This window comes from Acaryochloris thomasi RCC1774 (genome assembly GCF_003231495.1).
Lineage (GTDB): Bacteria > Cyanobacteriota > Cyanobacteriia > Thermosynechococcales > Thermosynechococcaceae > RCC1774.
Map to the genome: position 1 here is coordinate 115344 of NZ_PQWO01000012.1, position 57671 is coordinate 173014.

The 57671-nt window shown below is 51.4% G+C and carries 55 protein-coding genes and 1 other RNA gene (1 of these 56 only partly in view); 35 read left to right on the plus strand and 21 right to left on the minus strand.

Annotated features, from left to right (window positions below):
• The 3 genes from C1752_RS18020 to C1752_RS18030 all read right to left on the minus strand — a co-directional run.
• On the minus strand, positions 1 to 1592 hold the 5' portion of the coding sequence (locus C1752_RS18020) for a hypothetical protein (RefSeq protein WP_146242373.1). The gene continues 49 nt to the left of window position 1, outside the view; 1592 of the gene's 1641 nt are visible here — the first part of the coding sequence; the start codon lies at positions 1590 to 1592; its stop codon lies beyond the left edge, outside the window.
• A gap of 161 nt (positions 1593 to 1753) precedes the next feature.
• Positions 1754 to 1948, minus strand: coding sequence for a heavy-metal-associated domain-containing protein (locus tag C1752_RS18025; RefSeq protein WP_110987448.1), 195 nt, complete (start codon positions 1946 to 1948; stop codon positions 1754 to 1756).
• A gap of 185 nt (positions 1949 to 2133) precedes the next feature.
• Entirely contained in the window at positions 2134 to 2991 is an 858-nt protein-coding gene (locus C1752_RS18030) for a DUF2267 domain-containing protein (protein WP_110987449.1), read from the minus strand.
• Positions 2992 to 3348: 357 nt separating this feature from the next.
• Here C1752_RS18030 and C1752_RS18035 point away from each other — a divergent pair, with 357 nt between their 5' ends.
• A complete protein-coding gene (locus C1752_RS18035) occupies positions 3349 to 5076 on the plus strand; it encodes an ABC transporter ATP-binding protein (protein ID WP_110987450.1) in 1728 nt (575 codons plus the stop codon).
• Between the two features lie 12 nt (positions 5077 to 5088).
• On the opposite strand, the gene C1752_RS18040 is transcribed toward C1752_RS18035, so the two are convergent.
• The gene (locus tag C1752_RS18040; protein ID WP_110987451.1) at positions 5089 to 5577 is read right to left on the minus strand and encodes a hypothetical protein; all 489 of its coding nucleotides are present in this window, start codon (positions 5575 to 5577) and stop codon (positions 5089 to 5091) included.
• A 271-nt stretch (positions 5578 to 5848) separates the two neighbouring features.
• Between C1752_RS18040 and C1752_RS18045 the strand changes: the two genes are divergently transcribed.
• Positions 5849 to 6277 carry an alr0857 family protein gene (locus C1752_RS18045; RefSeq protein ID WP_110987452.1) on the plus strand — a complete coding sequence of 143 codons (429 nt, stop codon included), beginning with the start codon at positions 5849 to 5851 and terminating at the stop codon, positions 6275 to 6277.
• A gap of 456 nt (positions 6278 to 6733) precedes the next feature.
• Here C1752_RS18045 and ssrS read toward each other — a convergent pair.
• A non-coding RNA gene (gene ssrS, locus C1752_RS18050) (6S RNA) lies at positions 6734 to 6916 on the minus strand.
• A 133-nt stretch (positions 6917 to 7049) separates the two neighbouring features.
• On the opposite strand from ssrS, the gene C1752_RS18055 reads away from it, so the two are divergent.
• The 3 genes from C1752_RS18055 to C1752_RS18065 are packed head-to-tail and all read left to right on the plus strand — an operon-like array spanning position 7050 to position 9627.
• The gene (locus C1752_RS18055) at positions 7050 to 7346 is read left to right on the plus strand and encodes a DUF6439 family protein (protein ID WP_110987453.1); all 297 of its coding nucleotides are present in this window, start codon (positions 7050 to 7052) and stop codon (positions 7344 to 7346) included.
• 47 nt (positions 7347 to 7393) lie between these two features.
• On the plus strand, positions 7394 to 8977 hold the full coding sequence (locus C1752_RS18060; RefSeq protein ID WP_110987454.1) for a trypsin-like peptidase domain-containing protein: 1584 nt from the start codon (positions 7394 to 7396) through the stop codon (positions 8975 to 8977).
• 56 nt (positions 8978 to 9033) lie between these two features.
• Positions 9034 to 9627, plus strand: coding sequence for a DUF8166 family protein (locus tag C1752_RS18065; protein ID WP_110987455.1), 594 nt, complete (start codon positions 9034 to 9036; stop codon positions 9625 to 9627).
• 63 nt (positions 9628 to 9690) lie between these two features.
• On the opposite strand, the gene C1752_RS18070 is transcribed toward C1752_RS18065, so the two are convergent.
• A complete protein-coding gene (locus C1752_RS18070) occupies positions 9691 to 10548 on the minus strand; it encodes an Rpn family recombination-promoting nuclease/putative transposase (protein ID WP_110987456.1) in 858 nt (285 codons plus the stop codon).
• A 311-nt stretch (positions 10549 to 10859) separates the two neighbouring features.
• On the opposite strand from C1752_RS18070, the gene C1752_RS18075 reads away from it, so the two are divergent.
• The gene (locus C1752_RS18075) at positions 10860 to 11918 is read left to right on the plus strand and encodes a hypothetical protein (protein ID WP_110987457.1); all 1059 of its coding nucleotides are present in this window, start codon (positions 10860 to 10862) and stop codon (positions 11916 to 11918) included.
• A 105-nt stretch (positions 11919 to 12023) separates the two neighbouring features.
• Positions 12024 to 12575 (plus strand): hypothetical protein, encoded by a 552-nt coding sequence (locus tag C1752_RS18080; protein WP_233501701.1) that lies wholly within the window; start codon positions 12024 to 12026, stop codon positions 12573 to 12575.
• An 83-nt stretch (positions 12576 to 12658) separates the two neighbouring features.
• On the opposite strand, the gene C1752_RS18085 is transcribed toward C1752_RS18080, so the two are convergent.
• Positions 12659 to 13372 (minus strand): hypothetical protein, encoded by a 714-nt coding sequence (locus C1752_RS18085; RefSeq protein ID WP_110987459.1) that lies wholly within the window; start codon positions 13370 to 13372, stop codon positions 12659 to 12661.
• 82 nt (positions 13373 to 13454) lie between these two features.
• Positions 13455 to 14663 (minus strand): glycosyltransferase family 4 protein, encoded by a 1209-nt coding sequence (locus C1752_RS18090; RefSeq protein WP_110987460.1) that lies wholly within the window; start codon positions 14661 to 14663, stop codon positions 13455 to 13457.
• 202 nt (positions 14664 to 14865) lie between these two features.
• Between C1752_RS18090 and gcvT the strand changes: the two genes are divergently transcribed.
• The 7 genes from gcvT (at position 14866) to C1752_RS18125 (ending at position 19494) form a co-directional block, all read left to right on the plus strand.
• The gene (gene gcvT, locus C1752_RS18095; protein WP_274704525.1) at positions 14866 to 15969 is read left to right on the plus strand and encodes a glycine cleavage system aminomethyltransferase GcvT; all 1104 of its coding nucleotides are present in this window, start codon (positions 14866 to 14868) and stop codon (positions 15967 to 15969) included.
• Positions 15970 to 16058: 89 nt separating this feature from the next.
• Positions 16059 to 16448, plus strand: a complete 390-nt coding sequence (gene gcvH / locus C1752_RS18100; RefSeq protein WP_110987462.1) for a glycine cleavage system protein GcvH — start codon at positions 16059 to 16061, stop codon at positions 16446 to 16448.
• A 230-nt stretch (positions 16449 to 16678) separates the two neighbouring features.
• Positions 16679 to 17005, plus strand: coding sequence for a DUF3155 domain-containing protein (locus C1752_RS18105; protein WP_110987463.1), 327 nt, complete (start codon positions 16679 to 16681; stop codon positions 17003 to 17005).
• Between the two features lie 76 nt (positions 17006 to 17081).
• Entirely contained in the window at positions 17082 to 17903 is an 822-nt protein-coding gene (gene nei / locus C1752_RS18110; RefSeq protein WP_110987464.1) for an endonuclease VIII, read from the plus strand.
• Positions 17904 to 18057: 154 nt separating this feature from the next.
• A complete protein-coding gene (gene upp, locus C1752_RS18115; RefSeq protein ID WP_110987465.1) occupies positions 18058 to 18708 on the plus strand; it encodes a uracil phosphoribosyltransferase in 651 nt (216 codons plus the stop codon).
• A gap of 83 nt (positions 18709 to 18791) precedes the next feature.
• On the plus strand, positions 18792 to 19100 hold the full coding sequence (locus C1752_RS18120) for a ssl2009 family thylakoid membrane protein (RefSeq protein ID WP_110987466.1): 309 nt from the start codon (positions 18792 to 18794) through the stop codon (positions 19098 to 19100).
• A 121-nt stretch (positions 19101 to 19221) separates the two neighbouring features.
• Positions 19222 to 19494, plus strand: coding sequence for a YggT family protein (locus C1752_RS18125; protein WP_110987467.1), 273 nt, complete (start codon positions 19222 to 19224; stop codon positions 19492 to 19494).
• Between the two features lie 61 nt (positions 19495 to 19555).
• Here C1752_RS18125 and C1752_RS18130 read toward each other — a convergent pair whose 3' ends face one another.
• Together C1752_RS18130 and C1752_RS18135 are read right to left on the minus strand one after the other, a co-directional pair.
• Positions 19556 to 20008, minus strand: a complete 453-nt coding sequence (locus C1752_RS18130) for a hypothetical protein (protein ID WP_110987468.1) — start codon at positions 20006 to 20008, stop codon at positions 19556 to 19558.
• 223 nt (positions 20009 to 20231) lie between these two features.
• Complete coding sequence (locus C1752_RS18135) at positions 20232 to 20438, minus strand: hypothetical protein (protein WP_110987469.1); 207 nt, start codon at positions 20436 to 20438, stop codon at positions 20232 to 20234.
• Positions 20439 to 20968: 530 nt separating this feature from the next.
• Between C1752_RS18135 and C1752_RS18140 the strand changes: the two genes are divergently transcribed.
• The 4 genes from C1752_RS18140 to C1752_RS18155 are packed head-to-tail and all read left to right on the plus strand — an operon-like array spanning position 20969 to position 24478.
• Positions 20969 to 21577 (plus strand): cysteine dioxygenase family protein, encoded by a 609-nt coding sequence (locus C1752_RS18140; RefSeq protein ID WP_110987470.1) that lies wholly within the window; start codon positions 20969 to 20971, stop codon positions 21575 to 21577.
• 13 nt (positions 21578 to 21590) lie between these two features.
• The gene (locus C1752_RS18145; protein ID WP_199464439.1) at positions 21591 to 23084 is read left to right on the plus strand and encodes a sensor histidine kinase; all 1494 of its coding nucleotides are present in this window, start codon (positions 21591 to 21593) and stop codon (positions 23082 to 23084) included.
• Entirely contained in the window at positions 23081 to 23755 is a 675-nt protein-coding gene (locus tag C1752_RS18150; protein WP_110987471.1) for a response regulator transcription factor, read from the plus strand. Before C1752_RS18145 ends, C1752_RS18150 begins: the two co-directional genes overlap by 4 nt.
• Positions 23756 to 23785: 30 nt before the next feature.
• Positions 23786 to 24478, plus strand: coding sequence for a polysaccharide deacetylase family protein (locus tag C1752_RS18155; RefSeq protein ID WP_110987472.1), 693 nt, complete (start codon positions 23786 to 23788; stop codon positions 24476 to 24478).
• A gap of 105 nt (positions 24479 to 24583) precedes the next feature.
• On the opposite strand, the gene C1752_RS18160 is transcribed toward C1752_RS18155, so the two are convergent.
• Positions 24584 to 25549, minus strand: coding sequence for a DnaJ C-terminal domain-containing protein (locus C1752_RS18160; RefSeq protein WP_110987473.1), 966 nt, complete (start codon positions 25547 to 25549; stop codon positions 24584 to 24586).
• 195 nt (positions 25550 to 25744) lie between these two features.
• A complete protein-coding gene (locus tag C1752_RS18165; RefSeq protein WP_339373415.1) occupies positions 25745 to 26428 on the minus strand; it encodes a glycoside hydrolase family 24 protein in 684 nt (227 codons plus the stop codon).
• 134 nt (positions 26429 to 26562) lie between these two features.
• On the opposite strand from C1752_RS18165, the gene surE reads away from it, so the two are divergent.
• From surE to C1752_RS18180, 3 genes are all read left to right on the plus strand, one after another.
• Positions 26563 to 27372 carry a 5'/3'-nucleotidase SurE gene (surE, locus tag C1752_RS18170; protein ID WP_110987474.1) on the plus strand — a complete coding sequence of 270 codons (810 nt, stop codon included), beginning with the start codon at positions 26563 to 26565 and terminating at the stop codon, positions 27370 to 27372.
• A 60-nt stretch (positions 27373 to 27432) separates the two neighbouring features.
• Complete coding sequence (locus tag C1752_RS18175; RefSeq protein WP_110987475.1) at positions 27433 to 27846, plus strand: hypothetical protein; 414 nt, start codon at positions 27433 to 27435, stop codon at positions 27844 to 27846.
• A gap of 63 nt (positions 27847 to 27909) precedes the next feature.
• Positions 27910 to 28950 carry an AI-2E family transporter gene (locus C1752_RS18180; protein ID WP_110987476.1) on the plus strand — a complete coding sequence of 347 codons (1041 nt, stop codon included), beginning with the start codon at positions 27910 to 27912 and terminating at the stop codon, positions 28948 to 28950.
• A gap of 40 nt (positions 28951 to 28990) precedes the next feature.
• Here the strand turns inward: C1752_RS18180 and ppk1 are convergent, their stop codons facing one another.
• Positions 28991 to 31363 (minus strand): polyphosphate kinase 1, encoded by a 2373-nt coding sequence (gene ppk1 / locus C1752_RS18185; protein WP_110987477.1) that lies wholly within the window; start codon positions 31361 to 31363, stop codon positions 28991 to 28993.
• A gap of 353 nt (positions 31364 to 31716) precedes the next feature.
• On the opposite strand from ppk1, the gene C1752_RS18190 reads away from it, so the two are divergent.
• On the plus strand, positions 31717 to 32373 hold the full coding sequence (locus C1752_RS18190; protein WP_233501702.1) for a hypothetical protein: 657 nt from the start codon (positions 31717 to 31719) through the stop codon (positions 32371 to 32373).
• 25 nt (positions 32374 to 32398) lie between these two features.
• Here the strand turns inward: C1752_RS18190 and C1752_RS18195 are convergent, their stop codons facing one another.
• The 5 genes from C1752_RS18195 to C1752_RS18215 all read right to left on the minus strand — a co-directional run bounded on the left by C1752_RS18195 (position 32399) and on the right by C1752_RS18215 (position 41380).
• Positions 32399 to 35200 carry a CHASE2 domain-containing protein gene (locus C1752_RS18195; RefSeq protein ID WP_110987479.1) on the minus strand — a complete coding sequence of 934 codons (2802 nt, stop codon included), beginning with the start codon at positions 35198 to 35200 and terminating at the stop codon, positions 32399 to 32401.
• 7 nt (positions 35201 to 35207) lie between these two features.
• On the minus strand, positions 35208 to 35945 hold the full coding sequence (locus C1752_RS18200) for a DUF928 domain-containing protein (RefSeq protein WP_158535132.1): 738 nt from the start codon (positions 35943 to 35945) through the stop codon (positions 35208 to 35210).
• Positions 35946 to 36188: 243 nt separating this feature from the next.
• Complete coding sequence (locus C1752_RS18205) at positions 36189 to 38795, minus strand: CHAT domain-containing protein (RefSeq protein WP_110987481.1); 2607 nt, start codon at positions 38793 to 38795, stop codon at positions 36189 to 36191.
• Positions 38789 to 40969: a two-partner secretion domain-containing protein gene (locus tag C1752_RS18210; RefSeq protein WP_158535133.1), complete on the minus strand. Its 2181-nt coding sequence runs from the start codon at positions 40967 to 40969 to the stop codon at positions 38789 to 38791. Before C1752_RS18210 ends, C1752_RS18205 begins: the two co-directional genes overlap by 7 nt.
• A gap of 201 nt (positions 40970 to 41170) precedes the next feature.
• On the minus strand, positions 41171 to 41380 hold the full coding sequence (locus tag C1752_RS18215; protein ID WP_110987483.1) for a hypothetical protein: 210 nt from the start codon (positions 41378 to 41380) through the stop codon (positions 41171 to 41173).
• 482 nt (positions 41381 to 41862) lie between these two features.
• Here C1752_RS18215 and trpB point away from each other — a divergent pair, with 482 nt between their 5' ends.
• The 9 genes from trpB (at position 41863) to C1752_RS18260 (ending at position 49720) form a co-directional block, all read left to right on the plus strand.
• Positions 41863 to 43119, plus strand: coding sequence for a tryptophan synthase subunit beta (gene trpB / locus C1752_RS18220; RefSeq protein WP_110987484.1), 1257 nt, complete (start codon positions 41863 to 41865; stop codon positions 43117 to 43119).
• 19 nt (positions 43120 to 43138) lie between these two features.
• Positions 43139 to 44875 carry a glycosyltransferase family 39 protein gene (locus C1752_RS18225; protein WP_110987485.1) on the plus strand — a complete coding sequence of 579 codons (1737 nt, stop codon included), beginning with the start codon at positions 43139 to 43141 and terminating at the stop codon, positions 44873 to 44875.
• Between the two features lie 228 nt (positions 44876 to 45103).
• A complete protein-coding gene (locus C1752_RS18230; RefSeq protein WP_110987486.1) occupies positions 45104 to 45673 on the plus strand; it encodes an SRPBCC family protein in 570 nt (189 codons plus the stop codon).
• A gap of 151 nt (positions 45674 to 45824) precedes the next feature.
• Positions 45825 to 46277, plus strand: coding sequence for a hypothetical protein (locus C1752_RS18235; RefSeq protein WP_110987487.1), 453 nt, complete (start codon positions 45825 to 45827; stop codon positions 46275 to 46277).
• 40 nt (positions 46278 to 46317) lie between these two features.
• Positions 46318 to 46614 carry a hypothetical protein gene (locus C1752_RS18240; protein WP_233501703.1) on the plus strand — a complete coding sequence of 99 codons (297 nt, stop codon included), beginning with the start codon at positions 46318 to 46320 and terminating at the stop codon, positions 46612 to 46614.
• Positions 46615 to 46698: 84 nt separating this feature from the next.
• A complete protein-coding gene (locus tag C1752_RS18245) occupies positions 46699 to 47199 on the plus strand; it encodes a hypothetical protein (RefSeq protein ID WP_110987488.1) in 501 nt (166 codons plus the stop codon).
• Between the two features lie 80 nt (positions 47200 to 47279).
• The gene (gene glyQ, locus C1752_RS18250; protein ID WP_110987489.1) at positions 47280 to 48179 is read left to right on the plus strand and encodes a glycine--tRNA ligase subunit alpha; all 900 of its coding nucleotides are present in this window, start codon (positions 47280 to 47282) and stop codon (positions 48177 to 48179) included.
• Positions 48176 to 49291, plus strand: coding sequence for an AI-2E family transporter (locus C1752_RS18255; RefSeq protein WP_110987490.1), 1116 nt, complete (start codon positions 48176 to 48178; stop codon positions 49289 to 49291). Before glyQ ends, C1752_RS18255 begins: the two co-directional genes overlap by 4 nt.
• Before the next feature lie 69 nt (positions 49292 to 49360).
• Positions 49361 to 49720: a single-stranded DNA-binding protein gene (locus tag C1752_RS18260; protein ID WP_110987491.1), complete on the plus strand. Its 360-nt coding sequence runs from the start codon at positions 49361 to 49363 to the stop codon at positions 49718 to 49720.
• Between the two features lie 5 nt (positions 49721 to 49725).
• Here C1752_RS18260 and C1752_RS18265 read toward each other — a convergent pair whose 3' ends face one another.
• Positions 49726 to 50892: a cysteine desulfurase family protein gene (locus C1752_RS18265; protein WP_110987492.1), complete on the minus strand. Its 1167-nt coding sequence runs from the start codon at positions 50890 to 50892 to the stop codon at positions 49726 to 49728.
• Positions 50893 to 51032: 140 nt separating this feature from the next.
• On the opposite strand from C1752_RS18265, the gene C1752_RS18270 reads away from it, so the two are divergent.
• The 3 genes from C1752_RS18270 to C1752_RS18280 all read left to right on the plus strand — a co-directional run bounded on the left by C1752_RS18270 (position 51033) and on the right by C1752_RS18280 (position 54350).
• Positions 51033 to 51353 (plus strand): DUF1825 family protein, encoded by a 321-nt coding sequence (locus C1752_RS18270; RefSeq protein ID WP_110987493.1) that lies wholly within the window; start codon positions 51033 to 51035, stop codon positions 51351 to 51353.
• A 90-nt stretch (positions 51354 to 51443) separates the two neighbouring features.
• Positions 51444 to 52313 carry an aminotransferase class IV gene (locus C1752_RS18275; protein WP_110987494.1) on the plus strand — a complete coding sequence of 290 codons (870 nt, stop codon included), beginning with the start codon at positions 51444 to 51446 and terminating at the stop codon, positions 52311 to 52313.
• 465 nt (positions 52314 to 52778) lie between these two features.
• Positions 52779 to 54350: a coiled-coil domain-containing protein gene (locus tag C1752_RS18280; protein WP_110987495.1), complete on the plus strand. Its 1572-nt coding sequence runs from the start codon at positions 52779 to 52781 to the stop codon at positions 54348 to 54350.
• Positions 54351 to 54449: 99 nt separating this feature from the next.
• Here the strand turns inward: C1752_RS18280 and aroA are convergent, their stop codons facing one another.
• Positions 54450 to 55805, minus strand: a complete 1356-nt coding sequence (aroA, locus tag C1752_RS18285) for a 3-phosphoshikimate 1-carboxyvinyltransferase (protein ID WP_110987496.1) — start codon at positions 55803 to 55805, stop codon at positions 54450 to 54452.
• 147 nt (positions 55806 to 55952) lie between these two features.
• Between aroA and C1752_RS18290 the strand changes: the two genes are divergently transcribed.
• Complete coding sequence (locus C1752_RS18290) at positions 55953 to 57278, plus strand: PhoH family protein (protein WP_110987497.1); 1326 nt, start codon at positions 55953 to 55955, stop codon at positions 57276 to 57278.
• 5 nt (positions 57279 to 57283) lie between these two features.
• Here C1752_RS18290 and C1752_RS18295 read toward each other — a convergent pair whose 3' ends face one another.
• The gene (locus tag C1752_RS18295; protein WP_110987498.1) at positions 57284 to 57505 is read right to left on the minus strand and encodes a hypothetical protein; all 222 of its coding nucleotides are present in this window, start codon (positions 57503 to 57505) and stop codon (positions 57284 to 57286) included.
• Positions 57506 to 57671 lie beyond the last annotated feature (166 nt).

Consider the following 57671-nt stretch of genomic DNA (forward strand, 5'->3'; position numbering starts at 1 on the left):
TCGCTCGATGATGGAGAATCCGATTCAGTTGCGCTCTCCTCTGTTTCTTCCTCTGTATTCTTTTCAGCTTCACTTTTTAAGTCAGAGGCCGATGCCGTGTCCTGCTCAGCTCCGCCGACAGCATCAGAGGTTTTGTCCGTCGCCTCCTTCGGGTCTGGTGACGGATTGGGCTGCGGAGAAGTTGCTGCGGGCGACGGTTTTGCAGCAGGCGTTTTGCTCTCTGCGGCTGCCTCAGCTTCTGTCTTTTCGACCGCTGGCTTAGCCGTTTTTTCATCTGGCTTTGAGTCTGTTTGGGCAGCAGGCTGATCGCCACCCTTCTGCTCTTTAGCCTCAGGCTTACTATCTTCTGCAGCCGTAGGTGTATCTTTCTTCTTATCTTCTACAGCCGTGGACGGATCCTCTTTGCCTGCCTCATCTTTTTTCTCAGGAGACTTAGTGGAATCTTTACTGTCCTTTTCCGCTGTTTCACTCTCAGGTTGAGCGGCATCAGACGTCTCTCCTGTTACCGCAGGAGCCGCGTCGCTAGGCTTAAAGCTATATCTAAAAATTAGCGTCTTATCGAAATCAGAAGAGTCTGGCTGATATTTCTCAACCGCCGCCAATGCAGCCTGATTCAAGACCTCTTGATCTGTTTTTTCAACCACTCGAGTCGCCGCTTTCTCGCCCTCCTTGGTAACGTAGGTGCGAACCTCAACAACGGCCTCATCAAGCTTGCTCAGATCGGCTCCAGAAGGAGAGTCAAGCGTTTCTGGCTTACTCTTGTTCGCAGGAATTCCGCCTGATAGTTTGACGACCTCACCCAAAAATGTTCTAACTTCGACTATCTTCTCATTGGTTCTACTCAGCTTCTGCGTCGCCGTCTTTGGGTCAAGCGGAGCGGAAGTCGAACCTTGGCTAGCAGCCTGCGTCTTGGAGTCTGCGGGAGGATTACCCAAGGGGAACCCGTCTCCTTTGTTTCCCTGAAAACCGAAGTTGGGATTTTGCCCCGCAGCAATAGGGGGAATCTTCACATCTCCAGAGCCAACAGTCCAACCTCCGGGCGGGTCATTTTTTAAGGGATTAGCACTGGCCTGCTGTTGGGCCTGCTGCTGCGCCGCCTGTAGAACCCTTTGCCTCCGTAGCGCTTGCTGCTGGGCTTGCTGCTGCGCCTGTTTCTGCGCCTGAATAGACCGCTGCTGCTGCTGTATTGCTTGTTGCTGCTGTCGGAGAGCCAGCTCACGGCGGAGGGCCTGCTGCTTTTGCGCCAACGCCTGTACATTAGGGTTTGCGCTTGCCGCTGGCGATTGTCGAAAAGCCTGAGGCTGCTCACCCGGTCTCAGGGTAGGCAAACCCTCAAAAGAGGCTCGCCCTTTAGGCGGCAGAGCTGGGACAGGCAGCGGTGCGTTGGGGTTCTGAGGGGGTTGCTGCACAGCACTCTGCTGACTGGGCAAAAGGCTGACAACTCGCAGCTTCTCGGGTGTTTCGCTTTCTTGAGCTGAAAGCAGGGATGAGCCAGCAAAAAAGATGATGTGAGCCCCCACAGAGGCTAGCATCGCCAAGCTACTGACGTTCTGCAGCGGCGCGGGTAGTGTTCGTAACAATGAGGAGGTCATACGCGTTATGGATGGGGGCAGGTGATCACTTAGCCGTGTGCAGATCTACCTTAGCTAGCATCCTAAGCTAAGACGAGGAATAACCCGTGAATGTTTCACTTTTAGGAACGCAGTTGCGTCTTATCTTGTGGCTATGGTAACAGCTCTAATTGGGCTAGGCGCTAGCTGACAGGGTAGCCTGCAGTTGCGATCGCATCCTTCACAACAGCCTCTGACTGCTCAGTGGTCACCTGCACAATCTTAGTTTTGGGGTCAGCTTCGACAGCGGCGGCAGCATCAATTTTGTGCACCGCTTGAGTGATGGTATCGACACAGGCAGAGCAGGCCATACTCGGCACTTGGAGTTGGTGGATCATGATAGACCTTGTGAACGGAGGACATCGAACATAACTTAACTCAGAAGCAAGCTCACGAGTCATTTGAGCCCAAAATGCATCCCGCCAGGAACTTAGACACGAAAAACAAGCGCTAGCCAAAGTCAGCGCCCGCTTCTCTTAGCAGTTACCTTCGGAGTTCAAGATCTAGGTCTTGCCCTGTGCCCCTAAGCCGCTTGCCACATTTCTTTGATCTTTCCAGGTAGGCAGTCAGCTACCTGCTTGGCCCTATCTTCCGGTAGCTCCTCCTTCGTGGCGGAGAAAATAGCGGTAATCACTCTCTCGCTGGTCGTGCCGCGCGGAATACCCCCCTCTTGCTTAATCCGGAACAGAAAGGTGTCGGCGTCAATCTTGAGCGGAGGACGAACGCTACTCAGCCACTGGACGAGCGGATTGCTGTCACGCCAAAGCTCAGCGATCTCCTGCGGTAGCCGAGCATTGCTCGACCGCGTGGCATCGTTGTGTAAATCAGCCTCCACTGCTTTAGCGGCCTCTGTTGTCATCAGGTCACGCAGGGTTCGATACACAACCGTTGTGATGTCCCTAGCTTCAAAGATATCCGGTAGCTCTCCCTTGAGGACAACCTTCTCTAGAAACGCTGTGTCTCTGTCAACAATGGGAGTAGCAGGTCCTTTCATCAGCTCCGCTGGCAGTTTCTGCTCCATGCGCTCTAGCATCTCCTTCCCCTTCTCGGTCAGTTCTGCCCGTTCGAACTTAATCAAATGTGGCAGAGGACCATCAGGTGCACCAAAGGTGTTGGCAACTCGGAAGTCTAATTTATCTGTCTCGATGTTGACCGCATTGGGAACGTCCTCTTGCGTGCCGTAGGCGTTACCCGTGAAATCAGCATCAATGTACTGCTTCTGATTGAGGTAGTCGAGATGCCCCAAAAAATCGGAAATGGTTAGGTCACGCCCTGTAAAGTCAGCCGCCTGAAAATCGACGGCCTGCTTGCCGTCACCACTTGCCTTACCGATTTTCTCAAGCAAAATGTACATTACGTCGTCTCTTAGGGCGATAGGCATACCAAAGTCCTTTACTCTTAGTTCTTGCTAAACTTGCGAACCGACAGCGTACAGGCCGTAGCGGTTTACAGCTTTTGCTGCGTTTGTTGCGAAATATTAAGCTCTACAATCTCAATGTAGAAAGAATTCGCTCGTTGCGCCATCTACTGAAGGGATCAGATCGATCTCTATCTTTGGATAGAAATTGCAGTCAAAAATACATCTTTGCTGCAGTCCCGAACGAGTGGAACCGATTGAGTCTCACTCGTTTTCACCTACAATTGCGATGGTCTTGAGTGGGCTAGCCTCCGTAAGAAAGACTTCGTCCGATCGCCTCAAGATCTGCTCTCCGTTTGCTATCCCAGTGCCGACTCTGCTGTGAATAAAGCCCACTATCGGCAGCTGCTGCCCTATCTCAGGCCTCACTGGCTCACCCTTGCGATCGCAACCAGTTGCACCCTAGGCTACGTGCTCACAATGCCCCTGATTGCCTACTTACTAGGTCAAGTCGCGGAGTACATCGGCCAAAAAGATCTGGAAGCTCTACTGCTGCTGCCGGTCTTGGCAGCACTGCTGTTTGTCATGCGCGGCATCTTTGAATATGGCCAAGATGCGCTCATGGCGGGTGTGGCCTTTCAGGTCGCCATGACGCTACGGCTGCAAACCTATGCTCACCTTCAGCGCCTCAATTTCGATTATTTTGAGCGGGCGCAAACCGGGGACTTGACCTATCGGCTCACCGAAGACGTAGACCGAATTGGCGAAGTCCTCAACAAGCTGTTCCATCAGGCGCTGCCCTGTGTGCTGCAGTTGATCGCCATTTTGGCCTATATGCTCTATCTCAACTGGCCTCTCACCCTCACCACCCTATTGTTAGCACCGGTTATGGCAGGATTAATCGGCTGGTTTGGAGAACGGTTGCTGGCCCTCTCTCGCCGCAGCCAGAATCAAGTCTCAACCTTATCGGCCTTGTTAACTGAAGTCTTTGGCGGCATTCGGCTGGTCAAAGCCTTTGCGGCAGAGGACTATGAAATTCGCCGGTTTGCGCAGGCCGCTGACCGTAATCGGCAAGCCAAGTACGCTACTGAGCGCATCAAGGCGATTCAGTACCCAGTGGTGGGCTTTTTGGAAGCAATCGCGGTGGCGCTCTTGTTCCTGCTCGGTGGCTGGCAAATCATCGATGGGAACCTCACCGGCAGCGAGTTCATTAGCTTCATTACAGCCGTGGCGCTGATCATCGACCCCATTAACCTACTCACGGCCAACTTCAACGAATACAAGCAGGGTCAAGCCTCTGTTGATCGAGTATTCGAGCTATTGGCTGTGCAGCCCAAAGTCATCGACTCGCCCGATGCCATAATTCTCTCTGCTGTCCAGGGGAAGGTTGAATACCGCGACGTCAGCTTTGCTTATCGCCCCGGTCAGCCCATTCTCAAACGATTGAACCTGATAGCCCAGCCCGGTGAAGCGATCGCTCTAGTAGGTGCTTCTGGGGCCGGGAAAACAACGTTGGTTAACCTACTGCCCCGTTTTTATAACTTCCAGGCGGGTCAAATTTTGATTGATGGCATTGATATTCAGTCCGTGACGCTCAGCAGCCTGCGACAGCAGATTGGGATTGTGCCTCAGGAAACGCTGCTGTTCTCTGGAACCATTGCCCGCAATATTGCCTTTGGACAAACGCATTTTGATTTGAAGGCGGTGAGAGATGCCGCCAAGGTTGCTAATGCCCATGAGTTTATTCTTCAGTTCCCTGAGGGCTACGAGACGCAGCTCGGCGAACGTGGGGTGACGCTTTCAGGGGGGCAGCGCCAGCGACTTGCGATCGCAAGAGCAGTCCTTCTCAACCCGCGCATTTTAATTTTGGACGAAGCCACTTCAGCTCTCGATTCAGAGTCAGAGGCCCTCGTTCAAGAAGCGCTGGAGCGTCTTATGCAGGGGCGCACCGTCTTTATCATTGCCCACCGCCTCACGACAGTACGGCGAGCCAGTCGCATTCTAGTCCTTGAGCAAGGGCAGGTGGTTGAATCCGGCACCCATACAGAACTCAGCAGCCAGCCGAACTCTCGCTACGCCAGTTTTTGCGCCCAGCAATATTTAACGTAGAGATGGACCCCACTACTCAGCAACGGAAAGGGTATAGCGATACTTCTGGCCCGGTTCACTCGTGCCAACCCACACCTGGTAAGTGCCACCCCTGAGTTTCTGGGCCGTTAAGCCAGCATCTTGTCCTCGGGCCGTGTCATCGGCACAGAAGAGCTGGTTACCCGGCCCCTTAATCAGAAGAGTGGTGTCTTTGCCGCTCTTGACCTGCAGTTTAAGACGCGCAAAGTTGCCTTTGAGGACCAAGATATGATCGGGTTCAGGAGAGCCATACCCCATGCAGCGATTATTGTTGCGATCTCGATCGCCCACAACCTTATGGAGCGCCACAGCGCCCTTGGCATAGCCAGTCAGGTTTTTCGCAGCGGGCTTGAAGCCAGGGGCAACGCTCACGCTGCCGAAATTGGACGGCTTTGCCAGTGCTGGTGCAGCCAAGAAGGTGGCGATCATCAATAATGAGGACCAGCCCCGAAGGACGGGATGCCTTGAAGAAAATATTTGCATACCCTATTACCTCAATACTAAAGTCCCTAGACTTAATTTACCCCGGAAAAGTTGCTTCAGAACATTGGCTGTACCACTTCCCCAGCCGGAGTAACGGCTTCAAAGTGCACTAATTCTCGGATTTTTATTCTTTGGCTTTAAGATTGCTATTAAGGGAGGGAATTATTGTACTATTCATGGCTCACTTCAGTGAGATAGGCTTCTTTGCCAAGCTATTTTGTGGCAAGCCTACCATAGACATGTGCCAGTGACAGAGAGAGGAAGACCCCCGTTGTTAAAGCTAGCCTACTCAGATATTGGCACCCACCTAGAATACTTGTCGGGCAGAATGGGGCCGATGATTGCTCGCCGTCGGCTTTTAGCCCGCCGCACTGGCCAAGCTATTCATCTAGAGCCAAGCTATGCCGCAGTGCTCATTCCTGACTCTGTCACCGAGATGAAGACGTTAGAAGATGCGATCGCAACCCACAACGACGACAACATCAGCCTTTGTGCATCTCTAGACGCTGGCATTGAAGTCATTCTGCAAGGGTGCTGGGTTGCCCACAACCAAAACACCACAGAAGGCCTCTTTCTCACCGTCCTACAGCCCGCCATCGAACAGCATCTTGTCAACCTGTGGCGCGTCATTGGTCCCAACGTTGTTTCTTGCACTTGGCCGACGGGACAGCCCTTATCAGAACTGGGATATGAATTCTAGCGCCCCCTGCAAATCTAGGATAGTCCCGTGATATGGTATTGAAGCAATCTTGGGGGCGTGGCGGAATGGTAGACGCTACGGACTTAGGAAACTGGGCCTTAGTCGAGTAATCGATTAAGTGAATGCTCTCAAATTCAGGGAAACCTAAACCTGTGAACGCAGGCAAGGCAATCCTGAGCCAAGCTTAGAAATAGCCTACGTGGTGAACTGCAAAGGGCTATTTTTTTGAAGGTGCAGAGACTCGACGGGAGCTACCCTCACGCTCAAAGGGCTATGCCTTGTGGGCGCGGGTAAAGGGAGAGTCCAATTCTCAAAGCCCCACAGCCAGGTTGGCAAGGGCAGTTGCGAAAGCAGCGGGAGGATGAAAATCCGTTGACCTTAAAAGTCGTGAGGGTTCAAGTCCCTCCGCCCCCATAGATGCACAAAGCGCCCTGTCAATGACAGGGCGCTTTGCTAGTTATTCCCGCAACGCCGTCTTACCTCAGTTTTTGACCTGGAAAAATCCAGGTGGGTGCTGATCGCATCGATTTAAAGTGCCCTGGCCGAAGCCTGGTCTACTGCCATCGCGCTGATTGGCTCCCGTTCGTTAAAGTTATAGATCAAAAAACATATTGGCAGTCACCAACGACGCAGAAATAGCTAGAGGCATTGTAGCAGAGGTTTTCTGATGCCGCCTCCAATCGTGACCGGAGAACCGAACCATCAGCTTTTAACTCTGACAAAGCTAGGGTACCCCCGCTACAATCGATGGCATACATTCGGGAACAGAAAAATGTCTGGCGCTCCTCTCTCTCCTCCCACGGACAAGTCACCTGTAGCCCTACCGCTGGCCCAAAAGCTATCGGAGGAGCTGACAATTTCTTCAATGGATTGGCATCGGCTGAAGGCCAACCGCAAAGCGAGGGCTTTGGAGCAGGCGGGAGTTGCGATCGTATTCTTGCTCAAGAACCAGCCCGAAGAAGCTCTGGCACGGCTCCAGCAGGCTGTCGGCTGGCTCGATCGATCCATTAGTGCTCCTCCTTGCCCAACCCATGGCGAGAGTCACAGGGCCCCTAAATCTCAGTCTTAATTTTTTAGAGGTAGAATATTGAGCCATGCCGTTCTCACCGAAGCTCTATGACTGTCCTATCTAAGTTCCCGACAGTGTTGCTGGGGGCAGCCGCTGCGGTCACGATGGTACTGCCCCCAGCAGCACAGGCTCTTAGCCCTGCTGAAGTCAGTCAGATGGCGAAAAGCTTCACGGTTCGGATCACGAGCCAAACCTCTGGTTCTGGGGTGATCCTGAAGCGTCAGGGCGATCTTTACACGGTCTTGACAGCAGCTCACGTCGTCGCCTCAGACGATGACTATCGGATGATCACGCCTGATGGTAGGGAACATACGGTCAATACAGACAGCATCAAAAAGCTGCCGGAACTAGACTTAAGCATTGTTCAGTTCACCAGCAATAAACCCTATCAAACCGCTCAAATCGGAGAATCTGATCAGGCTGTAGAGGGGACAATTAGCTACATTGCTGGATTTCCGAACCGCACCGAGGCTTTGCCTGAATCAATCTATAACTTTACCGAAGGCAAAATCACGGCCAGCGCCAGCCGTCCCCAGGCTGAGGGCTACTCATTGGTCTATTCCAACAATACGTTGCCTGGAATGAGCGGTGGGCCAGTGCTCAACGAAACTGGAAAGTTAATTGCCATTCATGGCAGAGCAGATACAACTGAACAAGCGCAAAATCCCAATATTGACCCGTCGATCTACATCAAGACAGGGTTTAATTTAGGGATTCCAATCAAGCGCTTTTTGAGCCTTGTCCCTCAGACCGGCGTAGATTTGGGTTTTGCTATCCCCACAGCACGGTCAACCGGCTCAAAGCTTTCTGCAGATGACTACTATCTGCAGGCGAGCGAGAAGATGGATGCGAAAGATTATGAGGGTGCGATCGCAAATCTAGATCAGGCTATTCGTCTCAAACCAAACTACGCTGCGGCCCACCTAAATCGTGGGTATGCCCATTTCTTTCTCAACCAGACAGAAGCGGCTTTGGCTGACAGCAACAAAGTCATCCAACTCGCGCCCAATCAAAGTACGGCCTATCTCTTAAGAGGACTGATTTACAGCCTGTCTGGAGAGAACATTAGTAAAGCCCCAGCCGACTTCAAGCGAGCACAGACCTTAGCCAAAGCTCAGGGAGACTCAAGTACGAGTCAAACCGCTCAAAAAATGATTGCCAGCTTGAAGGGATCTTCGGATAAGCCGCCAGATTCTCCAGACTTAAAGAGCAGTATGATCCGTTCCGGGCTACACATCGCCAATAAAGATACGAAGAGAGTCACCCAGGAACTGCCGACGCTGGCAAACCTCTCGTGCAAAGAGCAAAATTTGTCCGGCTACTTGATTGCCAGAATGATGTTGAGAATGTTGGCACCAGCGGATAGTCACGGTGCGATCGCCTCTCAAACATCCTGTCCTGCGTTTGTGAAAGATCAGACGAAGCTGCTAGATAAAGCAGAGCAAAAAATTAAGGCTAGCCCCAATGAGATCAACGCCTACATGGAACGTGGTTTAATCCACGCTGAGATTTTAGGAGATACACAGCGTGCCATTCCTGACATTCAGAAAGCAGCGAAGCTTTCCATCGCTCAGAAGCAACAAAAGAAAAGCAAGGGAGTCATGGTTTATCTCAGAAGTTTGCAACCCTAGCCAAAAGAACGCAAAATATGGCAGATTCTGTGTCTCAATTCCTATGAGAGTTTGTGATGAAGCTAGGCAAGGTCGTCAAATCTGATTCCCACTGCGACTATATCGTGCAGCTCGATGATGAGATGGAGGTGGTAGATCCACCTCAGCCGGAGGACTATGGCTTTGGCTGTTTTGTGAAACTAGAAACCGAAGATCGCCACTGGGCGGTGGGGGTTATCTACAATTCTCAGCTTTTCAACCCCGCCTATCTTAATACCGGCCCTCGATTGGTGAGTCAGCCCGATCCTTTTTTTACGCCTGACTTAATTCGTGAGACCCGCACAATCCTCGCTACGGCATTGATCGGAACGCTACACAACGACAGCCCTCCTTGGGGAGAGCAGGGCATTCCTCGGATAGTGGTGCCGGTAAATACGCCTGTGTGGACCATGACAGAATCAGAGGTGGAAAGCTTTCATCGCGATCGCAACTCTCAGCCCCAGTTTTGCTACTACAGCTTTTTGCTTAGATCCGGCGGAGCCTTTGCCTCTCAGCTTGTCGAAACAGTCTTGAGTCAAGTCAGCCCGCTCTTTGAAGGCAGCGACCGCCGCGCCCTAGATATCCTTAGCAAAGAACTCTCCTGGAAGCATACGTTAGGGACTATGCGATAGGATTGGCATCCTCAGAGGTCAAAGCGATCTCATCCTCACCTCCTCGTGCAACTGCATCTACTGTCACCTGTTCTCCAACCAAGCTCTCAGATCAGAAGATGTAGAAAAATCCAGCAACGCCTCTCCTAGCTTTTCAAGCTCAGTGAGCGAGAGCGAGCAGACTTGGGTCTCAACGTCAGGGGCAATGACTCCAACCCGACGAGTGAGAAGTCGGAGAATAAGTGACTGGGCCTCTTCAAGAGCACCCTCCTGACGACCCTCCTGACGGCCCTCCTGACGACCCTCCTGGAGAAATTCTTCTTTCCATTCCTGGTAGATAACAGATTGCTGCATCGTTTCCTTCCGTAGCACCTGATTGATCAAGTCTTGCTTCAATGTTAACCCAGCGAGAATCGCCGCTGATGCTGCCACATTACTCTGCAGCCGACGGTCGGCAATGGCCTCCACCTTCGAGGCAACCTGTTTCAACGTCTCCTTCTTGTTCTCCGTTTGAGTCAGAACTGCCAACGGCAACAACCCTATTGCATCCAGGAATGGTTGAGTCGGCTGCTCCCAAAGACGAATCACCTCAAATTCATAGCGCAGCTTCGGAATTTCAAAGGTGTTCTGATAGACAAGATCAGAGCCTGTCGGCGTTAGATAGACTACGACTTGCCTCATCTGCTTACTGGGAAAACGACGGAACACCCTTAATCGATAATCCGTGAGTCTAAACGCCATTGCTGTATCTGGCTCTGTCTGAAACTCGATCTGTAGAATCAGCTTGTCTGAATCGAGCAAGATGAGTGAATCGGCCCGAATCGGCTCCAGAGAGAGTTCTGTAGGACTGAGTTTTGTCAAAGCTATTGATTCGTCGAGCAACCAGGTGGCAAAGTCAGCCGGAAAGCTCTCAGCAAGAAACTTACAGGTTGGGTCAAACATGCAGAAATTGTAGCGGGGGTTTCACATACTCCCCCATGCTCTCAGAAACCCCGACCTTCTCAGCAAAGAACAATCTTGCAGGCATACGCTGGGCACGATGCGATAAAGTTCGAGACAATGAATCAACAGGCAATAAAAAACCGACAAACTGAACCAAGTCTGCCGGTTTACTGTGTGTTCCCCATTGATGACTCAGATAGCACCGAGTCTCCTGCATTATGGCTTCGGGTTTTTAGGTGGGGTGCGATCACAATCACCTCAACTGTGTGACTCTGATCACAGGTACTCTTTTATATTTTTTGTAGCGCTAAATGTTGACAGAACAGCAGCAGGACGGCCACCTGCTTTACTACGGGCCAGCCAAGCCCAAAGGACTCCCCAGACGGCTGATTCACGTGAACGGCATGGCCAGTGACGTTAAAAAGCAGCTCCGCGACCTAGAGGCGCTGGTGTGGATGACCGTTGAACATCCGACCGACATCGTGGGGGTCCATAACAGCACCGCCAATTTTCAGAGTGATCTTTTAGAAAGCACGTTGGGCGGCGCAGATTTAGTTCAGCATCGGGCCGATCGCCAAACGCCAGAGAGCCAGAAGCGACTGCGGGGATACGCCGATTCTTTGCAGGCCCTCTGCGACCATGAGCTACCGTCGGATGCTGATATTTTAGCGGCGGTGCAGCGTCTTCAGCGTTCTCTCACCGTTGCTGAAGGACAGGAGAAGGCCCAGTCGCCCATCGACTTAGAGCTGATTCGACGGCTGCCCTTTCTGCAGGATATGGACCTGTCAGCTCTAGAGAGCTATCTATACGGAAGCTATCCAGCCGGTGCGCCGCGACCGACGATGCGGACAGCCTATGAAATTATCCGGGCCATTCGGGCGGGGGCAGAGGTGCTGCTGGTGGCGCATAGTCAGGGAACCATCATCACGGCGGTGGCGCTTCATATTGTCAAACAGCTTTTGGGGGGAGAGGTCTGGGCTAAGTCTCTCCGTTTCGTGGGCTATGGGCCCGTGATTCTATTTGATGATCTGCCGATGGAGATGAGATCGCAAACCATCCTCATTCAGCACCGTCAGGATCTGATTGCCGAGTCCTTCAGCAACCAGCGCAACGTTGATCTATGGAACAACATGCAAACCCAGGCCAAAAATCTACTAGAGCAGGCCGATCGGATCTTTCAAATGGTCAGTCGAGACTCCCACCACAGCGCCAGCGTTTATCTAGGACTAACGGGGGATATTGCTGGTGATCGCTCGGCCCAACTGATCAAGCAACTGCTGACCGAAAACTGGGAGAACCACCCGTTCATCCAGGGGCTACGGGCCAGCCGAATTATTCTAGAAGAGCCTGAAACCTATATCCAGCCGTAACCAGATTGAGTTTTGTTGCGGGTTCACTTGCGAATTGTTGCGCGCCCTTACCCTCTCTAGTCGAGGCCGTTAGGGTGAGTATAACTTTGGTGGAGGTTAAAGCCAATGAGTCGTTCATTTCCAAATTCAGACTATTCAAAAGACCAATTCTCAATGGCCGTCGCCACCCACGCGTCTCTCTGGCGCAAAAGCATTATCGTTGTCCTTGTGGCCTGGCTCGGTGCCAGTCTGCTGCTAGACCTTGTTGTTATGCCTAGCCTCTACGGCGCGGGCATGATGGACTCTTCTGGCTTTGCTATGGCCGGAGATATGATTTTCTCGGTTTTCAACCGTGTCGAACTGCTGGCCGGTTCTGTAGTCCTGACAGGCTGCCTAATCTGGTCTGCGATCAACAGTGCGCGTCCGCTGCAGCAGCAGTCGTTCATGCTCGCTATTGCCGCGCTGCTGCTCGTGATTCCCTTGGTCTACACCTATGGCCTTACACCTAGCATGGGCGCATTAGGCATTCAGCTCAACCTCTTTGAGACCGCAACTGTTCCCAAGCAGATGGACCAGCTCCATCAAACCTATTGGGGCTTAGAGCTGCTCAAGCTAACGGCAGCAGGTCTACTTCTCTCCCGCTTCTGGAAGAATTCAGACATTTCCTTAGCGCAGTAAACGCCTTCGTTTCCAAGCATCCAACGCAACAGTAAATACCAGCCTCCAGCACATCCGCTGGGGGCTATCTTTTTGCGTGTAGACTACTCGTACCAGCTATTCAGAAACGCGATGCGCTGCGTTTGACTCGGTAAGCGAGCAAAGTTGAGAGCCACGCTATAGAAATCATCCCTGAATCCGCGTTCATGGGGCGAGAGAACGGCTGACTGTGGAAAGGTGCGGTCTAGGGCAGCTTGCGCCTGACGATTGGGTGTCACAACGCTGCCTTCTGCATAGTACTGTCGCCGGGCTTGAATCTGACGGATGGCCTGCGTAAATTTTCCCTGAGTGATTCGGTCTGCGGCAAACAGCTCACTGTCAAAGGCTTGAACTTTTGCCGCTAAGTAGTCGGTGCGGGAGGGATTAGGCGTTGCTTTCTCCAGAAGGATCTGGGCAAGAGTTGTTTCATGTAAACACCCTAAACCTGTCCACACTTGAGTCATGGGGACGGCCATCAGATAAAGACGCCCTTGGGCTGGGTCAAATTCAAATAAATTAGCGCGCCGCTGCTGGGCCATCTCGACTTCGGTGAGCGCCACGACGGCAAAGCGATCGCGCTCAGGCTGAAATGCACTGCCCTGTTGAGCATGGGCTTTATAAAACTGAGGAATAGCTTGGAGCTGAGCATGGCCAGCTGTAACGGCTTCCATTCCCCGCAGGCAGTTGGCTAAGGTGGCTTGGCGAATATCTTGGGCCTGACTGGGCACGCTCCAGGCAAGCATCGAGATCACCGTTAGCACAATGGGGAAACGAGCCATGAATTGATGAGGGTGCAATTTACCTTCCCAGTATAGGCGCGCAGCCTCTCAGCACTGCACGTTTTAGAGATCGAGACTCTGCTTAGAGACCCGACTGCAGCCAGTCAAGATGTTGGGGCAGTAGTTTTGCCAGATCGTAACGCTCCTGAACAGTTTGACGGGCATTAAGGCGGATTCGAGCCATGCCGTCGGGGTGATCGAGCACTTCTAGGATGCGATCGCAAACTCCCTCTGGCGAGAAGAACGGCGTTAGCAGACCATTCTCACCATCCTTAATGACCTCTTTGACCGGCTCAGTATCGGATGCCACTAGCACACAGCCCGCCGACATTGCCTCCAGCATTGACCAAGACAGGACAAAGGGCCGGGTCAAATAGACGTGCACCGAAGAAGCCTGCAGCACCTTCAGGTAAAGATCATAGGGCAACCGCCCCGTGAAATGAAGTCGTGATAAATCGAGTGGGAGCTTATCCAGCATCAACTGCTTATAGGTTTGACCATCAGGCAACTGCTTACCATAGGCCACCCGATCTTCGCCCACCACCACTACATGGGCCTGAGGCCGGCGTTGCAGCAGCCGCGCCACCGCCTCCATAAACTGCGGAAAACCGCGATAGGGTTCCATACCACGCCCCACGTAGGTCACCAGTTCTTTAACTTGCGATAAATCTAAATTGCACTCTGGCAATACCAGTTTGGCTCCGGGCTGGGGTTTGAAATACTGAGTATCGACCCCATCATGCAAAACCTTGAGCTTAGAGTGAAGCTCTGCAGGGAACTGCTGGCGTTGCCAACCCGTGGGACACAGCCCCTGATCGCAGCTCGCCAGATCAAGCAAAATGGGCGCATTTTTAATCCGAATCCGGGCCTCATCATCAGCCTGTAGCGGATCGGCAGGGTCAAAATCAGCATCAGAGCCGTGGGCGCGATAGTACCACTCGAAAAAGCTGCAGAACTTTGCTTTTGGGAAAATATCCTTCACGAATAACCCCGGTCCCCAGCCTGAATGGGCATAGACAACATCAGGGACAAAGCCGCGTTCTCGCAACTGCTGAGCCACCCGAAAAACAGCCTGCCCCTGCAGCACAGCGCTCTCTAAACTGCGGACATAGTGATGGGTTTCAGGCCGCACTTCTCTTGAAGGCTTGTAGAGCACCTTCGTGACGCCGGTCATACTGCCCTCAGGACGGGCAGTGCCGAACACGACTTGATGCTGGGGATCTTGGGCTAGGACAGCTGCCAGATGCCGGAACTGAGCTGGGAAGTTGGGATGAAGGAAAAGAATCCGCATGATGATCGAATGCTGCAGTACGCCTCGCTATGATGCCCAGTTATCCGGCGCAACACATTGACGACTCGTGAAGTTATTGTTGAACGATGCGTTCCTAGTTTAGTCGATGGCCTAGATCTCGAAAGCAGAGGTGTCGGCGGAACCCTTGGCAGAGCACGGAATGATGTTAAATTGAAGGCCTCAATTGGCAAGAGGCAAATTCGTGGCGCAGGTTGAACTCAAGCAAACTCCTCTATTTCAGCAACACCAAGATCTCAAGGCTCGAATGATGGGGTTTGGCGGCTGGGATATGCCCGTGCAGTACCAGGGCATTACAGCGGAGCATCAAAATGTTCGCCAGCAGGCCGGGATGTTCGATATTTCCCACATGGGCAAGTTTCTCCTCAAGGGCAAGAATCTACGGCAACAGCTTCAGTCCCTGGTTCCGTCTGACTTGGGTCAACTGCAGCCGGGGCAAGCAAAATACTCTGTCTTCCTCAATCCTGAGGGTGGAATTATCGATGACTTGATTTTCTACTACGAAGACCAAGATGATGCGGGCCTCGAACTGGGAAAGCTGATTGTTAATGCTTCAACAACAGACAAAGACAAGGCTTGGCTCTTAGAGCATTGCTCTGAAAAGGACTTAGGTTTCAAAGATGTTTCGACTGAGCGGGTGTTAATTGCCGTTCAAGGTCCAAAAGCTGTCGAGATTCTGCAAAGCTTAACGCCAACAGACCTATCAGCCGTGGGCAATTATCGTCATCAAACCGGAACAATTCTAGACCAGCCGGCCTGGTTCGCTCGCACGGGCTACACCGGCGAAGATGGCTTTGAGATTATGGTGAGTTCCGAAATGGGTGACCAGCTTTGGCAAACGCTTCTGACTCAGGGCATTGCGCCTTGCGGATTGGGCGCCCGCGACACCCTACGTCTAGAGGCGGCAATGGCACTCTACGGCCAAGATATTAATGACACCACCACGCCTCTGGAAGCGGGCCTGAAATGGCTGCTCAATTTTGAAGGCGATTTTATTGGCCGTTCGGCGCTGGAGCAGCAGAAGGAATCCGGCGTCTCTAAACGACTTGTGGGCCTACAAATGGAGGGGCGTAATATTGCCCGTCATGACTATCCGGTGTGTGTGGATGGTCAGGTGGTGGGTACAGTAACAAGTGGTTCATTCTCGCCGACTTTGGGAGTTGCGATCGCACTTGCCTATCTCCCTCCTAACCTTACCAAGGTAGGTCAGTCCGTTACCGTAGAGATTCGGGGCAAACAATGCCCAGCAACCGTCGTCAAGCGCCCTTTCTATCGGCGCTCCAAATAGACCTCAAACAGTCCAAATTCGGGCACAATAATCTCTAGACTCACTGATACAACAACCCACCTAGATAATCCCTTGATTGGAGCAACCCCATGAGCTTTGAATATCCAGAGACTCTTAAGTATTTCGACTCTCATGAATATGTGCATCTTGAGGGCGACACCGCCACCATCGGCATCACCGCCTATGCCGTCGATCAACTCGGGGATATTGTCTTCGTTGAACTGCCCGAAGTCGACGAACAACTGACCAAAGGCGAGACCTGTGGCAACATTGAATCGGTCAAAGCTGTTGAAGATCTCTATGCCCCGATCACGGGCAAAGTTGTGGAATGCAATGCAGCAGTGATCGAAACCCCCGAGATGCTAGCGGAAGATCCCTACCAAGCAGGCTGGCTCATGAAAATTCAAGTGAGTGACCCCACCGAGCTAAAAGATTCTCTGTCTGTCGGCGACTATCGAACTCTGGTTGAAGGAAGCTAGCTTCTACGGCTAGACAGTTGGCTTTCAATCAACCTAATTCAGACGAAACTTTGCACTTCTTTACACAAGCAATCGTTACCTACTCGACGTAGCAGGCTCTGTGCTGATTTGTCGTCATGAAAATTTAAATAAATTTGAGTTTTCAGTGTCAAATCGCTATAATCGGGGTCGGTTTTGTAACAAGAACTACAGTAGATTGATCGCTGAGTAGTCGCAAGGGAGGTCTGGCTTTGGCAAGAAGACGGAAGCGTAAGAGTCGTCGTCGTCAGGAAGGGCGAAGAATTTTAGAATGTATACCCCAGTTCAGTATTGAAAGCGGTGAAGACAAGCCCGTAACTGCAGCTCGGAAGTATATTCAGACAGCGGGTATTGTTCCCCCAGCTTTGCTATTAGTAAAGCGAAACGAGCATACAACAGATCGCTATTTTTGGGCTGAGAAAGGTTTATTCGGTGCTCAGTACGTTGAAGAGAACCACTTTCTCTTTCCGAGTTTGCGCTTAGAGGCTGAAGAAACGGTTGACGCTCCAGAGGCGGCTGTCGCTGTTGCTGCCGGATAAGTTTAGTTCCGTAAATGTAATCTGTAGTGGAGGCTTTCATAGCCTCCATTTTTTGTGCTGAGCGGAGAGCGTTTTCGTGCCTGAAGGTCCAGAAATTAGACGAGCAGCGGATCGAATCGCAGCGGCAGTCGTTCAGCAGCCTTTGCAAGAGGTCTGGTTTGCTTTTGCACATCTGCAGTCCTACGGTGCTGCTTTAAGCGAGAGCCGGGTGACCGCGGTGCAAACCCACGGCAAAGCAATGCTGACGCGCTTCAGCAATGGCCTCAGTATCTATAGCCATAATCAGCTCTACGGCAAGTGGATGGTGCGTAAGGCTTACAGCTATCCTCAAACAAATCGGCAGCTGCGGCTAGCGATACATTGCGATCGCAAATCAGCCTTACTCTACAGCGCCTCAGATATTGAGATTCTAGATGACGACACCATCCTTGCTCATCCCTTTTTGAGTCGCATTGGTCCCGACGTACTGAGCGATCAACTCAGCATTGAAGATGTAGAGCAGCGGTTTCAAGACCCGACATTCCACCGCCGCCGGTTAACAACTCTATTATTGGATCAACACTTCTTTGCGGGGTTAGGCAACTATCTCCGCAGTGAAATCTTGTTTGTCGCTCGGGTTCACCCACAACTGCGCCCTATAGACTGTACCTCTAGCCAAATCCACAACCTATCTGCAGCCGTCCTTTCCGTCACCCAGCAGTCCTACCAAACCGGTGGCATTACCAACAACATTAAACAGGCCGAACAGCTCAAGGCCAGCGGCATGGCGCGTCGTCACTATCGTCACTGGGTCTTTAGTCGCGCCCGTCAACCCTGCTTTATCTGTCAAACCCCGGTCATCAAAGAACTTTCCAGCGGGCGTCGCTACTATTACTGCCCCCAATGCCAGCAGAAGTAGTGGCTTACTCAAAAATTTTCAACCCACTATCTACCCGCCCCGATGGGGACAACAGCTTTCAAGCAGGGCGTCAGCCTCCTGTCTAGGTCAAGGACAGCTTATGATAGTTCAGGCTCCACACCATTGAGCCGTCGATCAAGAGGTCTCGCTAGCGATGTCCATGCAGCTCCGTGTCTACGTTCCGCCTCACCCGCTCGTCAAGCATTGGCTCGCCATGGCGCGGGACAAAAATACCCCTGGCATCCTCTTCCGAACCGCCATGACAGAGCTGGGGCGCTGGCTGACCTATGAAGCCATGCGAGACTGGCTGCCCGTCATCGAAACATCAGTTGAGACACCTCTCGGCCCCGCAGCCGCCACCATCATCAACCCAGAGACGCCCATCGCTGTTGTCCCCATTCTGCGGGCAGGGCTGACGCTACTAGATGGGGCGCAACAGGTTTTGCCCCGCGCAGCTACCTACCACTACGGTCTAGCGCGGAATGAAGAAACACTGCAGCCTTACTGTTATCTCAACAAGCTGCCCGCCACTTTCGCCCCAGAGACCCGAATTTTAATTAGCGAACCCATGCTAGCCACAGGGGGGGCGATCATGGCTACGATGCAGGAACTAACCCAGCGCCAAGCGAACCCAGAACTTGTTCGCATTATTTCTGTTGTTGCAGCCCCTCCCGCGCTTCAGCAGTTGGGGCAGACCTACCCCGGCCTCCAGATCTACACCGCCACCATCGACGAAGCCCTCAACGACCAAGGCTTCATTGTGCCGGGGTTAGGAGATGCAGGCGATCGCGCCTTCGAGACCTAAAGGAGGCTAAAGAAATACAGTAGCCTCAGCCGAAAGCTGAGGTTAATCGCTAAGCTAGGAACAGGCCGTTAAAGGATAAGCCGATGAGCAGTGACAACGATCGATTCGGGGGCGGTTTCCTCGCCGGGAGCATTTTCGGAGGCATCACCGGAGGGCTGCTAGGTGCCTGGATTGCCACCAAATTGAGCAATCGCCTCACGTCTGAACCGCAAACGGATGAAAGCGATGATCCAAGCACCCCCCAATTCAGACCTCCCGTCTTCATGGGCGGTAGCGATTTAGAAATGGAAGACGCCCGTCAGAGCCTTGAAGACAAAATCTCTCAACTTAACTCAGCTATTGATCAAGCCCGTGAACAACTGAGTGAAGTGAACGGCAATGCTTCAGATTAATTGTTAGCTGAGTGCGTCTATTGCCCAAACCTTCTTATTCTTTTTAGAAGCGTAGGCATCCCAGGCAATGACATCAGCTAAACTTTAGATACTGCTCGTCATTCGAAACAAACAGCCAACCATGGACCCTATTACTCTAATCATTACGTCTTTAGCGACCTTCGTGCAGATATATCTATATCTGCTGATCGCTCGCGTGTTATTGAGCTGGTTCCCAAATATTAATTGGATGAACCCACCTTTCTCAATTCTTAGCCAGCTCACCGATCCATATCTGAATATTTTTCGATCAATTATCCCTCCCCTCGGCGGCATTGATCTATCGCCAATCCTAGGATTTTTGCTGCTTCAGGTTCTTCAAGGTGCCTTAGTTAGAATCCCTTATATGATTTAGTGACCGGCTAACAGAAAAATGCATCTTGAGCATTCGCTTTTCTTCTGCACTCTGAGAAGCACTAACGAACTTTCGCGGCGAACCCGCTTGCTTTGAACTGCTCAAGCTGTAATGGGGGCTTAAGACCCTCAGGAACGCTAATTCTAAGTTCAAAGGTTCCCACCCCCGGGTCTACCTCATTGATAGAGCCTAGGCGAGTGCGGTTCTCCATGACCGGGTTGTTATTCGTGTCATAGATCCGGCCAAAAACATCAGCATCTACTACAGGGCTGTTAGAGGGGTTCTTTGTCGTCCCAGTAATCAGGAAGCAGTTGGCAAGTCTTAACGTCGGCCCTCCGCTGGTAACGGTCCCTTCACCCACTTTGTCTGGGCACAGATCGGCAGACAGATCCGTCAGCTTGATTTGGGTCACGGCTTGGGCATCAGGACTGGTAAAACCACTCACACATAACAGGAAGAGGGCCAGCATCGAGCTGAGTAGGGAACGCCAAAGTAGAGTGATGTTTAATCGCATAGGTGTTCGTCAAATAACATTCTCAACAATCGCACATTATCTTTGTGCTTTTGAATCCTGTGTAACCTCAGTTAACGCTCTCTTGAGGAATCGGGAGACAATAAAAAAACAAAAAGAGGTGGAGAATAATTGCCACCTCAAGTATTCTATCGCTATCTGCTAGCTCTAAAGAGCAGAGCCAGTCAAACTATCAGAGTTGCGGTTTGACTGGTTAATGTTTTGACTAAGGAGCCGAAGCACCGCAGGGATCTTCTTTCGCGCCACAAGGATCTGCAGCGGCACCACAGGGATCTGCAGCAGCACCACAAGGATCTGCAGCACCATCAGTCTCCGCAGGTGCATCAGTAGCAGGCTCAGAGCAGCTCGTAACCAATGCTCCTGAACCCATTAGAGAAACAGCGGCAACCATTGCCATGTAATTAACTTTCATAATTCTCTCCGTTGATTAAAGAATCAAATGAACCAAACACACCGAAGTTGCGGCTTTATCCTGGCAATCATAGCAATGAGTTACCGAGTTTGGCGAGAATCATGGTCACCGCCAAGATCTTTGTAGGGGCGAACTCAGCACTGGAAACAGTTCAAGTCTAGTAATATCGGCGATCTGCAACATCACCTTCTTTTATATAAGTTGTGGAGTAAATAGACACCTTATTTCTCTTCTTTAGTTTTTTCAGGGACTGGGATACTTTGAGGTAATTCATACAAAGTGTGCTGCTCTCAGTTAAAACTTATCTGATCGTCAGGACAAAATCATCCTTGCCCTTTTAGATGGGGGATGGAAGATTAATGATAATTACTCCAAGTGCTGGAAGCCCAATATTTACTTTTAGGCTGAGGGTATTGGAACAATGCAGAGGTTATGAGGGCAAACAAGAACCTTTTGCCGCGACGACAGAAGCAGATCTTCTGTCTCGCAAACAGAAACGGTCTAGTTATTGCAAATAGTGGTATATCAGCGTGGTTAATCAAGATTGGCTAGCAACAGAAGACGGAAAGTGGCAAGTCTGCCACAGCGCAGTTCCCGGTGAAGGCCTACATCAGTATCGCCTGTATCGCTTTCTTACCAATGTAGAAGACATCATCGAGCACCACTCCCAAGAGCAGGTTCGTTTAGAAAAGATGCGCCCCTTGGTACGCCAATTACTAACTGAATCCACATGGCTACAGTTCGCCGCTCAGCCGCCCGACCCGAAGGTGGGATGGTCGGTGAACTTTCTCTATGAAGAGCCTCAATTCCCGCTCACGATTCAAATGGTGGCATGGTTACCGGGTCAAAAGTCTCCCATCCATAACCATGCGACTTGGGGTGTTGTTGCGCTCCTTAGTGGTCAAGAAAAAAATCGATTTTGGCGGCGGGCCGCAGACGAAAGCCATCCCGATCGAATTGAGCAGACGGGAGAACTGATTTTGAATCCAGGGGACATTATTAGCTTTATGCCAGATGCTATCCATGCTGTCGAGGCATTGGGAGACGAACCCACCGTTAGTTTCAATATTTATGGAGCACCCAATTACCAAGACCGCTGGAGATTTGATCCGCAAGCCCATACGGCTCAGCAATTTTGATTTGCGCCGCTCTATGCCGATGAAACGCGCTGTCCCTCAAGTCTTTCAGAACCTGCCAGCAAAGCTGAAAAGGCGGATCAACTGGTCATCTTTAGAGGTGCAGTTAACGCTAGGCATAGGTACGCTGTTTGCCTTATCGCTCAGTAGTGTGGCGATCTGGACCTGCTGGAAAATGCAGCGCATTCTCATCGAAAGTCATAAAAAGAATGTCTTCACGGTTGCCAGTCAGGTTACGGAAGACATCACCTTCTACAGCGAGATGCTACCGATGAACAAAAGCCTCCAGAAGGCCATTGACAATCGAGCATCTCGCAATCTTCTGCTCTGGATCGAGAAAGAGGATGCATCTTTAGTGGCTGCTCCTGCCATCACAGGGCCAGCGTGGCAGCGTGTTGGCCACCCCAGCGACCTTGCCCAAACTTTTCAGAAGGGTTCGCTCTTTGATCTCTATCAGGTTCAAGATCGCGAATTAGTTGCCTGTCGCAGTCCTCTGGTGATCGGCACTCAAACGTTAGGCACTCTGTTTGTGGCTCAAGATATTACGCAGGATCAGCGACGCATTAACGACAATATTCAAACGCTGGTGCTAGCGACGAGCCTGGCAATGATACTGTCGCTCTTTGCCATTGCCTACTTTATTCGACGTTCCCTCCAGCCGCTGTTTCAGATGCAAGCCATGACACAGAAGATATCGGCTGAAGACCTAGGACATGCCCAAGTCGTTCTGCCAAAAGCCTCAAGTGAAATTCAATCGTTGGCCAATACCTTCAACATGATGCTGGCTCGTTTATCTGAAGCATGGGCCCAGCAGCATCATATTGGGGAACGACAGCGACAGTTTGCGAGTGATGTTTCTCATGAGCTGAGAACTCCCCTCACTATTGTCAGAGGCTATTTGCAAAGTACGCTGCGCCGCAGCGATAATTTGCTTGACCATCAGCGCGAAGCTCTTGAGGTAGCTGCGGGTGAGGCCGATCACACAATTCAGCTCCTGCAAGACTTACTTAACTTAGCGCGGGCCGATGATGGCTATATGGCCTATGATCTACAAATTCTGATTCTCAACGATGTTGTGACAGGCGTAGTGCAAGTCGCAGAACAGTTCAGCCATCGGACAATTTTGGTGGAGGCGAAGGCGTCGCTGATTCCGATCTATGCAGACGCGAATCGCCTCCACCAAATCTTGGTCAATCTAGTAGAGAATGCCTTGAAGTATTCGGACGAGGCTGAGCCAGTGAGAATCAAGCTAGAGCAAGTCGATAAACAGGCTGTTATTCAGGTTTGCGATCGCGGCCCCGGCATTCCGCTACAGCAGCAATCTCGCATCTTTGATCGTTTTTATCGTTTGGACGAAGCCCGTACTCGTTCGATGGGAGGGACAGGCCTAGGACTATCTATCGTTAAAGTCTTTGTAGAGGGGATGGGGGGACAGGTCACTGTTCGCTCTGAGCTCAACGAAGGCAGCACCTTTACCGTTACATTGCCCATATCTGCAGTATCGCTATGACCGCAAATATTTTATTAGTTGAAGACGAAGTCAAACTGGCCCAGTTTGTGAAACTAGAACTTGCCCAAGAAGGGTACGAAGTGACGGTGGCCAATGATGGGATGACCGGTCTCACTTCGGCTCGAGAACTGCAGCTTGATCTGATTATTCTCGATTGGATGCTGCCTGGTTTCACTGGCATTGAGGTGTGTCGTCGACTGCGAGCGACGGGTGATCAGGTACCGGTGATCTTGTTGACAGCCAAAGATGAGATTAGCGATCGCGTCGAGGGCCTAGACGCGGGCGCAGATGACTATCTAGTCAAACCTTTTAGTATTGAAGAACTACTGGCACGGGTGCGGGCGCATCTGCGGCGCACTCAAGAAGATGACCCAGACGAGCTGCAGTTCTCTGATTTGACTCTTAATCAGCGCACTCGTGAAATCTATCGGGGTGATCGCTCGATTGAGCTAACGGCCAAGGAATTTGATCTGCTGGTGTATTTAATGCGCCATCCTCGGCAGGTGCTGACGCGCGATCGCATCTTAGAAGAGGTCTGGGGCTACGACTTCATGGGCGATTCCAATATCATTGAGGTGTATATCCGCTATCTGCGCCTGAAGTTAGAAGAGAATGATGAAAAGCGCATGATTCAAACGGTGAGGGGTGTGGGATACGTCATGAGAGAGTAGTCCTACGCTATAGGTGGTCGATCTCAAATTATGGGCATTGCTCCAGTCCTTCCCTACGTTCATCGCGTTTTAAGTCCTTTATTTCCGGGATGTTTGTGGAAGGGCAACCCGGAGCGCAAGGAAATTGCGCTGACCTTTGATGATGGGCCTCACCCTAAATATACGCTGCAGTTGCTTGAGGCACTGGCTGAATATCAGGTGACGGCTAGTTTCTTTTGGTTAGGAGTCTGTGTTGAACGTGCGCCGCAGGTAGCGCAGGCGGTTTATGAGCAGGGGCATTGGCTGGGACTGCATGGCTATACGCATCGGTCTTTCCCAAGAATGAAGGGGGAACAGTTACTTCAGGACTTGGGGCGGACTCGGGATGCGATCGCATCTATCTGCAACATCGACCCAAGCACCCTTCGAGATGTCCGGCCGCCCAACGGCGTTTTTACCCCTAGTACGCTATCTCGCCTCAAGTTAGGAGGCTACCGCCCGGTAATGTGGAGCGTTGTCCCGGTTGATTGGGTGTGTCCTGGTGTTGAATTGGTTACCCAGCGTGTTGTTGAGCAAACGCAGAACGGCTCAATTATTGTCCTGCATGATGGACTGTGCGGCGGCCAGGATGTGGCTCAGTCTGTTCGTCAGCTTGTACCTCAGCTTCTCGATCAGGGCTATCGGTTTGTCACCATTGACCATCTCTGGAAACAGCAGAATTACATGAACAGTTCATCACGGTAGTCTCGAGAGCGAGTGATTTTCAAGGCTCTCTGCCATCATCGATGTATAGATCATTTGTGTATACATGATGGTAAGGCTCTAGGCTTTTCACAAGAGGTTGAGTTTTTATAGATGCGATCGCGGATTAAAACTCCGCAACTGCGCCAGTTTTTCGTAACACTCTCGCTCCGCAGCAGAAAGCTCTTTTGGCATCACAAGCTGAATTTTGACAATTTGATCCGTGTGCCCGCCCTTTGCCAGCGGCCAGCCCTTGCCTCTCAGCCTCATCGACTGCCCTGACTTAATACCCGCCGGAACGTTCATCTTGACGCTGCCCCCAGGTGTAGGCACGTCGATACTTGCTCCCAGAGCTGCCTCATCAGGGGTAATGGGAAGCTCACAAGTGAGTCGGTCACCTTCAAATTTAAAGAATGAGTGGGGCTGAAGCTTGACCGTCAGATACAGATCACCGCGCGTCTGGGTCATAGGATTAAGCTGTCCCTTACCCCGTACCCGAATCTTAGTCCCTGGCTTAGCTCCGGCGGGAATCCGTACCGAGATGGTTTCACTGCCACCAATGATTAGCCGCTTTTGCACGCCCTGTAGCGCCTCGTCAAAGCTGAGAGAAATCTCAGCCGTAGCATCGGCGGACATGCTACCGGCATTGCCGAAGCCACCGTCATTAAAACCAAATCCGGCGTCATTAAAGCCAAACCCCGGCGTCGCGGTCGTGGTGCGGTAGCTAGGACCGCCTGTTCCACCAAATCCACCCCCAAAGCGCCCCAGTAGCTCATTGATAAACTCATCAAAGCTGCCGTACTGTCCACCAAAGGGATCGGCCGCAGAGGCACCGCCCGCTTGATTCCAGTACTGACCAAACTGGTCGTACTTTTGGCGCTTACTCGAATCGGATAAAACCTCGTAAGCTTCACTAATCTCTTTGAACTTTGCCTCTGCAGCCTTGTCACCGGGATTCATGTCTGGGTGATATTTACGCGCTAGCTTCCGAAAAGTCCGCTTAATTTCAGACTCATCGGCGGTTTTACTGACGCCCAGAATCTTGTAATAATCTTTGAAATCAGTGGCGGGCATTCTTTAAATCTCCTGGCAATCAATCAGCGCGGGACCATGTCAAGGATGCGGCCTCGCTCCCACAAGCATCAGTCAACCCCATTGTGGACTGAGAAAGCATTAGAGAGGGCAGCCGACACGTTCGCAGGAACCGGCAAAATATCTAATCTCACCGTAGCAAAATCAGAAGAACCACAGGGTTCGGTTTTTGCGACTTTAAGAAGACTGAGCCGTCGCTAATTCCTCAGCTAACAGTTGCTGATAGATGCGGGCTAGTTGAGGCGTCACAGCGTTATCTTCAATACCGTAACCGAGGCTAGTCCAGGTTCCAGAGAGGCGCTTGAGGACTGACTGTAGCTGACCGGCCTCTAAGGCTTGAGGAATATCTAATCCCCATGCTTGCTGATCTTGCAGCCACTTATATACAACCTGATCTTGGTACATGGGTTCAAAGCTGTAGGTTTGCCACAACAGCATTTTGTGGGGCTTGGGGTGATAGGCCTTGGCTTTCTCTGCCCAGGTGGTATTGATGAACTGATAGCGACCAGCAGCAGTGGTGCAGTTGCCAACATTGGGGCCAGCAACGATGGGCAAGCAGCGATCAGGATGTCCGCTCAGGTCTTCGACATGGGTGCCGCCATACAGCAGTGTGTAGGGACTAGGGTCGTTGGCTTCGCTGGCGGAAATGGTGCGCATCAGCGCTCGCAAATGGGGACTGCCACCAGACATGGCAAGCGGCGCAATCTCTCCAGGACGGCTGCTTTGCGGGAGTAACCACTCGGGGTTAGGCCGCGGCCAGATGAAAGCTGTCAGCCCCAATAGCGCCAGAGCAAGGATCGTAGGTCGCCATGGGAAACGCGACTCAATTTTGAGGGTTCGAGGTGGAAGCGTGGGAACCAAGGAGACAGCTCCTGAAGGTGATTTTTGATCTATGACGAGGATTAAATCTCAGAAGTGCCTGAATCAGTCTCAAGAAGTGGAAAATTGTGGACAAAGCTTTAAGATGAGACAGCGCAGATGCAGGGATACTCTCAATGAAACTCTTAGTTGGCAATGATGATGGTATTTTTGCTCCGGGTATTAAGGCGTTGGCAAATGCCCTTGCGATCGCAAATCACGAAGTCATCGTTGTCTGTCCCGATCGAGAGCGCTCCGCCACCGGCCACGGCTTAACCATCCATCAGCCGATTCGCGCCGAACTTATGGATGCGATATTTCTACCTCAAGTCAAAGCTTGGGCCTGTTCTGGAACCCCCTCTGACTGCATTAAGCTCGCCCTGGGTGCGTTGCTAGACAGTCCCCCCGATCTGGTGCTGTCCGGCATCAATCAGGGCGCGAATCTCGGCACCGACGTTCTCTATTCCGGGACGGTCTCTGCCGCAATGGAGGGGGCAATTGAAGGGATCATGAGCGTGGCCCTCAGCTTGACTAGCTTCAAAGTTCAAGATTTTCAGGCTGCCGCTCAATTTGCCTGCGCCCTTGTTGATCATCTGCAGAAGCAGCCCCTCAGCGATCCGATTCTTTTAAACGCAAATATACCCGCCGTTCCTGCCGCAGAGATTGCTGGGGTCACACTTACGCGGCAGGGCATTCGCCGCTATCAGGATCTATTTGAAAAGCGCATCGATCCACGGGGCAAGACCTACTACTGGCTCGCAGGAGAAGTGGTGGAAGATGTTGAAGATTCGGCCGCGGCTCATTCTCCACTGATGACAGATGTACAGGCCAATCGGAAAAACTTGATCAGCATCACGCCTCTGCAGTACAACTTGACGGCTCTATCGCACCTAGAAAAGCTTCCACAGTGGGTGGAGCAAACGATGCCGCAGATTCCTGGTGTTTAAGTGCGTTGATCGCTTCGGCAATCAGGGAATCCTAGAGCTGCAGTTGTTAGTTGCTAAAGTATGGCTGAATTTCCTGAGTCGAACGCAGCGATGGGCTATCTCTGCTTAGCCATCGGTACAGCCCTTACCTTGGTCGCCGGAGGCGTGATTCCGACAGATCCATCCCAGTTTTTTGCGCCACGATGGATGCTAGCGCTTGCGGGTTTGAGCGTTATTGCCTGTGGGGGTAGCTTAATCACCCCAAAAGATAGCGTTCCACAGCTCTGCTGTATTGGTTTTATTTTAGTTAGCTTTGCAATGATGGGGGGCTGGGTTGCCGTGTTCAGTTCCGATGATTCCATTGCTGGGGGCATTCCCTTTATCCCTCGCAGCGTTAATATTTTTTTGGGGAGATGCCTGTTTGGCTTAGGCCCAATTGTCTGCTTAGGAATGCTTTGGAGTTTGGTTAGCGGTTCGCTCAAGCAGCAACAATAACAAGATTGCTCTGGCCCGCAGTCAGTGTCATGCTGCTAGGGATATCTGAGTGAGCAAAGGCTGATGAGCGACTCTAGCAAACCGAATCGATGGGATGCCCTCAGTAATTCTGATTTGCTCCGCTTTCTGTTGTTGGCAGCCTGCGGCTGGGTGCTGGTGCAGTTCATCAACTTTTTTTATGGGGTAATCGCGATGTTTGCCAGCGCTGCGATTCTGGCAGTGCTGCTCAACTATCCGGTGAGTCAGTTGGCGCGATTTTTGCCGAGGTGGGTTGCGATCGCAACAACAGTTGCCTCCAGTATCGCCATCGTTGCCACCTTCGTCACATTTCTGGGCCTAGAGGTAATCAATCAGGGTACAGGTCTAGTCACTACGATTACAGAAACACTTCAAACCAGCGACCTGCCCTTTGAAAACCTGCTTGACAAGTTGAACTTTGAAAATCTGATTAGCGTCCTCACCTCAAGTCTCGGGACAGGTTTAGGCATTGCTGGCGGTATTTTCTCTAATACCTTTACCTTCATTTTTGTCGTGGTGATCTCGGTCTATATGCTGATTGACGGCAGCAAGATCTGGCGAACCTGTCTCATCATTGTTCCAGTGGAGCTACGCGATCGCGTTGACAATACCGTTCAGCGCAGCTTCATCGGCTTCTTTCGCGCCCAAATATTTTTGGTGTTGTTTCTCACCAGCCTCAGCTTTGTGATTTACACCCTTCTCGGGGTCAAATTTGCATTGGTCCTTGCCATCGTTGCTGGCGTTCTAGACGCTATTCCCGGCATTGGTGCAACCCTGGGCGTCTTAATCGTCACCCTCTTAGTCTTTGCCTCCCAGGGATTGACGTTGGCAGCTAAAGTCATTTTTGCCTCTGTGATCCTGCAGCAAATTCAGGACAACCTCATTCACCCCAAGGTGATGAAAGAATCGTTAGACATTAACCCCATTTTGATGTTTTTGTCGCTCTTCATTGGCGAAAAAATCGCAGGTCTTTTGGGCCTCTTTCTCTCCATTCCCTTAGCCGGGATGGCGGTTCGCTGGTTCAAAGATAGCCACGAACAACGACTCCAAGTGCAGGCTGCTGAGCATCACGACACTCAAGAATAACCGCAACCATTTCACCGGGCAAACACAGGCTAGGCTCCCATTAAGTACTGGGCGATGTCTGTAGAGCCTGCTCCATGAGCCGGATATGAATACCTGGGTCGTCGCCTTGAGCTTGGCGTTGAACATATTCGCCACTCGCCTGCAGTTCCCAGGCTTGGCGCGTGTCTGCCAGCATCTGCTGTAGCAGATTATAGAGTCGAGTCACCAGAGCCGGATCTTCGATCGGGACAACAGCCTCTACTCGCCGATCCAAATTTCTAGCCCGCCAATCAGCACTGCCGATTAAAACCGTCGGGTCACCCTGGTTCTCGAAATAGAAGATGCGATCGTGTTCTAAGAACCGCCCAATAATGCTAGTTACCCGAATATTCTCGCTTACCCCTGGTACCCCCGGACGCAGGCTACAGATTCCCCGAATAATCAGGTCAATTTCGACTCCAGCTTGAGAGGCCCGGTAGAGGGCCATAATTATTTTTTTGTCGATCAGGGCGTTCATTTTGGCAATAATGCGGCCCGACTTGCCCGCTTCTTGATGAGCAATCTCTCGTTCAATTAGGGCATAGGTGCGATCTCGCAGGCTCACTGGGGCCACCAACAACTTACGATACTGCTGCTGTCGAGCAAAGCCAGTGAGATAGTTGAACAAGTCTGTCAGATCAGCGCCTAAATCCTCTCGGCAGCTCAGCAGTCCCAAGTCAGTGTACAAGCGCGCCGTTTTAGGATTGTAGTTGCCGGTCCCAATATGCACATAGCGACGAATTCTCTGCTTCTCTCGCCGGACCACTAAAGCAACTTTAGTATGGATTTTTAGGCCCACAATCCCATAGACCACGTGCACGCCAACTTTCTCTAGTTTTCGTGCCCATTGAATATTGTTTTCTTCATCAAATCGAGCCTTTAGCTCAACCAAAACTATCACCTGCTTACCGTTTTCAGCAGCGGCAATCAGGCTACTAACAATCGGCGAACCCACCATTGCTGCATCGCCATCAGTACGATATAGAGTCATTTTGATGGTCAGAACATCTGGGTCGTGAGCTGCCTGAGTAATGAAGCGCAAAACCGTCGCCGAGAAAGATTCGTAGGGATGATGAACCAATAAGTCCCGCTCTTGGACCACTGAGAAGATATCGGCCTGATCATCTTCCATGGGCTTATCGAACTTATCAAGTTGCTGGAGAGGCTTCGGTACCGTTGGCACCCAAGATGCCTGTTGAAATTGTGGGAAGGGAAGGCTGGCAATCCCCATCAAATTATGGAGACCGATCGGTCCTTCAACGGCGTAAACATCGCTCTCGCACAGGCCCAGTTCCTGCATCAACTTTTGGCGCATGAAGTCCGGCGTACCGTCCTGGATCTCCACTCGGACCACAGAGCCAAATCGTCGCTTCCGTAGCTCTTGTTCGATCGCTTCTAAGAGATCGTCAGCCTCGTCTTCTTCTAGATCTAGATCAGCATTTCGGGTAATTCGGAAGGGATAGCAGGCTTCTATGACCATGCCCGAAAATAAAGACTGCAGGTTGTGGGCGATCACCTGCTCAATCGTTACTCCCACCCACTCGCAGCCATTTTCACTCAGTCCCGGCATAGAGATAAACCGAGGCAACATATTCGGAACCTTCACCCGCGCAAAGTGGGATTCTCCCATATGTTCATCTTTAACAATCACCGCCAAGCTAAGGCTGAGATTGGAGATATAGGGAAACGGATGCCCTGGATCGACCGCAAGAGGAGTCAGAACGGGGAAAATCTGCTCTAGAAAATACTGCTCTAGATAGGTTACTTGTCGTTCGCTCAGGTCAGAATAGTTAACCAAGCAAATCCCAATTTCAGCCAGTTGGGGAATCAGATCTTGATTAAAGTAGCGATGCTGTCGCGCCACCTCTGGCTCAAGTTGGTCACGGATCGCATCAAGCTGCTCTTTGGGGGTCAATCCATCGTGCGATCGCTGTGTAATCCCAGCTTCGACCAGTCGCTTTAAACCTGAGACGCGCACCATGAAGTATTCGTCTAAATTCGAGCTGTAGATCGCTAAAAACTTCAGCTTTTCCAGCAGCAGTGTGCGCTGATCGAAAGCCTCATGCAGAACCCGTTGATTAAACTGCAGCCAGCTAATTTCACGATTGAAGTAATACTCAGGTGCCGCGATGTTCTGACCGCTGCTGGGAGTTGCACTCACTTGCTGCTGAGCAATCGACTGCTCAGCAGGTTTATTGCTCGGAGCACCATGACTATTAAGCGCAGCAAGGCTATCATTGCTGGCCATTGCTCGAAGTTGACTTGCTTCTGAGGAGGTAACGGAGCTACAGGCGGTACGGGCTTCTATGTCTAGCTGCTGACATAATTCTAAGACCTCCTTTGATTGCAGGCTTAATTCTCGACTCAGCTCATAGATTCGGACGTTGTCGTTCATTCCCTGTGGTCTCTCCGCAATTGACGAATGGCTGGGTAGCAATGGACAAACTTTGATTGACTGGCACAATACGAGGGCTAGCAAACGCAGCTATTTCAAGGGCTGTGCCACTCATGACGTTTCTGGGTCACTGCTAAGCCTGGGTATTGTAGGGGTAAAGGGGAAATAATGCCTGTATCCCTCATCACTCAAAGCTTCAAATGCCTCAGAATAGGCCCGAAGGCACTGGGGTGCCGTTCTCAAAATCGAGTGCTATATTGGAACCTCAGCCGGGGGGTAATTGATAGCAGTGGTGTCTTTCACCATTCTAGAATTGTCCACTCTATTGGATTTGCTCCAGGTTGTGCTTCATGATGGTAGCTTCTCAAACATCCGTATCCCAACAACATTCATCCTGCTACACAGACGAGGGATTGATCCAGCGCTTCGTTGATGGATTCATCCAGGGAAACCCTATTTTATTATCAAATCCCAATCTGCGGACTGAGCCTCTGTTCAAGAGTATGCAGTTGATTGCAGGCCATGATGTGATCGCGACAGCTTATTTGCAAGACCCGCCCATCCGCGCTGTTGTGCACCACGGCTCACCCTACAGCTCGATCCTCAAGCAGGCATTACTCGCTGAGAATTTTTATCCCCTCGCTCGCACGGGGCAAAGTCAGCAGTATGTCTATCAATATTGTCTTCCTCCCGAGGGGTATGAGCTCCGCTGTACGACAGCTAAAGAGCTGTGGCGTGTTTGTTGGGGCCGAGGGTTTAGCCTCCGCTCTGGAATCCCCCTCGATTTACTCGTTTGGGGCGGCGCTTCTAGCCGCAATCATGAAAACTGGCGCTCTCTCAGAGGAATAGACTGCGATCAAGGTAAGCTGCAGCTCAAGCTTCTAGGTGGAAGTCTTGCGATCGCAAGTTCTGATCTTGTCGTGTGGGCTCAGCAAAAATCCTCACACCCCTCTCCCAGAGAGCAGCGCACAAGACCGAACCTACGAGGATACTATCGACTGCGCAACTGATGCCTCAGCAGAGATCGACGTAATCTCAAGCGGTCGACTGTAGCTGCTGAGCCTCCTGTGCAAGCGTCATGATTTGCCAGAACTCAAACTCTTTAACCGTTTGCTTGAGGGCATTGGTAAGATCAAGCTGTACCTCTGGAATCTGCTCAATGAGGGTCAAAATGGCACTGGCATCAAGACGCTGTGCGGCCCAGTCTAATTGTGTTAACCAGTCCGTTGGCATGTGAGCAAGTTGCTCCGCAGAGAGGGACTCTAAGACACTCTCATGGGTTCCAAAAGACCGCACTGACGGGCTGAGAGGGTCTTCTTCATAAAGATACTGCACGCCCAAGTGCTCCGCTAGAGCCGTAAAAATCGTCTCTTCTTGAAAGGGCTTATAAATACAGTCATGGCACCCAGCCGCAAGAGCACGGGTTCGCTCTTGCTCAAATGCATTCGTGCTCAAGGCGATCACGACCCCCTGCGGCGGCTCTTCCAGCGCGGTGAGATGCTGGAGCACCCTTTCTCCACCCTCAGAGGGCAGTTGAAGATCAAGGAACACCGCATCAGGGTGCCAACTTTGACAAGCGGCAATCACCTCGGCCCCGCTCTCAACCGTTCGTACTTCAAAACCCACCAGCTCCAACAGTGCCCCTAATAAATTCCGACTTTCCCAGCGCCCCTCAGCCACTAAAATTCGGTAAACAGGTTGAAGGGGAGCAATACCGACCACTCGTTGAGATCTTTGCGGGACTCGGTTCTCAGCCATCGGCTGCACAGGTAAAATAAGACTAACAGTTGTGCCTTTATCTGGCGCGCTAGCAACGGCAAGTTTGCCCTGCATCAGCTGCGCAAACTGTTGACTGATCGCAAGACCCAGTCCTGTCCCTTTCTGAGCTTGTTTCCCTGTTCTCGTTTGGATAAACGGCTCAAAAATCTGCTGGAGTTCTTCCGGTTCTATACCGGGTCCTGTATCCTCGACCTCAAAGTAGAGATAGCAGGCTGTGGGGGAAGTTTCGCGCCCATCAAGACTCTCTATTATGTCGGTAATCTGATCTTGTTCCGCCAGCTGAACACGTAGGGTTACACCACCCGAACGGGTGAATTTGATCGCATTGCTCAGCAAATTAATCAGGATCTGCCGTAGGCGATTCTGATCTGTCGCCATGTGTTGTGGCACGTCAGAGGCCCACTGAATTAGAAACTGCAGGCCCTTTGTTTTAGCTTCGAGCTGCAGCATCTCCTTTAAAGTTTGCAGAAGGCGATAGAGGTCCATGCGGTCAGAACTGAGTGTCATCTGCCCCGCTTCAATTTTGGAGAGGACTAAAACATCGTCAATCAGGCTCAGTAGATGTTCGCCACTGTGGCTGATAATCTCAGTGCGTTCTCTCTGAGTGACATCTAAATTGACGTCACGGATCATCAACTGTGTGAACCCTAAAATAGCATTCAAAGGCGTTCTGAGTTCATGGCTCATGTTTGCCAGAAAACGGCTTTTAGCCTGATTGGCATCATCTGCGGCTTCCTTGGCCTGTGCCAATGCTTGGGTTCGTTCAGCAACGCGAACTTCTAGCGTTTTCGCATAGCCCCGTAGCTGCTGATTCACCTGTGCCAACTGAGTATTGGCAACTTCTAACCGTTCTTGCTTATGCCAGCTGATGGCTGCAATCCCGCTGAAGAGCAGCGCAGCTAAGGGCGGAACAACGGGAATCAACCAGCCATTGAGAAAAGCCCAATAGGTACTGCCGATCAAAATGCTCGTGGCCGATAGGATGCCGCCCACCTCTCTGAGTCCAAAGAGTACCTTTTGGCTAGCATTTGCCCGATCCAAACACAGGCCGCCAACACTGCCGATACTCGCCCAGACAAGTACCCAAAACCACTGCCCGGGAATGGGCCACCCCCGCAGCAACAAGCGCCCCGACTTGGCCGACTGAATCATCTGGCTGGCTAAATTAGCATGAATTACAACACCCGCCATTGGTTCAGCATCCGTGAACCAGGTGCGATTGCCGTAGGGAGTACCAAAAAAATCATTGGTGCTCACCGCCGTCGATCCAATCAAGACAATGCGATCTCGAATGGCTGCTTCAGGAACCTGTCCATTTAATACCTCTGTCAGCGAGAAGGTCTGAAATCGAGAGATAGGGCCGCGCCAGTTCATGAGGATTTGATACCCGCCCCCCTCCCGTGGCTTGTACCCCACCTCAGCAGGTTTTAGGGGCGTAAAGACAGCTTTACCAATCCGAATCTCTTCGCCATCGCTCTCCTGTGCTGTAATCCCTTGCTCCTGAAGATGTCGGAACGCCACGTGTACTGATAGCGCATGTTTATCCACACCCTGCACAGGATCTTCGACGGTCAACAAACCCCGCCTGATTTTACGGTCAGGATCGGTCAAGAAATCAGCAAAGCCGACCTGTCCAGCTTTTTCTAGAATTGAGGGCGGTGCCACGCGCTGATTACCAAGAATTGTCTCAACCCCAATTAAGTTTGGCGTTGACCGAAAGACCTCCAGCAGCGCCTGGTGTCCGGTCCCTTCTGGCAAATCTCGATAGAGATCAAGCCCCATCACGCTCGGACCAAGCGCCCGCAGCTGCGTCAGAGCTTTCGCTAAAGTGGCATCAGGAATCGGCCAATCACCAATTGCAGTCAGATCGGCTTCATCAATGGTAACGATCACGATTTCGGCTTCGGTACTCTCTTGAGAGCGCAAACGAAAGAACAGATCGTGGGAGGCCCACTCTAGGAGCCGAAAAATGCCTAGGGCATCACTACCCAGAACCAAAACGGTAACAATAGGGGCAATGAAAAGTGCACCTCGCCATCGCCAAGACTTGAGGTCCACTACCGACCTACTGCAGAACGTTTGACGTCGTCAAGGTGTCAAGTTCCTGGGGATTTAGGGCTGTCCATCCCAAAAAGTTACGCCAGGATTGAGCAATCTCAGAATTCTGAGGCTGCTGCCGTTTGAGCTGCGTCAGAGTTGCGATGGTGTCGTACCAAAAGCCAGCTTCTCCTAAGGAAATCGCCTGAGCGATGGAGGGAGCCTGAGCCACAATCGTTGCAACAGATGCATTTGGTATTACTCTTTGAACCCAACCATCAATAAAGGGGCTGCTGGGCCGCAGTTCTCCATTACACTTCACGGCTAAAAACCATTGATAATGCTTGCTTGGTTCAAGGGCTGGGGCTTGCGCAGGAAGCTGGAAACTGAAGAGACCCGCTTTCCCTGAGATCGGTAAGCTCGTTTCAAAATGAAGCTGCTTTGCTTCATCTTTGAGGCTGAAAAAAACTTCTGTAGCCGAGGTTTCTGGCAGGTAGGCCACAATTGTGGGGCGCTCTACAGCAGTTAGACCATAATGACTTTCCGGCAGGAGCGCTTTAACCGAAGCCGATTCCGCAGTGGCAGCCGAGTCACACAACCCACCTCGCGACGCACCTTGAGAAGTTGAAGCACGACGAGGGGCAGGTTTATCAGAAGGCGATTTAAAGGGAATATTGACGCTGGCGGCTGCCATCGGAGCCATTGCCCAACTGCCCATGGTCAAAACCATGCTCCCTAGGGCTAGTACTGGAGTCGTACGATACATATAGGTCCCCTTCGTCAATCTGTTCACCATGCCTAAAAATAATTTAAAGTCAATAATTAAAGGCTCTGTCTAGTAGTGAAGCCAACAGCTCATGGATTTAGGCGACTCAAAAGCCAGATGACAACTGCTAATATATTGCTTGTCAATTAATCAATACTGCAATCTACAGTACTATTCTATTCCTAGTGTGCACTCTAATCTTTTAAATCGCCAGCTTATGGGTGTGGAAAACACTCTTTTTACCTATAGCCAATTACCTACCAATATAAAGGGTGCCCAGAAAAAAGGAGCGTCATAATCACTCTCTGACAATAACGATAGCTGAGCTTGTCTGAGGGCTTCAGCTTTAGTGATTCCTGGGATCTTCAGGGACTGATAAAACTGGCGCATGAAGGTTGCTGTTGATTGATCTCGAACGGACCAAAGCGTTGCCAGTGTGGCACGGGCACCTGAGCGAACGGCCAATCCGGCCAATCCCAGTACCGCTTTGTCGTCTCCCGCTGCTGTTTGACAGGCACTGAGAACTAATAGCTCAATTGCTTGAGAATTTTGTGTTCCCTGTCTAGAAAGCAGTGCACTCAAATCTTGAATATTAAGTCGTCCTTCCCAGGTCAAAAGGAAGGTCTCAGATGCGTTAGAACTAAACTGCCCGTGGGTTGCCAAATGGACAATGCTAGCGGGTTCTTCGGTAACGCGTTCGGCTAATTTCGGTCGCGTAAAGTCTTGATTGAGGAGAGTGGTGCTCGGCAAGTTTTGGGAGAGTTGTTTTAGTTCGGAGGTGACAGCGGGGAGTGCACTAAACCCCTGGTGGGCAAGACTGACGCCGCCTGTAATTGCGCTGAGTTTAGTATCAGCCAATGGGCGAGGCGCTAACAACTGCAGGCCAGGGGAAAGCGCAAGGCGATACTTTTCAATCAGGTATTGAGTACCGTCGTGGAGAGCCGCCATCGGAATATTGCGCAGTTCACCGTCGAGAACAAACACTAAGGTTTCAACACCTGCAAAGGCCTGATCGGCTTCAGCAGAGCGAATCAGTAGATCATACATTTTCTGTGACCGCTGCAGCTGTGCCTCGCTATCATAGGCCAGACTTAAGGATTCTAGGAATGCATCAATTTGTGTTTCAACGTCAGCTTCAGCGTTGGGGATGCTGTAGTATCGCGGCGGTTGCTGAGGACGAGAGACAATAATAGCCGTCTGTTCAGGCAGGATAATTGAGTAAACAACGGCTGCGGTCGGATCGATTTGGTCAATTTGTACAGGCTGCAGATCGGCACAGGCTTCCCGGAAGAAGTTATCGAGTTCAGCAAGCTGTAGGGCTTCAATCAAGGCGCGCGCTTCGATTAAGTTGGCTCGACTGGGCTGTTCTTCTTCTAACAGTAGGGCTACAAGCTCTCGATAGGTAGGTTCAACACTCTCTCGAAAGGAGAACTGCACCTCTGAACGAATGGTGGCTAAATCGCTACGAAGCTGCTGCAGAGCCTGAGCCGCCTGACGATAGGATGCGATCGCAAGTCCACTATTCCCCTGCTGCACCTGGAGTCGCCCCAACTGTGTAGCAGCCTGAGCGGTGATGTCAGTCGCTCTCATGCCTTGGGCACGTGCCAAGCCTTTTTCTGTAACACCAATGGCCTGCTGCAATTGCCCCCGATGTCGGTAGAGTTTTCCCTGCTGAACTAAGGTGTGGGCGGCGGCTTGTCCATCCTGTAGTTGATTTGCATTAGCAGCGGCCTGCTCTAGCAGTTGCAGGAGAGCATCACTTGATATCGGTGACGGACCGACCTCCCAGGCAAGCGTGGCATTTGCAAAGTTCACTGCACTGTACACAGCATGACGGCTAGGGGGAAGCCGGGAAATCTGGCGATACAGTTCGGGGACAAGCTGCATCGCTTGCTGCTGTTTTCCAAGTTCAAGATAGAGACTCAGCTCATTTAACTGGGCGTCAATCTTCTCCCTCGGCTGAGTCGCTGCCTGAGCAGCCTGCTGGAAGAACTTCAGGGCCGCCTGGGTTTGCTCTAAACCATGCATCGTGCTGCCTAGACTCAAGAGAATAGGGCTACTGGAAATTTTTTCTGCCTGTGCAATCGCAAGACTCTGTTCTAGGGCTTGGCGACTTGCTTCAAAGTCTCCGAGCTTTTGGTAGGCGATTCCTAAACTATGCAGTCCTCGCAGCTTCAATATCGAGTTGGGGGTGCTGTTGATCTGCTGGGTCAAGCCCGTTAAAAGCGTACGGGTCCGGCGATAAAAACCGAGCTGCTGCCAGGCTTGAGCCTGATTGATCTGAGTCCCTAAAGCACCTTGCGCATCGTTGGCACGCTCATAATACTGATGGGCATTGTTCCAGGTTGCGATCGCATCTTCGGCTTTACCTGTAGAAAACTGCAGACTGGCTTTGGTGTTGAGCGTATGGGCCCACAGGATCGGCTCTGCAACAGCATTTGATTCTAAGAGGCGTAGACTAGTTGCGATCTCATTTTCAGCAGCTTGCCACTGGGACAATTCTTGATAAGCCAATGACCCATAACTCAGACTCAAAGCCTGATTGGCAAAATCTCCCTGGCTAGCATAGGTTTCTGCTGCGGCCTGAAAAGAAGTAGCAGCCTCTGCAAACAACCCGGCGGAGTAAAGACGCCTTCCCTCTTTTAAAAACTCTTCTTCAGACCGCTCAGTTTCTTTAGTCTGCTGCGCGAGAACAATGAAAGGTTCGGTACCGACAGAAGCTACCACAGGCTTTGAGGCTACCAGTCCCCCTATCCCCATCCAAATAAACAGCCAGAACAGAAGCGGCTGAGCGACCCTACGCTTAGAGGAATGGCAAACCCTATCTTTTTGGCTTGTAGAAGCTAACATGTTTGTGCTGCGTCTCCAAGGTCTGCTGAAACTAAGTTCGGTTGATGATTTACAAGCCTCATACGTCCTTGAGCATCACGGTGCCAGCCTGTTGCTTCTAGTAACGGGGCTGGTGTCACTGGCCTAGTAGCATATTCCTGTGAAGGATACCCTCGCTGCTGCGTCGTGCGAAAAGCCGAAAGGTCACGCACATCATTCCATAGCTGTGGATTACTCACTAAATCCTGAGGGCTGGAGGGGACACCTCCCCGACCTGCTAATACAAAGCTATTGCCTTGCTTGGCTGCACAACCGATAGCAATCTTCTGACTTGGGTCGCTGACGCCTTCAGGCAAGTTGACAAGAGCTGAGTCTGGGTCAGAGACAAGTGTGTCGATTTCAATGCCTCCAGCAAGTCCAAATTCAGAGCTAGCATCAATATCATTGGTTCCATTACCTGCAATCGCCTGCCGTTCTGCGAAGCCAAACAAACCTTGGGTATTAATAGTAATATTGCCCCCCATCCCCTCAAAAGCATTGGCAACGATATTGCTATCTTGACTCGGACTTGCAAAAACAAGACCTGCATCTATTGCGATATTGCCGCCATCACCAGTCCCCCCAGCTTCTGCTGTAATCTGACTGTTGTTACTCAGCAGCAGCAGCCCTGAGACTTGCAGATTGATATTGCCGCCTCTACCAACTTCTGTCTGTGCATTAAGAAGGCCTTGATCAAGAGTTAAGGTATCCGATGTGATGTTGAGAGTGCCTGCGGCTCCAGATCCTGAACTCGTAACGACAACTTGCGCACCATCTCTGATCGTTAATTGCGGAGTATTGATACTTAAGACTCCACCAGCACCGGAGCCATCAGTTGCAGCGGATAAGTTACTTGGTATTGGAACTGGTGAGCCAATACCAGAAATTTCTATCAGCTCAGAGGCGTTAATGACTATATCGCCTGCCTTTCCCTGGCTAAGAGTGCCAGAAGAGATAAAACCTCCGTTGCGGATGAACAGCTTCTGAGTATCAATCAGGATATCTCCTCCGTTACCAGTTACTGGTGCATTTATTACCTCCTGTTCATCGATACCGACTTGCGAGAACAAAGAACTCGGCACACCATCAATTTCAACTGAGTCAGTTGCGAGAACTTCTATATTGCCGCCATTACCAAAATCGGTAGTAGCATTGGAGATCTGTGTATTACTTAGGACAATGTGCCGACCTCTGAGTCGAATCGTCCCACCAGCGCCACTAGCATCGATGGAGGCCAGATCGCCAAACAAAGCTGGAACCACAGAGGGATCGAGAGGACCCAAACGAATATCTTGAAAGCTTTCAACCAAGCTGTAGTCAAGTGCCCACCCTTGATTGACCTCAGTCAAGCCAACAAAGCTATTTCTATCAACACTACCAAGCTCAACCCGTCCTCCTAAAGCAGTAAGATGTCCACCTTCAAACATCACCTCCCTCCCGACAAGAACCAACGCATTACCTGGCCGTACCTGCAAGCCAACTGGATCCCCAGATGGAGCCAAGCCCAGGGGAGATATGTTAGTAATGGGCATTGCATTAGATTGATTGGTGATACCTCCCGGAGCTTCCCCAAACTGCAAGCCAATGGGAGAATTAACTGTCAATAGCGGAGTTGCTTGCGAGGATGCGGCACTAAACACCGTGCCGTCTGCAAAGGTTAAATCACTAGCAGTAGTTCCAAGGAACGAACCACCAATATCAAGAATTGCATTTGGGCCAAAAATGATACCGTTTGGATTGATCAAAAAAAGATTAGTGGCTCCCCCAACCTGCAAAGTGCCATCGATATTGGAAATAGAGCTACCTGTCACCCGGCTGATTATATTTTCGACAGATGTATTGCCAGGCAGACGAAAATTTGCAACCTCACCCGTACGAATAGAAAATGCCTCAAAACTATGAAATAGATTGCTGCCGCGCTGAATACCACCCGTAATCTCTACCGACGACCCAGCGGTGCTGACTCGCGTTGACAGTGTACCGTCTGGCGCAGCTTGCGCAGTTGACGGGCAAGCGCCCAGTAAGAGGTTTCCTCCAATACATATCCCGCAACACAGCCAAGAGTGAATCCACTTATTGGCAACACGAACATTACTTAATAGATACACCTTAGTTTCTGTGAGATATTTCTGACAGCTTCCTGGAAGTATACCCACATTTGTATTTTTGCCAACATTGAGAACAAGGCAGAATCGCAAAACATTGCAAACTTGCAACGCACAAATACTATTTATCCGCTAGCGCCTTGATTCTCTACCCAAAAAACAACGTAATAGTGCCGTAAGCCTATTACGTTGTTTTACGTTTCTACTTAGGTATATCGCTTTCTCAACACCCCAAAATCAAGGGCTGGGCATCTACCAACAAAATCTTCCAATGCCTGCAATTGTAATACAGCGTTGAGGCTCAACAACTCGCTTGATAACATCTTGGCTTTCACTCGAACTCTGCTCAGCCTGATCAAGCTGAGGCTGAGCTTGAACTTTCTCTGCCATCAGAATTGGGCCAGAAGCAGCAGAGAAGGTCATGGCACTGATCGCTAGGGCCAAGGAGAATTTAGTTTTCATGATGCTTATGAATCCTTAAGTGAATCTACTGAATTCGAACAGATTTAAGTCACTCAAAATTGTTCTGAAAATGAATTCAGAATTTATCCCCCAAGAGTTCCCCCATGTGCTAGACCAGCTAGCACTGAACGTCATGCGTAAAACTACGCAAAATGTCAGATAACTAGTTGGAATTGTATAGTAAAAAGACTAATGTGGCATCCCCCAAACAGGTGAGATGAGATTAGTATGACCATACGTCAAAGTGCCACGTCATTGCTTAGCCTTGAGAAATGTACAAGTTTCCCACTATTGGAAGTATTTTGACGGCGATTCTTCTATCAGGCTTTGTTGACATCCCTGTCTTTCAAGCTACGGCCTCTAGGTAGTGAAAGACAGAAGATATTGCTCTATGCGTGTGCTTGCCGCTGGAGTTGCCCTGATGTGTGGACTACGATCCAACTATAATAATCTTTGTCCTATCTCATTAAGAGTCTGCAGCCGTGACCGTTTCTCCCGTCTCCCCTGCCGCAACATCAAATCCAACTCAACTTCCTGATGCGCTGGGTCGATTTGGTGTATTCGGAGGCAAGTATGTTCCTGAAACCTTGATGCCTGCCCTCAGTGAGCTAGAAGAGGCGTTTGAGAAATATCGAGATGATTCTGGCTTTCAAGAGCAGCTCAACGGTCTCCTGAGAGATTATGTCGGACGGGCCAATCCGCTGTACTTCGCAGAACGTCTGACGGCTCACTATGCACGTCCCGACGGCACAGGACCACAAATTTATCTCAAGCGTGAGGATCTCAATCATACGGGTGCTCACAAGATCAACAACGCTCTGGCGCAGGTATTGCTAGCGCAACGAATGGGCAAGCAGCGCATTATTGCAGAAACAGGTGCAGGCCAACATGGCGTCGCCACCGCCACTGTCTGTGCTCGATTTGGCTTACAGTGTGTCATCTACATGGGTGTTCAAGACATGGAGCGTCAATCGCTCAACGTGTTTCGGATGCGTTTGCTAGGAGCAAAGGTCCAACCAGTAGAGGCCGGCACCGGAACGCTCAAGGATGCCACGTCAGAGGCAATTCGTGACTGGGTGACTAACGTTGAGACCACACACTACATTTTGGGTTCCGTTGCGGGTCCACACCCCTATCCGATGATGGTCCGCGATTTTCATGCGGTCATTGGTCGAGAAACACGGCAGCAGTGCCAAGAGCACTGGGGTGGATTGCCCGATATCTTGCTGGCCTGCGTCGGTGGTGGCTCCAATGCAATGGGTCTGTTCCATGAGTTTGTTAAGGACTCTTCAATCCGCATCATTGGCGTCGAGGCTGCCGGTGAAGGTATTGGCAGCGGACATCATGCCGCGACTCTCACTCAGGGACAGATTGGTGTTCTGCATGGTGCAATGAGCTATTTACTGCAGGATGATGACGGTCAAGTAGAGGAAGCGCATTCGATTAGTGCCGGGCTAGATTATCCGGGTGTCGGACCGGAGCACAGCTTTTTGAAAGATAGCGGTCGTGCAGAGTATTTCAGCGTCACCGATGCTGAGGCGATTGCAGCCTTTCAGCGCCTCTCTGAACTAGAGGGGATTATTCCGGCCCTAGAGACCAGTCATGCGATCGCATATCTTGAAACCCTCTGTCCACAGCTAACAGGCAGCCCGCGCATCGTGATCAACTGTTCAGGCCGGGGGGATAAAGATGTACAAACCGTGGCCAAATTTCTGGAACATCTCCAGAGCGACACCTAAGATTTAGGCATCACTCGTTTTGCAACGCTTGCAGCAGCCTAATCGATACCATCTATTACTTCTCTTGGCATCGATTGTGTTAGGGCTGGGGCTGCGGCTGATAAACCTAACCGATAAATGCCTCTGGACTGATGAGCTGGCAACCTTAGTTTTCAGCCTCGGGCACAGCTTTTTAAGTATTCCTCTCGATCAGATCATCACATCTGAGACCCTTCTGCAGCCGTTGGTCCCAGATCCTCAGCTCAACCTCGGAGGCGTCGTTGAGCATTTACTAGGGGAAAGCAACCATCCGCCCCTCTATTTTTGGCTCACGCATCTGTGGCTGCAGATGTTCCCGACCCCAGACGGCCTCGTTTCTTTGTGGGGAGCGCGATCTCTCTCGGCCCTATTCGGCACTGCGGCGATTCCGGCCATCTTTTGCCTAGGCTATCTTGCCTTCCGCTCGCTCTGGATTGCCCAGTTAGCAGCGCTATTAATGGCGACCTCTCCCCTCGCCATTTATCTGGCTCAAGAAGCGCGTCATTACACGCTCCCGATTTTGTGGGTGATCGCTTCCCTCGCCTGTTTGATAATCGCCACCCGTGCCCTAGCCGAACGCCGTCCCTTACCCTTGTGGGTGATGCTGGTCTGGATTGTAGTCAATGGATTGGGAACAGCATCACACTATTTCTTTAGCCTGACCCTCTGCGCTGAGGGGATTGTTTTGCTCGGTTTAGCAGGTCGACAGATCCAGCAGCAGGCCCTCTCTACAGACAAAACTCTCAAAGCAAACCGTTCTTTCTGGCAAAAGCATCCACTTCGATCAACGTGGCTGCGAATTGGAGTAGTGGGCGCAGGGACGTTGGCAAGCTTGGTGGTCTGGCTTCCTTTTCTGCAGGGCGTTCAGGATAGCGAGATCACGCAGTGGATCCATCGGGGCAATCGCGTCGGACTAGAATGGCTCGATCCGGTTTTGCAAATCCTGGCGGGGGCGAGCACGATGCTCTACATGCTGCCCATCCAGGCGAGCAATGCGCCCCTCAGCGTGGTGTCGTTTGTGGCGCTGGTGTTGCTAGCGATTTGGACGGGCTTCAAAATTAATCAGGGACTGCGGATTTCTAGCGCCAATGGCTATGCGGTCTGGATTCTAGGTGGGTTTGTTGTCGGTGCGATCGCAACTTTTTTAATCATCACCTATGGCTTCGAGCGGGAGGTGACCAGTGCCCCGCGCTATCATTTCGTCTTCTTCCCTGCGGTCATACTGCTGATTGCCGCTGCATTGGTCCAGCAGTGGTCGCCTTCTCGAGCTGTTTTGAAACAGACGGCCATTATTATTGTCAGCCTCAGTCTACTGGGCGCAATCACCGTCGTCAGCAACCTCGGCTATCAAAAAACCCATCGTCCCGACATCGTCGCTCAAGCCATTCGAGAAGGCCCCTCCCAACAAAGCCTGATTGTCATCGCCCATTCAACCCACGGCCAAACAGGACGAATGATGGCCCTTGCCTGGGACTTTAAACACCGTCCCCTCCAGCCTGCGCCACTTTTTTTAATGGCCCACATCATCGACAAGCCAGAATCAGTCCTCATTCCCCTTCAGCATTCGCTGGAACAGATATCAACCCCCATCACACTTTGGCTGCTTGAGTTCAAGGGAGTTCCCGAAGACGCACTGCAGGCAACGCTCGCTGCCCATCACTGCCAGCCTCAGCCTCAAGTCAAATCAGCCACAGACGGCTATCGATATCGCATGCATAGATGTAGAGGTGATCAGTGATAGCTCAATCAGGGGCAGGCTAGGTAAAAGCCAACATCCTGGGCATCATCTGTTAAGCTTTATTAAAAATCAAGACGATTTACTTGTTTTTTACGTTTATGCCGCATTAGTGGAGATCAAATGATGGCTCATGCTCAACGGTAGCTCGTGCAGGGTCAGTCCAGAGCGAGTTAACCCTGGCAGGTTCTAGCGGTATTTTTCGGTTGTTGATGATGAGGTTATGTGTTCATGGTTAGTGCCACTCGGCCCACTCCACTCCACACAGTCGATAGTCATTTGTCTGCGACGGATCAAGCTTCGCTACTTAATGGTGAGATCTTGATGCAGACGCGTTCCCATAGCCTGATCGGTGCAGGGGTGACGGCTCGAATGTTCTTGCCCACGCCCCGACCACAGGCCTGGACACAGCTCACACACTACCCTAGCTGGACTCAATTCTTTCCTGACATCAACCGCAGCGAAGTTCTGTCAACGGTTGACCGCTCGTCCTCGGTTGAGCATCGACTTCACCAGACGGCTCGGAAGGACTTTTTCCTGCTGGCGGTGCAGGTTGAAATTTATATGAAGGTTACTGAAACCCAGGATCAGCGACTTCGCTTTCAGTTCGAACGGGGAAGCTTTAGTGATTTCTCAGCCGATTTGACGCTCCAGGACTACGGCCCCGGAACAATCTTGACCTACTCAGTAGAAGCTACACCTCTGATTCCGGTCCCGAGTCTTTTCATTCAAGAGGCCATTCGTCACGATTTGCCCAGCAACATGCGGCAGATGCGCCAGGTAATCTGTGCCGCAGGCTAATGTATTTTTGTCCTAGCCAGTATGTTTACTCACTCGGCAGGTTAAATTCTGTAAAACCTACGAAAATTTGCTTTCCTGGTCTCGCTCAGGATCCCTAGAATGAGAGGGACTATCGCAACGGTTAGATTTGCGAATCGCTCGGGATTTCTATATGACTACTGGAACTGCTTCATCGACAACAGCCGAAGATTATGTTGTGGTCGGTCTTGCGACTTGCTTCATCAAGACCGAAGGCAAATTAGAATCGGTCAAAATCATTGAACCGATTCCCTCGGCGGCTCTAGAGGCAATTCTGAAGGGTATTCCCACCTCCTATGAGATGGCGCTGGGAACAACCTACGGGGCCGTTTTGCAGGGGGATACACCGCAGCAGCCCACACAGTTTCCGGCGGGAACTCAGTTCTGCGATGAGTTTGTCGAGCGACTGCAGGCCACGGCCCGCAGCTACGCCACTCGGCCAGTGGCAACAAAGCATATTCCCGTTGGCGAGGTTAAGTCCGACTTCAACTTTTCCACAGAGCGAAAGCGCACGCTGAATTCAGAGCGAATTGTCAGCGCCGAAGATAACGTTAAGCAGCACTCCCATACCCATAAAGTGCTTTAAGCTAGCGTACGCTCCTCTCTGACAATCCACGATTGAGTTTATGTCTGCAATGTTTTTCTACCTGTGGCAAATGCTGCATCAGTGTTGGCAGGCGCTTCAGGTGCCGATGTGCTTCATCAGTGCCTGGGGATTGATCCTCTTAATGGGCTGGCGTCTAACGTTGGCAGTGCGTACCGGGGTTTCGGTCTCTACCCGCCTGCATCAAATTCCCTGCGCAGACTGTCAGTTTTTTACAGGCGATTACCGTTTGAAGTGCACGGTGCATCCTGACACCGCCCTCTCAGAACGAGCTATTGACTGTAGAGACTTTGAGGTTCATCCGGCCAGCAACTATTGAGCGCCAGCATGAATAGGGAACTGTCTCGGGGGCAGCATCTTCAAGAATGTTATTACCCCTTCATGACAGTCAGGAGATAGCGCCATGCTCACCCCCATACTGGGCTTCCTGCTTGGGAGCAGCGCGGCCACAGGGCAAGTTGCTGATGTTTGCGCCTGGACCCAGGAGGGATCGTGGGCCGACTATCAACCCGGGACGCTGCAGAAAATTGAACAGGAACTGGCGCCACCCAAGCCAGAGGGCGTTGGACAAACGCCTACAGGGCTACCGGTTAAAGTGACGGTGAACTATAGTGGCGAGTCTCGTCCGGTTTCTGAGGTGAATCGAGATGCGATCGCAACCTTCGCCCAAGCCAAACAGCCCCCTTCCCAGCCCAACATCACCGAGCTATTCACAAAAGAATTTCGATTCACCGAAGCGGGCAAGGACTACTGGCTACCGCTGCAAAAGCAAATGATCCCTTTTCTGAATAAAGAACTCTCTAAAGGCGATTCGGTGCAGCTATTGGCGCTATGGATCGGCTACGCCCACCCCCAAGGCGAAGTCAATCACACCTTTTTAGTCAACGAATTTTGCAAGCTCTAGCCGTTCCTCTCCCGCTGCTTTGGCGACGCCAAAAGCAAGTAGACTGAGTACTTAAAGAGAAGCTAAGGGGCCAATTGTCCGTGAATTTTCAGTCCGTTATTGCCAAGCTACACGAATTTTGGGGCGATCGCGGCTGTCTGATTGTCCAGCCCTACGATGTCGAGAAGGGAGCCGGAACTAAAAGTCCCCACACATTTTTGCGCGCCCTTGGCCCTGAACCCTGGTCCGTGGCCTATGTCGAACCCTGTCGGCGACCTGCAGATGGCCGCTATGGTGAGAACCCGAATCGCTACCAGTACTACTACCAGTATCAGGTGCTGGTGAAGCCCTCCCCTGACGACATTCAAGATATCTACCTTGATTCGCTCAGAGCCTTAGGCATTCGCCCCGAAGATCACGACATTCGCTTCGTCGAAGACAACTGGGAAGATGCAGCGGTGGGCGCCTGGGGCGTTGGCTGGGAAGTTTGGCTCGACGGCATGGAAGTGACTCAGTTCACATACTTTCAGCAGTGCGGTGGATTAGACTGCCGCCCGGTCTCTATTGAGCTAACCTATGGCCTAGAGCGGCTGACGATGTATCTGCAGGAAGTAGATGCGATCGCAAAAATTGACTGGAACGGTACTCTCACCTACGGCGATGTACACCTGCAGGGCGAAATTGAGCAGTCCACTTACAACTTCGAGGCTTCCAACCCTGAGCTTCTGTTTCAATTGTTTAGTCTCTACGAGCAAGAAGCCAATCAGCTCTTTGAACGTGAACTCGTTCTCCCGGCCCTTGACTACGTCCTCAAGTGCTCCCACACCTTCAATTTGTTAGATGCTCGGGGCGTGATTTCAGTTACTGAACGGACCCGCTATATCGCCCGAATTCGTCAACTGGCACGTCAGGTCGCTCAGCTTTATGTACAGCAGCGCGAAGCCCTTGGTTTTCCACTGCTTGGAAAGGCCGTAGCTGCCCCGGTAGGAGGTAAACCATGAGCTTAGGAAAGTGGCTGGGCCTCGTTGTCCTGCTGGTCTCTCTCTATATTCTTTGGCAGATTCGCCAAGTCCTGCTGCTCTTTTTTACCGCCGTCATCTTGGCCTCAGCCCTTAATAGCTTCGTTCTTTACTTAGGCAAGCAGGGCCTCAAACGGAGCTGGGCGGTGGCACTCACCATTGTGCTGGCGCTGGGGGTAACCTTCCTCTTTTGCCTGCTGGTGATCCCTCCCTTTATCTCTGAGTCACAGCAGTTTTCTGAGTTGGGACCTCAAAGCATGGACCGCATTGACCAGTGGACTAACTGGCTCGAAGCCCAGGTTCCCGATCAGGCCATTTTAGGCCCCGACGTCTTTGACGCCATCAATACTGTTGTCGATAACCTCACCAACGAGATCCCCAACTATGTCAGCGATGTTTTTCGCAACTTTTTGTCGCTATTTTCCAGCTCACTCCTAGTTCTGCTGAATATTCTGCTCATTTTTGTCTTGACGATCATGCTGCTGGTCGATCCGCACAAGTATCGCAGCATTTTTATTCGGCTGTTTCCTTCTTTTTACCGACGGCGAGCAGACGCGATTCTCACACTCTGTGACACTGCCCTCGACAGCTGGATCATCGGGATTCTATTCAACATGACTGTGATCGCGATTTGTAGCGGTATTGGTTTGTGGATCCTCGGCGTTAAGCTGGTGCTAGCCAATGCCTTAATTGCCGGTTTAATGGAGGCAATACCCAATATTGGGCCAACCCTGAGCTTAATTCCACCGATGGCCGTTGCCCTACTAGACGCACCCTGGAAAGCCTTAGCGGTCCTGATTTTCTATGTTTTGCTGCAGCAGCTTGAGCAGTATCTGTTAGTGCCAACGGTGATGGCAAAGCAGCTCGATCTGCCTCCTGCCGTCACTCTGCTTTCACAAATTATTTTTGCCCTGTTCTTTGGGTTTTTAGGTCTGCTGCTCGCGCTACCCCTCGTGATTGTGGGGCAAATTTGGTTCAAAGAAGTCATGGTCAAAGATATCCTAGACCGATGGAAATATTCGCCCCGCGATCCGAAGGCTAAGCACGCTTTTGAAGAGGCAACGCCTCCCATTGACCGCGAAGCAACAACGTAAGCCGAGACAAACAGTTGCCAATTGCGGTCAACGCCCAAGATAATAAAATGACGACCGAGGAACAATTTTATGAGCTTGAATCTTGTTAGTCTGGTGGGCCGTGCAGGCAGAGACCCAGATGTTCGCTACTTCGAGTCAGGGAGCGTGGTCTGCAATCTGACGCTGGCCGTCAATCGACGCTCAAAGAATGATGAGCCAGACTGGTTTAGCTTAGAAATCTGGGGCAAAACGGCTGAAATTGCGGCTAGCTACGTTCGCAAAGGCAGCTTAATTGGTGTTACAGGGGCACTCAAGTTCGATCGCTGGCAAGATCGTGGAACAGGCGCTCAACGTTCTAAGCCTGTAATTCGAGTAGACCGCTTAGACCTATTAGGCTCGAAGCGAGATACTGAGGCCAACGCGGGTAATAGCTACGACGATCAGTTTTAAACTCCTCAACGTACACCCGCAATCGTTCGCTGCCCCAATTGCGTCAAAACCTGCGGCAGCACAACCGCCACCCAATCAATATCTGCTTCAGTGGTGGCGCGGCCTAGGGTCAGTCGAATGCCTGCCCTCGCTTCTGCATCGCTATAGCCCATCGCCTTAAGAATAGGGCTAGGGGAAAGAGTTCCACTGTGGCAAGCGGACCCAGCACTAATGGCAATTCCAGCGAGGTTCATCTGCCTAACGATGGCGCGGCCACTAATGGGAGAATCACCCTGAGGCTGCAGATAGAAACTCGCATGGTGAGGCAGACGCTGCTGTCGATCTCCCGTCACGAATAGTTCAGAGATAGGTGAGAGCTGCTCAAATAAACGATCGCGCAGTTTACGCAGACGCTCAGTCTCATGGGCCATATCTTGAGCGGCCAGAGCCGCAGCCACCCCAAACCCCACCATTGTCGGAACCGCTGGCGTTCCAGAGCGCAATCCTGCTTCTTGACCACCGCCAGTTAGCATCGGAGTGAGTGTGATGCCGGGGCGAACATACAAGGCACCCGCACCCTGAGGACCATAGAGTTTGTGGCTTGAGAGAGAGAGTAGATCAACGGGTAATGCCTGAACATCAATTGGCAACCGCCCCGCCACCTGCACCGCATCGGTATGAAACAAAGCACCGTGATCACGCACAATACGGCCCAGCACTTCAATAGGCTGCAGAGTGCCCACCTCACTTTGCCCATAGATAATTGAGACGAGAGTCGTGTTGGGCTGTAGTGCTTTTTGCAGCTGCGCTGGGTCAATGAGTCCTTGGCGATTGACCGACAATCGAGTCACCTGCCAGCCCTGTGATTCTAGCCACTGGGCACAGTTGGAAACGGCCGAGTGTTCAATGCTTGAGATAATCAGGTGCTGCGGCGTTGTGTACTGATGGGCCACGCCCAACAGCGCCAGATTATCGGCTTCAGTGCCGCCGGAGGTGAAGGTAAGGGTCTCAGCAGAAGCTCCGATCAGTTCAGCGACTTGGATGCGGGCTTCTTCTAGAGCTGTGGCGGACCGCTGGCCCCATTGATGCAGACTAGAGGGGTTACCCCACTGATGTTGCCAAAGATTTTGCATGGATGCGATCGCATCTTTACAGCAGGGCGTTGTAGCACCGTAGTCTAGATAAATTTGCATGCCGAGTGATGATGAGTAGAATTACGGTTTTCCCTAATCCGTTGAGCTAGGCCAGAGCGGGTTCAGGCGATACCATAAAGATATCAAGCAGACACGCCAGTCTAGTTACCATTTCAACTCAAGGGGTATCATTCATTATCATGAGTTTTTTTGATTCTGATATTGTGCAGCAGGAAGCCAAAGGCTTGTTCGAAGACTATCAGTCTCTCACGCAGCTTGGGGGTGACTATGGCAAATTCGACCGAGACGGTAAAGTCATCTTCATCAAAAAGATGGAAGAAATGATGGACCGCTACCGCATCTTCATGAAGCGTTTTGAACTATCCGATGACTTCATGGCCCAAATGACCGTAGAGCAGCTCAACACGCAGCTAGGTCAGTTCGGTATGACGCCCCAAAAGATGTTTGACCAAATGAACACAACCTTAGAGCGCATGAAGCGAGAAATTGAAAGTGCTTAGCCTAGAGCATACGCTTTAAAATCCATCGCCAGTCGCAAACTGCCCCAGGCATTCAGGTAAATTGTCAGGGTACGTAAGCGATAAGCAGCTATGGGTCTACTGACAAATTTGAACGGGGTGATCTCCGAAACGGCGGAGGTTTCGATCTTAGATCGGGGATTTCTCTACGGTGACAGCATCTACGAAGTCACTCGCACCTTTCAGGGAAGATTGTTTGGCCTACAGGAACACCTAGATCGCCTGCGTCAGTCAGCCGACTACTTATACCTAGAGATTCCCTGGAGTGATAGCCAGATGCGCGCAGAGATCGAGCGCACGCTGCAGCAGGCATCTTGGCAGGAATCCTACGTACGGCTTGTGGTGAGTCGAGGTACAGAAGCGACCATTAGCCTGCAGCCCGGTGCAAATCTAAAGCCCAACTTGCTGATTGTGATCTCTGAAATTTCTCCAGAACCGACGCTTTCGGAAACGGGGCTGCATCTCACAATCGGAGCAAGACGACGCAACGACCCACGCGCTCTATCTCCCGCCGCCAAGACAGGGAATTATCTCAACAACATCTTGGCTCTTTTAGAAGCACAGCATCAAGGCGCTGATGATGCCCTAATGCTCAATACGCAGGGTCAGATCACAGAAGCCACCACCAGCAATTTTTGGATAGTCAAGGCAGGTGTTGTCTATACACCTCCTGCAGAAGTCGGCATTCTTAAAGGGATTACCCGACAGTTTCTGCTGCAGATTATGGCCGAACATAATGTTTCCCATCAAGAGCGAGAGCTGCTGCCCACTGATTTAGATGGCATCGAGGAAGCCTTTCTCAGCTCCTCTGTTCGATTGATTATGCCCGTCAACCACATCGATCGACAGCCGCTCCCCCATTGCCCAGGTGAGATGACGCGATTCCTCTGGGCTGAATTTCTTAAGCTGATGGCACGGGAGTCCCAAGCCATCTTGGCCTAGCTCTATCAAGCCTGCGTTTCCGCTCATTTTTTCAGCAATACTTGGAGCGCTGTAGTGCGAGTCGGAGTGCGGCTAATGACGTAAAAAGCAGCGTTCCTACTCTTGCCACTGCAGCTTCAAATTTGTTATTGAGGAGCGCGCTCTGATTTGTGCAACTCCGATTAACAGGTATATGTGTACAATTGATGGCGATTAGCTTCAATAGAGTGGGTCCATCATCAATTATTAGGGTTTAATGAGTCGTGTGTGGGCAACATCAAAACCAGTGGCTCTTTCTATCTGCTCAGAATTTTGATGGCAAAGGTGAGCGCTAGTGACCGATCGATAAAGAGCGGTTGCTCGCCATAGTCACCTCGGAGGTTAGCAAAATCCTATAATTTGTGACACTAACTTTGCATTCTGCGATAGTTTAGTCCTATCTCAAGGGGGGGAGTATAATATGGAACGCCTTGGACAGGAGACGGCATGAAAGACCTGAAAGATAATAGCATTGTGGATCTTAAGAACGATCCAGAGACAATGCTGGAGAAAATGATTAACCGCAACGTTAAATTCCAGGTTGTGGAGTATATTTCAGCCGCAGCGGCTGTCGGTGGCACGATCGCAACTGGTCTCGGTCAGAGTGCGGTGTTTGCAGCAGCTCCTCTCACCTTTTCGGTGTGTCTTAACCTGCTAAATCGGCGAAACCTCAATCAGCTTACGCGTCAGCGGATGTTTGCAGACACCACGGAGATTCAGAACCTCTTGACCAGCGATATTCAAGAGTTGAGGGCTGGTTTCCAAGAGCTGCCTGAGGTGCGCGAGGCGATTGATCTGACCGAGATGCAGGCCGCGCTTGCGGCGGTGTCTGAGAATGTCTCAGCCCTAGAAGAGAAAGCGCTCGCCCCAGTCAGTGAAACGGGCGAACCACAAACGGCCTTGGCTGCTGATATGGATCAGCTCCGAGCCCACCAGATTGAGTTAGCTGAAGCCATCGAATCGGTGAAGCAGCAGCTTGCCGATGCGCCTGAAGCAACGGTTGTCGGACCCGATATGAGTGGCGAACTGGCGACACTACGGGATGCGATCGCAAACCTAGAGCAGCGCGACAACGGTGCAGAATCCGTACCCAACTTAGAACCACTACGGGCTGAGCTGCAGGCGATGCTCACTCCCGTACAAACACAGGTTTCGGCTTTAAATGATCGTCTCCACAACCAGCCCGTCGAAGGGGATGCTGAAGGCAGCAGCTTTAACGCTGGATCTTCAGGCCAGGTGCTAGAGCTACAGGGGCACTTAGAAGGTCTCAATACCAAGGTAGACAACGCTTTTGTTAATCTTTCCGATGAGCTAGCTGCTGTTCGGGGCACCGTGGAAGGCACTCAAGGGCAGCTTGAAGGTGTCCAGCAGCGGATTACCGATGAAGTGGCTGGGGTACGCGGTGCCGTTGATAACACTCAAAATCAAGTTAACGACATTCAGGGACGTATAGAGGGCGTCGGTGGCACCGTCGATAACACCCAAAATCAAATCAATGATATTCAAGGACGCTTAGAAGGCGTCAGTGGTGCTGTCGATAATACCCAGAATCAAATCAACGAGATTCAGGGACGTCTAGAGGGCGTCGGTGGCGCTGTTGAAAACACCCAGAATCAAATCAATGATATTCAGGGACGCCTAGAGGGAGTACAGCAGGGCACAGGCGAACTGCCGACCGAGCAGATTGAAGCTCAAATGCAGACAGCCTTGAACCCGATTAAAGAGCATCTTAATAACTTAGATGGCAAGATCGAAGCGATACCCTCTCTTGATCCGGCGGCGATTCAGGGCCAAGGAGAACAGCTGCAGGCGCTGCAGGGGCAGCTTCACAGCATGGGCACACGCATCGATAACGTCTCATCTCAGGTTTCCACTGAGATGGCTAATCTGCCGAACCTCGTGGATCAAAAAATCAAAGAAAGCTCAGACTCACGTCCGCCTTCACCTCCACCTGTCGAGGAGAAGAAGGCGAGCAAACTTTTTGAACTGGATGCGTTGCTGGCAGATCTGGAATCCTAGCCTCATCAAGGTAAAGATGCCGTTATGAAACTTGAGTTCTGAATCTATTCGGAACCCAACATTGCTTACGACCGACTTTAGTTGCTCAGCCTGGGGCGTTTAATTGTGGACGACGGCATCTAGGGTAGGAACAAAGTCGGGGTAGGAGATGGCGGCTGATTCTGCGTGGTGAATCGTGGTAGTGCCGGTGGCGTTGAGAGATGCGATCGCAAAGCTCATAGCAATACGATGATCACCCCAGCTCTCGACTTCAGTGCCCTGCAGCGGTGTCCCCCCTGTAATATCTAAGCCATCAGGATGCTCACTCACCTGAGCCCCAAACTTCTGAAGCTGTGTTGCCATTGCCGTGAGGCGATCGCTTTCCTTCACCCGCAGTTCAGCCGCATCTCGAATTACGGTGGTCCCCTCTGCAAACGCAGCCGCCACCGCCAGCACCGGTATTTCATCAATTAATCGAGGGATAATCGCCCCCTCAATACGACAAGCCTTCAACTTACTGTGGCGAACACGGATATCAGCCACGGGTTCACCCGCTACAGTCCGCTGGTTCTCCAGGGTAATATCAGCCTCCATCTGCTGCAGCGCCTCTAGCACCCCAGTTCGGGTAGGATTAATGCCAACATTCTCAATCATCAGGTCTGAATCTGGCACGATGGCGGCCGCCACCATCCAAAAAGCAGCAGAGCTGATATCTCCTGGGACCGTCACGGGCTGCCCTTTGAGCTGCGCCGGTCCTTTCACCACTACCCGACAGGCTTCAACATCTACTTCCACATCAGCCCCAAAAGCCCGAAACATCCGCTCAGAATGATCGCGGGACTGGTGTGGCTCAGTTACGATCGTTTCTCCCTCGCACATGAGACCTGCCAGCATCACGCAGGACTTCACCTGCGCCGAGGCAATGGGCGATTGATAGTGAATCGGCTGCAGCTTTTGACCCTGGATGGCTAGCGGTGCAAACTTGCCCCCCTGCCGTCCCCAAATTTTGGCTCCCATTTGCTCTAGAGGCTTGACCACTCTGCCCATGGGACGAGATCGCAACGAATCATCCCCCGTCACTACAAAAAACCGGTCCGTATGGGAGGCCAAAATCCCCAGCATTAGCCTGAGTGTGGTCCCGGAATTTCCGGCATCTAGCACAGACTCCGGCTCTTGAAGCTGTCCCAAACCAATTCCCTGGACCGTCACTCGCTCTGTATTCAGTTCCGAAATCTGAGCGCCCATCGCCCGAAAGCAAGCCGCCGTACTGCGAGGGTCTTCGCCCAGCAGCAGTCCCCTAATTTCAGTTTCTCCCGTAGCCAACGCACCGAGCATCAAAGCGCGGTGAGAAATGGATTTATCTCCAGGGACCCTCACCGTTCCACGAAGACAGATGGGCGTCGCAGAGTGAATTGTCCAGGTTGTTGCCGTTGCGTCAGCTGCCGGATGGTGCAGTTTGAGAACAGAATCGCTCATGACTTTCGGACAGAATAGGGCACTTGCCATCCTACTCGGCTCGGCCATCGGCAAGCAAGTCTCGGCGAAAGTGCAAGGTATAGTAATGAAGCCTGCAGGCCAGATAAAATTACGTCTACACCGCCCCATTCCCCCGACAGAACACGAATGAAAAAAGTCTTTGTCCTAGATACCAATGTGCTGTTGCACGACCCCGCCGCAATGCATCAGTTTGAGGACAACGACGTGGTGCTGCCGATGACGATTATCGAAGAGCTTGATCGCTTCAAAAAACAGCCAGAAGAAACCGGACGCAATGCTCGTCAGGTGTCGCGCGAGCTAGACGGTCTGCGCCAGCAGGGAAATCTATTTGAGGGCATCGTCCTCGAAGGCGGCGGCAATCTTAGGGTGGCACTCTGCAACCGAGAAACCTTACAGGAACTGCCTCCAGAGCTAGAGCGCGACAGAGGGGATAACTCTATTTTGGCAGTGGCGCTAGAGCTGCAGCGCCAGTGTAATTGTCCGTTAGTCTTGGTAAGTAAGGATACGAATCTGCGTCTGAAGGCGGATGCCCTCAGTGTGGCTGCCGAAGATTACGAAACGGACAAGGTAAATGTTGGCGATCTCTACACCGGCATCTCTGAAGTGATCGTGGATGCCGAGTCCATCAACAATTTGTTTAAGCAGGGTGGCGTGGATTTAGACGGTCCCTTCTTACCCAACCAGAGCCTAACGCTGGTGGACTCCGTCAATCCAGCTCACACAGCCTTGGCCGTGGTCGACGGCCATAGCGGTCAGGTGCAGCCCCTCGCTAAAATTCCCCACGCCGGCATCTCACAAGTGATTCCACGCAACCGAGAGCAGCGCTTTGCGATTGAGCTACTGCTGCGCGATTCGATTTCTTTGCTCACGCTGGTAGGCAAGGCAGGCACCGGGAAGACCTTACTTGCGATCGCAGCCGGTCTGCAGCAGGTGGCCGATGAACAGCGCTACAGTCGCCTATTAATTGCTCGCCCCAATATTCCCATGGGGCGTGACTTAGGCTATCTGCCCGGAGATATTAAAGAGAAGCTAACCCCGTGGATGCAGCCCCTCTATGACAACTTTGATTTGATCTTTGGCACCCAAGACACCACTGGCCAACCCAGCCACTGGCGGCGTGGCCACGAAGAACTCATGGAGCAGGGTTTACTGCAAATTGAACCGCTGACCTACATTCGTGGCCGCACGATTCCCAAACAGTTCCTAATCGTAGATGAAGCTCAAAATCTAACCCCCCATGAAGTCAAAACAATTCTGACCCGTGCGGGCGAGGGAACAAAGGTTGTGCTGACCGGCGACCCTGAACAGATTGACAACCCCTATGTCGATGCAGCCAGCAATGGTCTCACCTACGTCGTCGAAAGATTTAAAAAGGAGCCACTCGCGGGGCATGTGACGCTGCATCATGGCGAGCGCTCAATGTTAGCAGAACGAGCCGCCGCGCTCCTGTAGCGTGATTACGAATAACCTAAAAGCTCAGAAGAAATAAGTTCTTGGAGGTTTTCGTCATCAAACGCTTGGAGAGACATCGCCAGACCGATGTGTACCAAGTTGAGGCGCTGTTTCACAGCAGGATCAAGATCTTCAGCAGCTTCTTCAGCACACTCGAGAATAGTTTGGGCCATTTGCAGATTATCTTGGGTAACGGCTAGGGCTTCTGCTAATAGGGACTCAAGCATGTCGATAGGCTCTCTTGTGAATGTTGTTAGACGGTCTTGGTGACCATATTTCTATGTTCGGGCGAATCACTAAAAAAAAATACCGGACGATTACTGAATTTTTGAGCGCATTTAACCGACAGCAGCTAGATAAGCCTGTAATTATGCTGAGATGCTGATAGAAAAA

Excerpts from the sequence above, each read along its gene's own strand:
- C1752_RS18025 (WP_110987448.1), bottom strand. The coding sequence starts at position 1,948 with ATGATCCACCAACTCCAAGTGCCGAGTATGGCCTGCTCTGCCTGTGTC.
- C1752_RS18030 (WP_110987449.1), bottom strand. The coding sequence starts at position 2,991 with ATGCCTATCGCCCTAAGAGACGACGTAATGTACATTTTGCTTGAGAAA.
- C1752_RS18040 (WP_110987451.1), bottom strand. The coding sequence starts at position 5,577 with ATGCAAATATTTTCTTCAAGGCATCCCGTCCTTCGGGGCTGGTCCTCA.
- C1752_RS18055 (WP_110987453.1), top strand. The coding sequence starts at position 7,050 with ATGTCTGGCGCTCCTCTCTCTCCTCCCACGGACAAGTCACCTGTAGCC.
- C1752_RS18060 (WP_110987454.1), top strand. The coding sequence starts at position 7,394 with ATGACTGTCCTATCTAAGTTCCCGACAGTGTTGCTGGGGGCAGCCGCT.
- C1752_RS18065 (WP_110987455.1), top strand. The coding sequence starts at position 9,034 with ATGAAGCTAGGCAAGGTCGTCAAATCTGATTCCCACTGCGACTATATC.
- C1752_RS18070 (WP_110987456.1), bottom strand. The coding sequence starts at position 10,548 with ATGTTTGACCCAACCTGTAAGTTTCTTGCTGAGAGCTTTCCGGCTGAC.
- C1752_RS18075 (WP_110987457.1), top strand. The coding sequence starts at position 10,860 with ATGTTGACAGAACAGCAGCAGGACGGCCACCTGCTTTACTACGGGCCA.
- C1752_RS18080 (WP_233501701.1), top strand. The coding sequence starts at position 12,024 with ATGAGTCGTTCATTTCCAAATTCAGACTATTCAAAAGACCAATTCTCA.
- C1752_RS18085 (WP_110987459.1), bottom strand. The coding sequence starts at position 13,372 with ATGGCTCGTTTCCCCATTGTGCTAACGGTGATCTCGATGCTTGCCTGG.
- C1752_RS18090 (WP_110987460.1), bottom strand. The coding sequence starts at position 14,663 with ATGCGGATTCTTTTCCTTCATCCCAACTTCCCAGCTCAGTTCCGGCAT.
- gcvH (WP_110987462.1), top strand. The coding sequence starts at position 16,059 with ATGAGCTTTGAATATCCAGAGACTCTTAAGTATTTCGACTCTCATGAA.
- upp (WP_110987465.1), top strand. The coding sequence starts at position 18,058 with ATGTCCATGCAGCTCCGTGTCTACGTTCCGCCTCACCCGCTCGTCAAG.
- C1752_RS18120 (WP_110987466.1), top strand. The coding sequence starts at position 18,792 with ATGAGCAGTGACAACGATCGATTCGGGGGCGGTTTCCTCGCCGGGAGC.
- C1752_RS18125 (WP_110987467.1), top strand. The coding sequence starts at position 19,222 with ATGGACCCTATTACTCTAATCATTACGTCTTTAGCGACCTTCGTGCAG.
- C1752_RS18130 (WP_110987468.1), bottom strand. The coding sequence starts at position 20,008 with ATGCGATTAAACATCACTCTACTTTGGCGTTCCCTACTCAGCTCGATG.
- C1752_RS18135 (WP_110987469.1), bottom strand. The coding sequence starts at position 20,438 with ATGAAAGTTAATTACATGGCAATGGTTGCCGCTGTTTCTCTAATGGGT.
- C1752_RS18145 (WP_199464439.1), top strand. The coding sequence starts at position 21,591 with ATGCCGATGAAACGCGCTGTCCCTCAAGTCTTTCAGAACCTGCCAGCA.
- C1752_RS18150 (WP_110987471.1), top strand. The coding sequence starts at position 23,081 with ATGACCGCAAATATTTTATTAGTTGAAGACGAAGTCAAACTGGCCCAG.
- C1752_RS18155 (WP_110987472.1), top strand. The coding sequence starts at position 23,786 with ATGGGCATTGCTCCAGTCCTTCCCTACGTTCATCGCGTTTTAAGTCCT.
- C1752_RS18160 (WP_110987473.1), bottom strand. The coding sequence starts at position 25,549 with ATGCCCGCCACTGATTTCAAAGATTATTACAAGATTCTGGGCGTCAGT.
- surE (WP_110987474.1), top strand. The coding sequence starts at position 26,563 with ATGAAACTCTTAGTTGGCAATGATGATGGTATTTTTGCTCCGGGTATT.
- C1752_RS18175 (WP_110987475.1), top strand. The coding sequence starts at position 27,433 with ATGGCTGAATTTCCTGAGTCGAACGCAGCGATGGGCTATCTCTGCTTA.
- C1752_RS18180 (WP_110987476.1), top strand. The coding sequence starts at position 27,910 with ATGAGCGACTCTAGCAAACCGAATCGATGGGATGCCCTCAGTAATTCT.
- ppk1 (WP_110987477.1), bottom strand. The coding sequence starts at position 31,363 with ATGAACGACAACGTCCGAATCTATGAGCTGAGTCGAGAATTAAGCCTG.
- C1752_RS18190 (WP_233501702.1), top strand. The coding sequence starts at position 31,717 with ATGGTAGCTTCTCAAACATCCGTATCCCAACAACATTCATCCTGCTAC.
- C1752_RS18200 (WP_158535132.1), bottom strand. The coding sequence starts at position 35,945 with ATGTATCGTACGACTCCAGTACTAGCCCTAGGGAGCATGGTTTTGACC.
- C1752_RS18205 (WP_110987481.1), bottom strand. The coding sequence starts at position 38,795 with ATGTTAGCTTCTACAAGCCAAAAAGATAGGGTTTGCCATTCCTCTAAG.
- C1752_RS18215 (WP_110987483.1), bottom strand. The coding sequence starts at position 41,380 with ATGAAAACTAAATTCTCCTTGGCCCTAGCGATCAGTGCCATGACCTTC.
- C1752_RS18230 (WP_110987486.1), top strand. The coding sequence starts at position 45,104 with ATGGTTAGTGCCACTCGGCCCACTCCACTCCACACAGTCGATAGTCAT.
- C1752_RS18235 (WP_110987487.1), top strand. The coding sequence starts at position 45,825 with ATGACTACTGGAACTGCTTCATCGACAACAGCCGAAGATTATGTTGTG.
- C1752_RS18240 (WP_233501703.1), top strand. The coding sequence starts at position 46,318 with ATGTCTGCAATGTTTTTCTACCTGTGGCAAATGCTGCATCAGTGTTGG.
- C1752_RS18245 (WP_110987488.1), top strand. The coding sequence starts at position 46,699 with ATGCTCACCCCCATACTGGGCTTCCTGCTTGGGAGCAGCGCGGCCACA.
- C1752_RS18255 (WP_110987490.1), top strand. The coding sequence starts at position 48,176 with ATGAGCTTAGGAAAGTGGCTGGGCCTCGTTGTCCTGCTGGTCTCTCTC.
- C1752_RS18260 (WP_110987491.1), top strand. The coding sequence starts at position 49,361 with ATGAGCTTGAATCTTGTTAGTCTGGTGGGCCGTGCAGGCAGAGACCCA.
- C1752_RS18265 (WP_110987492.1), bottom strand. The coding sequence starts at position 50,892 with ATGCAAATTTATCTAGACTACGGTGCTACAACGCCCTGCTGTAAAGAT.
- C1752_RS18270 (WP_110987493.1), top strand. The coding sequence starts at position 51,033 with ATGAGTTTTTTTGATTCTGATATTGTGCAGCAGGAAGCCAAAGGCTTG.
- C1752_RS18275 (WP_110987494.1), top strand. The coding sequence starts at position 51,444 with ATGGGTCTACTGACAAATTTGAACGGGGTGATCTCCGAAACGGCGGAG.
- C1752_RS18280 (WP_110987495.1), top strand. The coding sequence starts at position 52,779 with ATGAAAGACCTGAAAGATAATAGCATTGTGGATCTTAAGAACGATCCA.
- aroA (WP_110987496.1), bottom strand. The coding sequence starts at position 55,805 with ATGAGCGATTCTGTTCTCAAACTGCACCATCCGGCAGCTGACGCAACG.
- C1752_RS18290 (WP_110987497.1), top strand. The coding sequence starts at position 55,953 with ATGAAAAAAGTCTTTGTCCTAGATACCAATGTGCTGTTGCACGACCCC.
- C1752_RS18295 (WP_110987498.1), bottom strand. The coding sequence starts at position 57,505 with ATGCTTGAGTCCCTATTAGCAGAAGCCCTAGCCGTTACCCAAGATAAT.